Raw genomic sequence first — 57,671 nt, 5'->3', positions numbered from 1 at the left:
TATTTGCTGTTGCGGCGTGAAACCGCAAACCGGCTGACGCTGCTGCTGGTGCCGCTGGTGGTGGTCGCGGCCGCGTGCGTGCTCGCCGCGCCGGTGAATCATGCCCTGGTGGAGGCCCATCGCTTGTCCGGCAAAGTGCTGGACTGGCAGTGGGTGCGGCTGTTCAGTCCCGTGATCAACACCTACGCCTTCATCTTTTTGGTGGGCGGTGCGGCGCTGTCGGCCTATCGTTTCCGCAATCGCCGGCAGACGTATCACCGCTTCATTGGCAACCTCTGGATTGCGGTCGGGGCGTTGCTGCCCGGGATTGGCGGCGCCTTCACGCGCTTCGGCCACACCGAGGTTTTGTACGTCACGGAGTTGATCGGCATCATTTTCATCTTTATCGGCTATCGCTACAACGTCAGCGGCAGAGATCCGCAGCCGGCCCGCCGCGAGGCCGCCGTCTCGCCAGCGCCCAAGCAGTGAGCCTGCGTTTGCAAGAGGTTCATGGCCGTTTGCCGTGGGTGGGGTACTTTCCCTCAGCAAAAAACAAAGCAATTCACGCGGAGACGCAGAGCCGCAAAGAAATACTTTGCGGTTGCCAAATGGTGAAATGTTGGGCGCTGTAGGTTGGTCTGGACAAGGTCCCTCCGGGATGACCAATGGGCGCGGGTGAGGTATTCACAAGGTCCCTCCGGGATGACAGGGCTGTGCCTGGGTCTTCACGAGTTCCTTTCGGGGCGACACCGGACTCTACCGCCCGGGCGGTTGGCCTTGCTGGGTTGCGCGGTCTCTGAATTGGAGCACTCTCTCCTTCTGATTTCACGCTTGATATTCTCGGAAAAAGTTGGTTTTTTAGCCCGGCGGCAAGTGCGGCCGTGCGCGGCCGTTGCTTGGCGGATGCCGGAGAGGCCTGCAGCACCGGCGCCCGGTTACTCCAGATTGCGAAATTTCATTCACCCGCTGCCAGAAGGATCGCTCGATGATGGGTAAGAAAGCGTGGGCGTTGCTGTGGCTGTGTTTTTCCCTGATGCCGTGGGCGCTACCGGCACAAGATCTCGCGGGCGTGAGTATTTGCATTGACCCGGGCCATGGCCCCGGCAGCGTGAATGCCGGGCCGACCGGCCTGCGCGAAGCGGACATCAATTTTCGCGTGGCCACTTTTCTCAAGAACTATCTCACCGCTGCCGGCGTGGACACGGTTTTGCTGACCCACCAGAATAACGCCAGCGACATCAGTCTGAGCCAGCGCGAGCAAATCGCCAACAACTTCGGGGTGGACTGGTTTCACTCCGTGCATCACAACGCCACCGGCTCCACCAACACCTCCACGCGCTACACGCTGGTGCTGCTCGAAGAAAAGCGCGACCCGGCGCGGCCCTGTCCGAACGGCAGCAGCTCCGGCACCGGCCGCGCCGAATGGCCGGGCCAATCCGACGTGATGAGCAATCTCATGGCCGAGAGAATCTTCCAGGCCTATCGCACTTCTTCCTTCTTGACGCGCCTGGACTGGACCTTCTACGGCGGCTGCAACGGCGGCTTCAGCCTGGGCGTGTTGAACGATCTGCAAATGCCGGGCGAGCTCTCCGAAGGCACGTTTCACGACCATCCCGGAGAAGAAGCCAAGATGCGCAATCCTGATTTCTTGCGCATGGAAGCGCGCGCCCTGGCGATGAGCTTTTTTGAATACTACAACGCCGGCAAAATGTCCACCGGCGCGCTGGTGGGCCTCATCAGCGACGCGAAAAACGGCGCGCGGCTCAACGGCATCACGGTCACGCTGCAGCCCGGCAACCGCACTTACACCACCGACAACAACCGCAACGGCGTTTATGTTTTCGACGATCTTCCGCCGGGCACCTACACGGTGGCAATCGCCGCGCCGGAGTACCTGCCGCTGACCGCGACGGTGACGGTTGCCGCGCACGCGTTCAGCGCCGCCGACGGCCGTTTGGTTCCTACGGCGCTGCCGCACGTGAGCCAGGTCAGCCCGGAACCGGATGGTCAAAACGTCTATGTCTATGCGCCGATCCGCATCACCTTTTCGCGCAACATGAATACCGCCTCGGTGCAAGCGGCGTTTCGCCTGCAGCCGGCAGTGGCCGGCGTGCTCGGCACCGTCGCCAACAATCCCAGAGAGTTTCTCTTCACCCCGGATTTTCGCTTCGAGTTTGGCACGCGCTACACGGTGACGATCGACAGCACGGCGAGCGATCAGTTCGGGCATGACCTGGAGGGCGGCACGTTCCAGTGGAGCTTCGCGACCATGCCGCGCAACGCTGCAACGCCGGCGGTGGTGGATTTCGCGCCGGCCAACAAGCAGACACAGGTTTTCGTACGCGACGTCATCGAAATGCGCTTTAATCGCGAAATGGCAATGGCCTCACTCCTGCCGCCGGCTCTGCAAGTCTTTGCGATTCCGGGCAATCCCGCCGGCATGCGGGTTTTCCTTTCCCGTGAAAACGATTTGTACAAGTACAGTCTGGTGCCCGTCGGCAATTTGCTGGGCAACCGGGTTTACACCGTGCAGCTTTCCGAGCAAGTGCGCGACGCGCAGGGTAAACGCCTGCCGCAAGCGTTGGAATGGAAATTCAAGACCGCCCTCGCGCCGGAAGTGGTGGAGCTGCGCAGCACGTTTTCCGCCACGGATCATATTCTGAGCGATCCGCGGCAGCATGCCGGCAGCAACAACTTCGTGGCGGATTCCACCGATTTTGCACTCGTCCCGTTGTTCGTGGTGAGTGATTCCACTGCCGGCCGGTTGCGCTATGCGTTCGTGCCCAATCGCAACGGTGCCGTGTTCATGAGCCTGGCTGCGGCGCTGGTCCTGGGCGACAATGACCTCGCCAGCCTGCTGGTGTTTGGCGACGCCAGCGGGAACACGCTGCGCTGGCATGTGCGCGGCAACGACGGCCAGCTTTATGTTTGGGAGAAACGCCTGGATTGGACCGGCTGGCGCAATCTCAAATTCGAAGTGCAGAAAGACAGCGTGAATCTGGCGGGACAAAGGTTTGCCGCAGCCACGCTCGCGCCTTTGCGCTGGGAGGATTTATCCCTGTCGAATACCGGCGCGGCCACGGGCGAGATTTATTTTGAAGATTTGTCTTATGGCCATCCGCGCAGTGTGAAGGTGGATGAGCCTGCGGCCGCTGGGCCGGCGACCTTCGTCCTGCGGCAGAATTATCCCAATCCCTTCAATCCCACCACTGAGATTGAATTTGAAATGGCGACTACCGCAGCGGTGGAGCTGGCGATCTTCGATCCCGCTGGCCGCCGCGTGCGCGTGTTGCTGGCAGGTGTGGCCGCCGCGGGCCGGCATCGCGTGCGCTGGCACGGCGACGAGGAGGGCGGCCGGGCCGTGGCTTCCGGCCTTTATTTGGTGAAAATGACCAGCGGAAGTTTTACCGCAGTGCGCAAGCTGTTGCTCGTGCGCTGATTGCCGAAGAAAGCGAGTTTCATGAGAAAAAGACTGTTGCTCCTGTTGTTGCTGGCTGCGTCTTCCGCGTTTCCACAAATTGCGGGCAGCCCGCAGCGGCAACGTTTGACCGACGCCGGCCGGGAGTTCATGCAACCGGTTTGGTCGCCCACCGGCGAATGGATTGCGCTCACCGGGCCCAATTATGACGGCATCTGGCTCCTGCGGCCGGAGGGCACCGACCTGCAGCAATTGACCGGCGATCACGCCGTGGGCTACAAGATGAGTTGGTCGGCAGACGGCCGGTTTCTGGCAGGCCGCGTGACGCGCTGGGATAATCGCCGGCGCCAGCACGGGCTGAAAGTCTATGATATCGAAACCAGGACCGGCACCCTGGTTTCCGATGAACGCAAACGCATGCCCGGTGTGCCACAATGGGTGCCCGGGCAGGGCCGCCTCGCGCTGTGGGCCGGCCGTGGGGTGGAATATTTTGAAGTCGCTTGGGCGCCTCAGCCGGAACTTGCGAGCGCAGTGACCCGGCCATTGATTTTTGCGACACCGCAGGGTGTGGTGGTAAGGGGAGCCGGCACGAGCACGCAGGTGTTGCAGCCGGTGGCGGGTGAAATCATCAACGCCGAGCTTGCGCCGGACGGCACGCGCCTCGTTGCGGAAGCCCTGGGCAGCCGGCTGTTTGTCTCTTCGCTCACTGACAGCGGCGTGATAGCATTGGGCCAGGGCGAGCGGCCGCATTGGTCGCCGGACGGCCAGAAAATCGCGTTCCTGATCAGCGCGGATGACGGCCATCAACTCAAACAGGCGGACATCTATACGATCAATCCCGACGGCACCGGCCGGGTGAATGTGACGGCGACCGCCACGCAACTGGAAATGAATTGCAGTTGGTCGCCCGACAGCCGGCAGTTGGTTTACGACGAACGCAGCACCGGCGCCATTTGGGTGATGAGGTGGAATCGGGTGCAGGAGTGAGGCAGCCGTTTCCGTCACGGGAGTGGTATTGCAAGGTACAAGAAATCGGAGGTACCAAAATGTATCGTCGCAGTTTGGCTTTGCTCTTGCTGGCCGGTGTTGCGGTGCTGGCGTCAGTTTCGTGCACCAAGGACTATGTCACCGGCAAATCGACTTTCAATCTCATGAGTGAGTCCAGCGAGGTTGCCCTGGGCAAGGAGGCGGATCCCCAAATCGTGGCAGAGTATGGTCTGTACGATGATGCGAATTTGACCGCCTATGTTGACGGCATTGGCCAAAGCATCGCTCGCGTTTCGCAGCGGCCCAATTTGCAGTACACCTTTCGCGTGGTGGACAGCCCGATCGTGAATGCCTTTGCGCTGCCGGGCGGCTATGTTTATTTCACCCGCGGCATTTTGGCGCATTTCAATTCCGAAGCGGAGCTGGCCGGCGTGATGGGCCACGAAATCGGCCACGTGGTGGCGCGGCACGGCGCCGAACAGCAATCCAAAGCGCAGCTCGCGCAGTTGGGCCTGGGGTTGGGCAATATTCTGTCCGAGGATTTTCGCCGGATCAGCGGCGTGGCCGAGCTGGGCCTGAGCTTGATCTTTCTGAAATTCAGCCGCAGCCAGGAGTCGGAATCCGATCTGCTCGGTGTGGAGTATTCCACCAAGCTCGGTTATGACGCGCGGGAAATGGCGGGTTTTTTCCGCACCATCGCGCGGCTGAGTGATGACGGCGGCGGCCGCATGCCGGTGTTTTTGTCGACGCATCCTGATCCCGGCCAGCGCGAAACCCGCGTCGCCCAGCTTGCCGCCGAGTGGCAGGCCAAAATTCCCTTCACGCCCAAGACGCTGGATCGCAAGGATTATCTGCGCATGATCGATGGCATCGTTTATGGCGATGATCCGCGCCAGGGCTTTGTCGAGAACAATGTCTTCTATCATCCCGAGTTGCGCTTCCAATTTCCGGTGCCGGCCAAGTGGGCGCTGATGAACTCGCCGAGCGCGGTGCAAATGATGAACGCCGAGAAGAACGCCATGATCGAGTTCAGCCTGGGCCGCGGCGACAGCCCCAAGGCAGCGGCCGGCAGTTTTGTGCAGAACGCGCAAGCCCAGGTCATTCGCGAACAAGCCACGCGCGTGCACGGCCTGCCGGCGCATGAGGTCGAATCCCAGGTGCAGACACAAAACAACGTACTGCATCTGCTCTCTTACTTCATCCAAAAGGGCAACGCCATCTACGTTTTTCACGGTTACACCACCAACGCGCTTTATCCCACTTATGCGGCGACCTTCAAGAGCGTGATGGTCGGCTTCGATGAATTGCGCAATCAGGCGGCGCTGCAGAAGCAGCCGCTGCGCGTGCGCATCGAGCGCGTGGAAAAGGCCGGCGATTTGGCCACGGTGCTGCGCGGCTACCGCACGGAAGAAAAGACGCTCAGCGAGTTGGCGATTCTCAATGGCATGACCCTGCAGGATCAGGTCAAACGCGGCGATTACATCAAAGTGGTGCGCTAGCGCGCCCCTGCGCTATTGGTGTCAAGCCAGAGCCCGTCCAAGAACACCACCGCCCAGGCGCTTCGTCACGAGCAGGAGTGAGTTCTATTCGACTTGTGCACGCTTGGAGGCCAGGCGCCCGGGCGGTTTATTCAATTCTGCACAGACGCAGGCGAAGTGGCATTGTGCTGCTAACCACTGCGGTGGCATCCTGCTGATCGCGTGATCGTGATCAGGTTTGTTCCAAGCACGAATCGTGGCGTCGCAGCTGCCAGGTTTTTCATTCAAGACTCGCAGCGTTTCCACGGTGCTTGAAGTATTGGAAACCCCGGCTCAGCCGTGGTGGGAACATTTTCGGACGGACACCAATCAACCCAATGCGGAAATCGCCAGCGGGTAGAAACAATCCCGCAGATGAAAAAGCTCTTGATCAGTTGGGTTGTTTCCATCCGCTGGATGAAATCATTGCCTTCAGGACAACGACATCATTCTAAAGTGACTAAGGAACCAACGTGACGCCCGAGCAGCTTTTTGAGGCATGGGGCGGGGTGATGGAAAACGGCTATGCGGTGATGCACGCGCCGGTGCAGCGCTCGCCGGCGGGCACGCCGTATTTGACCCGTCCGGGCGTGGTGCTGTTGTCCCGGCCGCAAGTCAACCCGGCGGGTTTGCAGGCTTTCCTCACCGGCTTCGATGCCGGCCTGCAATTCGACCATTACCTCGACGACCCCACGCCCCTGGCGCCCGGCGCGCAGTTGTGCAAAATCGCCGGCCAAACCTGCTACGCCAGCTTCGGCCCCAAGCGCACGCGCAATGACCAGGCCGGCCGCTATTTCGACAACCTCATGAGCAGCGGCCACGGCTCGGTGCTGGAGCACGCGAATTATTCCTTTCTGCTCTACGGCATCTCCCGCAGCCTGACGCACGAGCTGATTCGCCATCGCGCCGGCTTCGGCTACTCGCAGTTGTCGCAGCGCTACGTCTCGGGCCGGGTGTTGCGCTTTGTCGAGCGGCCGGAGTTTCAGGATGGCGGCGCGCTGCACGAACAGTTTCTGCAGCGCATCGACCGCAGCCACGCCGAGTATCATGCCCTGGCCGAGCGCCTGCTCGCCGAGCAGCAGGCGGGCGCGGCCTTGCTCTCCGCCGAGGCTGCGACCGACTTGCGCAAGAAAGTGAACCAATCCGCGCGCGCCGTGCTGCCCAACGAAACCGAAACCATCGTGGTGGTGACGGGCAACGTGCGCGCCTGGCGGCATTTCATCGAAATGCGCGCCAGCTCACATTCGGAGGTGGAAATCCGCGGCCTGGCCGTGCGTGTCTGGCTGTGCCTGCGCGGCCTCGAGCCGCTGTTGTTCGGCGATTACCAATTGGAACATCTCCCCGACGCCACCTTCACCTTGACCACGTCTTATCGCAAGGTTTGACGCGCCCGGCCCGCCTTTGTCCTTGCAAATAAACGGCAAATTTGTTACCCTGGAGCCGTTTGCCGTCAGCTTCACATGATCATCGCCACGGGCTAACCCGCGCAGGACGCAATGGAACAGGACGCACTGCTTCGCAAAATTTGGCTGGAAAACGAGCTGCCGCTGCGGGCGCGCTCGCACCGCTTGTGCGAGGAAATCGCCGAGGCCGTCGCGCAAGGCCGGGCGGAAGCGGTGTTCACGAAACTCTGCCGCAGCCTCCGCCTGCCAGCCACGCAGTGGGCCGGCGCCGCGCAGCGCGTCTGGGAAAATCTGCCGGAGCAGCCCTCCTCCGAAGCGGCGGAATTCAAGGCTCTGTTGGCGGCCGCGGAAGCCCGCCATGACAACGCAGCGGAGCGCAATCAACTGCGCTTGTGGCTCTGGCGCCGGGTGGTGCGTTCCGGCAAGGCCGAGTTGATCTCCAGCCGTTTTTTTGCGGACGAGCATCTCTTCTATCGTACCCTGCGCGATGACCGGCTGATTTCATGGTACGGCGGCCGCCAGGCGGAATGGCCGGTGCAGCTTCTGCTCGGCCTCTTTCTCGGCGGCCGCGAGGAGACCCAGCGGCTGCGCTTGAAACTCTACTGGCCCACGGCGCGGCTGCCGGAAGATTTCCAGCCCTCCCGCAGCGAGAACCGCGCGCTGCGGCGGCTGTGGGAGGCGCGCATTCTCGTGCGCTTCGGCAAGTGGACGCATCTGCATCCGGAAATCATGTTGCTGCTGCCGGAAATCACCTCCTTCACCTCACCGGTGTTCGAGTGGAGCGGCCACACGCTGGTGGCGCACATGCCGGACGGCCGGCGCTGGCCGGTGGCGCCCTTTGCGCTGGCGGCGTTGATCTGCGACGAGGCGCTGGCCTTCTTTGGCCGCGACCGCCAGGCCTGGTGGCGCAATTTTGCGAGCTATGCGGCGGCCTATCTTGCCCGCCCCGAAGATGTCGCCTCGCACTTCCTCATCGCAGTCTGCGATGATCTTGGATTGCATCTCATGCGCGACGCCGGCGGGCCGTTCCTGCGGGAGCTGGCCGAGTCGATTCAATATCTGGAAACGCTGCGCGCCGCGCTGTAAGCTCTGCGGCCAGAGCGGAAAGCATGAGGGACCAACACGGTTTGCAGTGAAAAAGCAGGAGTGCCTGGGTCCGCTTGATACAAAAGCCGTATGGCGATGAAAACGCTGATGGCATAATTCAAGTCGCGCGTTCTCTTGCTGTAGCGAGGATTCATTCAGCTCGGCAATGTTGAGTTAGATCTGTTGATGCCGGATACTACAACGTTAAGTACACAATGTCTTCTCCAGAAGGCCAGGTTGACCCCGACGGGGTCGCATGTAATAGCCCACGGGCAGCGCCCTGGGAACCGATGGGATCTGTCGCATATAGCCCTGCAGGTGCGGTATTCCTAGCGTGGTTCTCTGGCGCCCCGCTTGGTGAGATCTCATGAATACCGATTTTCCAGGGCGTTGCCCTTCGCATTTACATTTCGCCCGTTTGGGGCCATTTGTCTGTGCCATAGAATTCGACTTAACGTTGTAGTGTGAACGACTCACTTCCCCCCGCCCCAGCTCTTGAGAGAGAGGGAAGAAAGCGAGTCAGAAGAATGCCTGCAACTCCCCTGTCTTGATGAGGAGTGGGGAAGTTGGCTGCTGCAAAGAGGAATTGTTGCCTCAAAAGCAAAGAGGTTTTTCCGACTCATAGAAACAACCCAACCGATACCATTCTATTCCATCGGTTGGGTTGTTTCTATCCGTTGGCGACTTTCTTTGCGTCGCAGACTGATGCGTGACAGGGTGAGTTTTCTGACGTAACATTGTCAAGCTAGAATTGGTGCATGGCAACGAATGTTGGCGTACGAACCGCTGTGGAAGCTGCGCCACCGCACAGCGCAGTGTTTGCCAGCGGGTTGGCCGCAGGAGGCCGGGCCGAAATCCAACGGAAAAGCGCTGCAACGTTACACCCAAGAAAAAGTCCCATCTCACTAAAACCACCTCTTTGACCAGCGCGTGTGAAGAACATGAAAACGAACCTGCGATTTTTGTTGCTGGCCGCGGCCGCTGTGCTCGCCGGCTGGCTGCCTGCCGCCTCCGCTGTGCCTGAAGAAAACACCCTGCAATTCGACGTTGATTTCGCCCGCTTCCGCATGAACGACAACGTCGCGCAGGTGGAAGTGTACATTGCCGTGGCGCGCAACCGCCTGCAGTTTGTCGCCGACGGCGAAGAATTGCTCGCCTCGTTCGAATCCCGCGTGACCATCGCCATCGGCGACAGTGAGGTCATCGACTACCAGTGGGTCGAGCACACGGTCGCGGCGGATTCTTCCGAGATCAAGCCCTCGCAGATGTTGTGCACTCAGGCCAGCTTTCAACTGCCGGCCAACACCTACAATATCGCGGTGCGCGTCGCGGATCCGCGTTCCCGGCACTCCGGCACGCGCTCGTTTCGGCTGACGGTGGAGCCGTATGCCACCGGCCGGCTCGCGCTCAGCGATCTGGAGGTCGCCTCCCGCATCGTGCGCGATACCACCAACTCCCGCTTCTACAAGAACAATCACACCATCATACCGAATCCCAGCCGCACGTATGGCGCGGGCATGGCGATGCTCTACACCTACGCCGAAATCTACAACCTGACCTTTCCCAGCGACAGCAGTTATTCCGTGCTCTATCGCGTGTTGGATGATCAGGGCCGCGAGATCAAGGCCCTGCCGGTGCGCCACCGGCCGGTGAACGGCAGACAGTTGGTGGAAGTGGGCGGCTTCAACGTGATGGCGTTGAGCGCGGGCGCCTATGTGCTGGAGGTACAGGTCACGGATCACGCCAGCCAGCAAAGAACTGCCGGCCGCCAGAAGTTCTATGTTTACCGGGAAGACGCGCGGCCGCAGGCGCAAGTCTCGGCGCAGGCCGCGGGGTATGACTACTTGCTCAATCTCTACCGCGATCTTCCCGAAAACGATCTGGAAGAAGAATTCAAAACCATGCGCTACCTCACAGTCGGAGAGGACGTGAAGATCTTCTCCGCGCTCGATGCGCCGGGCAAGCGCGCGTTCATTGCCAAATTCTGGCAAAGCCGCGATCAATCGCCCGAGACGCCGCAGAATGAATTCCGCGAGGACTATCTCAAACGGGTGCGCTTCGCCAACGATAGCTTCTCCGGTTTGCGCAAGGGTTGGCAGACCGACATGGGCCGCGTGCTGTTGATCTACGGCCAGCCGGATGAAGTCGAGCGCTTCCCCAGCAGCAGTGAGAACCGGCCGTATCAGATTTGGCATTACTTCGAGATCCAGGGCGGCGTGGTGTTCATCTTCGTGGATGTCAGCAATTGGGGCGAATATCGCCTGGTGCATTCCACCGCGCGCGGCGAGCTGTCGGATGATGATTGGCAGCGCTGGATCAACCCCAGCCGCTGAGGCGTTGTGAGTGCGCCGGGGAGTGCAGTTCTACTTGCAAGGTGATCGTCCTTGCCAGGGAAAAATTGTTCCCAGTTGCTGGGGCGGGGAAAACAGGAAATCTCACTGTGGGTGAGCGCACCGTCGAGCAACGCAAGTTGGTTTCTTGAGAATGAAATTGATGTTCGAATAGCAATAATTTCCTCAGGCGGATAGACACAACCCAGCCGATCAGGAGCTTTTCCCTCTGCTGGGTTGTGTCTGTCTGACGGCGATATCCTTTGAGTTGCGGTCTATCCGCCTTGGGCATCGACCATCAGCACGCAGGCGACTCATGAGTATTGTCTCTCCCTCCCTTATCAGCGCAATCCCCATTGGAATCGGTGCAACTCTCACTTTTGATCTGTGGGCGCAGTTTCTCCGCTATGCCTTCAAGGTCACGCCCTCCAACCTCTGTCTGGTCGGACGCTGGCTTCGCTACATGCCAGCAGGAATCTTTCGGCATTCGAATATTGCAGCGGCTTCGCCGAAGCGCGCGGAATGCGCGGTCGGGTGGATTGCCCACTATATGATAGGCATTACGTTCGCTATTGCTTTCGTTGCATTCATGGGCAATGACTGGCTGCAGCGTCCGACGCTGATTCCCGCAATCGTCTACGGCGTCGTCACCGTCCTGGCGCCGTTTGCCATCATGCAACCTTCGTTCGGATTTGGATTTGCTGCAGCGAAGCTGCCGAATCCTGCGCAGGTGAGACTGCGCAGCCTGATGAATCATACTGCGTTTGGCGTGGGCCTTTACCTGTCTGCAGTGTTGACGAATTGGTTGCAACGGATTTCCGCGTGACGATCTTAGCACTCCTGCGGCGCGGTGAATTCAAGAGAGGCGCTGGGCCGGTGTGAGCCGCCGCATGATTCTTCGTTGAACTGAGTGCTTCCCGGTTTGCTTGAGCTTTGCATCGAAGTTGCGATGGGGAGGCGGAGGTGGCGCCAGCGATCAGCCGGCAAGGCACGTGTCACTGCCGCGGCACGAGGGTGATAGCTCGGTTATGTCTTCCCGCGCCAAGTGCCCGATTGGTGCAGCGCCGACTTGCCCTGCAGAGCGGCCTGGTCGTGGGCCCTATGCCGGTACTTTGGGAGGAGAAACATAGAGATGTAACGCCTATTTCGATCCAGATGATCTAACTCAGAACCGATGTGACATGCACCGGCAGCCTTTGGCAATATTGCTTCTCAACCGAGAGTCTCGCCACATTCTCACCCGCCAGGAATTTGAATCAGACTTGCAAAATTCCGTTATAAGGAAAGTTCGCTGTGACGCAAGCCGTTCAGGCTGTTATTGCCAAGGATGGAAAAGTTCTCCGGCTGGAGAATGTGCAGCTTTCCAAGCCTCGACGCGCGCTTGTCACAATCCTGAATGAAACGTAATGCGGCATCTCAAGCCATAAGATCAAGCCATGGTCAGAGAAGGAAGTAAATACGTCCCGTCACAAACGTCTTCTCATTGGCCTCGAGTCCAGTGATGAAGGCCGGGGCGTTATCCGCCATGCGGCGATGGTGAGTCGCATGGCGAAATCCGAGAAAATTGATTTTGTCCATCATCGCGTTGCGACCGGTTGTCACAAAACCGGCAATAGCGACGAAGCGGTCGCCGAGATGATGAACGGGCACGCTGAGAGTCCCTTCCGCAAATCTGAGGCAGAAAGAAACCATTGGGAAAGATGTTAAAATGGAAACTCTGATTGGCAAGCACTGGCATCATCTGCCGGCAAATGAAGTCATGGATTTATTGGAGAGTGATCCGCAAAAGGGCGTAGATATCTTCGCAGTCAAGCATCGCCAGGAACATTTTGGCCCCAACGTAATCACGGCCAAGCGCGGCAAGAGCGCGCTGATTCGTTTCCTGTTGCAGTTCCACAACCCGTTGATCTACATCCTGCTGGCGGCAAGCGCGATCACGCTGGCGCTGAATGATCACCTCGATGCCGGCATCATCTTCGGCGTGGTGCTGTTGAACGCGATGATCGGTTACCTTCAGGAGTCGAAAGCGGAGAAGGCCATTGCCGCGCTGGCGCAAATGATGGTCACCGAGGCCACCGTCATCCGCGCCGGCAAGACGCAACGCCTCGCCGCCGCCGAGTTGGTGCCGGGCGACGTGGTGCTGCTCCAGGCGGGCAACAAAGTGCCGGCGGATTTGCGCCTGCTCCATGCGCGTGATCTGCAAATCGCCGAAGCGGCCCTCACCGGTGAGTCGGTGCCGGTTCAAAAGGATGCGGACGCCCGCCTGTCCGCCGACACTCTGGTGGCCGATCGCAAGAACATGGCTTATGCTTCGACACTGGTCACCTACGGGCAAGGGAAGGGCGTCGTTATTGCCACCGGCGACGGCACCGAAGTGGGGCGCATCTCGCAGCTCATTGCCACCGCCCATGATTTGCAAACCCCACTCACCCGCAAGATTTCTCACTTCAGCCGCATGCTGCTCTTTGCGATTCTGGCCTTGGCTGCTCTGACTTTCCTGGTGGGGATCTGGCGCGGACAGCCTGTGATTGACACGTTTATGGCTGCCATTGCCTTGGCCGTGGCCGCCATTCCTGAAGGTCTGCCAGCCGCCGTAACTGTGACTTTGGCGATCGGTGTTTCCCGCATGGCCCGTCGCCGCGCCATCATTCGCAAACTGCCCGCCGTGGAAGCGTTGGGAAGCACCACCGTAATTTGTTCCGACAAAACCGGCACGCTGACGCAGAATCAGATGACCGTGCAGCAGGTCGCCGTGAATGGCGTGTGCTATGAGATCACTGGCGTTGGGTATATTCCTTCGGGCCAGATTCTGCATCAGGGCCGGCCCAGCGAGGTGACAAACGTGGCGATGCTGGAATGCTTGAAGGCGGGATTGCTGTGCAACGACAGCGCCATGATCGAAAAGGATGGCCGTTGGGAGGTGCAGGGTGATCCGACTGAGGGCGCGTTGATTGTATCGGCCGGTAAAGCCGGGCTGGTGCCGGAAGTGGAGCGCGCCCAGTTGCCCCGTCTGGACGCCATTCCGTTCGAGTCGCAGCATCAATACATGGCTACCCTCCACGACGCCGGTGCGAATCGCCCGCGGCTCGTTTATGTCAAAGGCGCCCTGGAGAGCATTTTGCCGAAATGCGCCCTGGCTTTGGAGGCCTCGGGGCAGGTCATTCCGTTGGAGGCGAACCAGATACATGATGCAGCGGAGAACATGGCGCGTCGCGGCCTGCGCGTGCTCGCTTTTGCGCGGGGCGAATTGTCTGCCGGAACAACGGCCCTCACTCACGCTGACGTGGCTTCCGGCTTGATTTTCCTCGGCCTGCAAGGGATGAGCGATCCGCCGCGGCCGGAGGCGGTGACGGCGGTCCGCGCCTGCCAGAGCGCCGGCATTCGCGTCAAGATGATTACCGGAGACCACGCTCTTACCGCCGCCGCCATCGCCCGGCAAATCGGACTGAATGGGGTTTCGGACACTGAGCCGCTGGTGCTGACCGGACAGGCGATGGCTGCGCTTTCGGACGCGGAATTGATTGAGCAGGCCGAACGCACCGCGGTCTTTGCCCGAGTGACGCCCGAGCAAAAATTCCGTCTGGTGGAGGCGCTGCAGGCGCACGGTAACATCGTGGCCATGACCGGCGACGGCGTTAATGACGCGCCGGCCCTGAAACAGGCCGACATCGGCGTGGCCATGGGCTTGGCCGGCACCGACGTATCCAAGGAAGCCGCTGACATGGTGCTGACGAACGACAACTTCGCGACCATCGAAGCTGCCATCGAAGAAGGGCGAAGTGTTTTTGACAACCTCACCAAGATTATCGCCTGGGCGTTGCCGACCAATTTGGGATTGGGGTTGGTCATCCTGGCGGGAATCTTCGTGGACGTGGCGCTTCCGATCCTGCCAGTTCAGATTTTGTGGATCAATATGACCACGGTGGGTATTTTGGGCGTGGTGCTGGCTGCCGAGCCCAGGGAAAAGGACATCATGCGTCGCCCGCCCCGGGATCCCAAAGCGCCCATTCTGACGGGCGTGCTCTTATGGCGCATTTTGATCGTGGGAATACTGATCCTCGTCGGCGCGTTTGGCCTGTTTGAGCGGGAACAACTGGCTGGCAGCGATCTGGCTGAGGCCCGCACGGTGGCGGTCAACGTCGTGGTGATCATCCAACTCTTCTACCTGTTCAACTGCCGTTCGCTTACTCAATCCATGTTTCGGATTGGGTTATTCTCCAACCTCTGGCTGATCGGCGGTATCGCCGGCATTGTACTGCTGCAATTGCTGTTCACGTATGCGCCCTTCATGAATCACGTGATGTCCAGCGCGCCCATCAGCCTTGCGGCGTGGGCTTGGATACTGGCGCTGGGGGTTCTCACTTATGTGATCATTGAGTTCGAGAAGTGGCAGCGGCAGCGCAGAAAAACCGCTGGCCAGATGAGTGCATGACAAAATCGTGCGGGCGCAATCATCTACTTTCGGGCTGCGCTTGGGCCATGAGGCGCGCAAAGGCAGAACAAAATTCTGAAAGATTCTTGATCACAAAGCAACCGCTTGCACCGCAGAGCCGCGGAGAGCGCAGAGTTTCGAAATCAAAAGACTCCTTCTCGGCGTTCTTCCCGTCTCGGCGGTGAGCTTTTGATGTGAATGACACGGCAGTGTGCCCCAGTTTTCACAAGATCCTTCCTGAATGACAGTGGTGGTGCATAAATCGTGCGAGACAGTAGTGTGGGAGTCGGGCTGATTGCTGCCCGCGGGCTTCAGGTTTCAGCTTGTCTGAAATCTGGCATTGATCTTGTCCAACAAATAAGGGGGCAGTCACGCGATTTTCAAAGAAATCAATTTAGGGGGCTTTCTGTCTCTCTGTGAACACATTCGAACTTATTGCCCACGAAATACACGAAAAGACGCGAAAAGGCCTTTTAGTGTCTTTCATGTGTTTGGCAGGCCCAAGGGTAATCTGTCCAGGTAGGACTATGCTACAGAATCCAGGTTTCAGCTATCCTGCTTGCTTGCCGGCGGGGGACTCCCAAGCCGGTGGCAAAATCTCTCCAAAATGGTGGTGAGCACGTCGCGGGTGGCGCGGCCGGGCGTGAGCGCGATGCGCACGACTTGGCCGCCGGCAGCTTGCACCAACTCATGGCCGACGATTTCGTTGATCTGGTAATCCGCTCCTTTCACCAACACCTCCGGCTGGAGGCTGCGAATCAGCTCGACCGGGGTGTCCTGGCTGAAATAGACGACGTAATCCACGCACGCCAGCGCGGCGAGAATCGTGGCGCGGTCCTCCTGCGGCACGATCGGCCGGCCCTCTCCTTTCAATCTCGCCACCGATTCATCGGAGTTGAGCCCCACGACCAAAACCTCTCCCAGCTTGGCGGCCTGCTGCAAATATTCCACGTGTCCGCGATGCAGGAGGTCGAAGCAGCCGTTGGTGAATACCATGCGTTTGCCGGCACGGCGCCAGGCGGCACGCATTTCCAGCAGTTCTTCCAGGGCGATCAGTCTTCCCATTGCAGATGCTCGGCAATTGTGGCGATGAGTCTTTCCTTGTCGACGGGCACGGCGCCGACTTCCGCGACGACCACACCGGCGGCGTAGTTGGCCAGCGTGGCCGCTTCCAGGACTTCGGCGCCCGCGGCCAGGGCGAGTGTGAGCGTGGCGATCACGGTGTCGCCCGCGCCGGAAACGTCATGCACTTTGCGGGCGCGGGTTGGGATGCGCAGCATGTCGCCGGGGCCGCGAAAGAGCGCCATGCCTTCGGCGCCCAGGGTGATGAGCACATGGCGGCAGGCCAGCCGGTGCAGCAACAGCTCGCCGGCGCGCCGCAGCTCCTCCTCGGAATTCAGCTTGTTGCCCAGCACCTCTTCCGTTTCCTTGCGGTTGGGCTTGAACAGCGTCACACCGCGATAATCGAAGAAATGGTTGAATTTCGGATCCACGGTGACGAGGCACCCGTGTTCGCGGGCGAGCGCAATCAAGCGGAAGAGCAGCGGCTGGACGATCACGCCCTTGTTGTAATCTTCGATCACCAGGCCGTCCAAACGCGGCATCAGATCACAGACGTGATCGAACAGTCTGGCCTGCATGCTTTCGGAAAGCGGGGCGCGGGATTCGCGATCGGTGCGCACGACGTGCTGGTTGTGCGCGATGACCCGCGTTTTAAGGGTCGTGGGCCGGCTGGTGTCGGTCAACATGCCGGCCACCGAAAAACCGGACTCCTGCATCAGGGCGAGCAGGCGGCTGCCCGCCCGGTCGTCACCCACGACTCCGACCGGCAAGGGGGTGGCGCCCAGGGAGACCAGGTTGTTGGCGACATTGGCCGCGCCGCCGAGCTGCTCGGTTTCGTCGACGATCTCGACGATCGGCACCGGCGCCTCCGGCGAGATGCGCGCCACTTCGCCCCAGAGATAGCGGTCCAGCATGAAATCGCCGAATACGGCGATGCGCCGGCCCTGCATGGCCGCCAAGCGCGCCTGAACTTGTGGAAGTGTGAAGTTGAACATGTCTTTCGGTTTTTGAGAAGGCGGAATATAGCCAGCGCCATGGTCGTGAGCAACAGGAAAAATGCGGTGCTTCGGACGCCGGCGCTGTCGCATCTTCGCAGCAGGGGTCGAAATGAGGCTTGACTCTGAAAGGGGATTTGGTTACTTTGCCGCAACAATTTTTCGAACAACCATTGCCGGCCTCCACGTCTGCTTGTAGCAACAACTCGCTGCGAAGCTTAGGGGAATGCGACGATGTCGTTTTACCCCTAATTTTTTTGAGCCTTAGAAGCCCGAAACTCGGCCAGGCGGGAAAACTCGCGACGAGGGAGAAATGCTGATGGTGCTTTTGCCAAAGCCACGCAAACCACGCGTTTTCGCATACCAGCCTCGTTTTCTGCAATCACGATCGGTTGAGCCTGAGACCCCAGCCTGCGCTTCATTGGCGGAGCAAAGCCGGTTTTCACGCCCGGCAGCGCGCCGCACGCCGGTGTGGCGGCCGGTAATTCTGCTGCTGGCGCTGGGCTGGCTGTTCTGGTATCTGCGCGCCCAGGTGCCGCCGCCGGTGCCGCAGCAGGAGATCAAAGTCGAAGATCTCTCACAGTAACCGGGGGTGGGCCAGACGGGTGCTGGAGGCCGCCGCGTAAGGAGAGTTTGGGTTGCCGTCGCTCGAGAAACCGCAAAACTGGTGGCAGCACACTGCCGCCGGCGTGCTGGAATTCTTCAGCGGGCTTGAGATCAAATACAAGCTCAGCATCAACATTGCCATCATCGTCGTGATGGTGATTGTGTTCTTCAGCGCGCTGATTCTGCCGATTCAGCGTCGCGTTTTGGACAACGCGACCATGGAGACGTGCACCTACCTGCTCAAAAAACTCAGCCAGAGCATCTACAGCAGCCTGCTGCTCAACAACCGCACCGAAGTGCAACTCGAAGTCACTCGCACCCGCCAGATGGGCGTCAAAGGGCTGCAATACATCCTGATTTTCGACCGCACCGGCGCGCTGATCGCGACCTCGGATTCCATCAAGACCGGCCACGCGCTGGCACCGGCCACGCTCGAAGCGTTGGCGCAGCAGGAGGCGGTGACGGTGCACGAGGATGAATCCTACTACGAATTTTACTATCCCATCACCGCGCGCATGGATGCCGGCGCCGGCCGCAAGCCGCTGCTGGGCGTGGGTTGCGTCGGCTTTGCCAAACAGGTTTTGACCGAGCCGATCGTCAACACGCAGCGCCGCATTCTGGCGATGGCGGCGCTGGTGATCGTGGTCTCGGTGTGGGTAATCTATTTCTTCGCGCAGAAGATGGTCGATGAGATTCATGCGCTTTCACGCGCCGCGCGCGAAGTTGGCAACGGCAATTTGGAGGTAAGTCTGCGGCCGCGCAGCAACGACGAACTGGGCCAGCTCGCGCGCGAATTCAACAACATGATCATCCATCTCCGCGAAAAGCTGCAGATGCAGAAATTCCTCTCCAAGCTCACCGTGCAGATGATCCACCAGCGCGGCGGCCATCGCGTCGAGCCGTACGAAGGCGAGCGCCGCAACGTGACCATTCTCTTTTCCGACATTCGCAACTTTTCCGCCATCGCGGAGGACTCCGAGCCGGAACAAATCATCAAGTTGATCAACATCTACTTCGACCTGCAGACGCGCATCATCGAGGCAAATGGCGGGGTGGTGGACAAATTCATGGGCGACCAGATCATGGCGGTGTTTCAGGGGCCGCGTATGATCGAAGAAGCGGTGCGCGCCGCCACCGAAATCCAGCGTGCGGTGAAAGAGCTCAACCGCCAGCGCCGCGCTGCCGGGGAAGTGACTTTCGAGCTCGGCATCGGCATCAACAACGGCCTGGCGGTGATGGGCAACATGGGCTCGAAGAATCGCATGGACTATACCGTGATCGGCGACGTCGTCAACATCGCCAACCGCTTGTGCAACCTCGCGCGCAGCGGCCAGATCATTGCCGAATACAACATTGCCGGCAGTCTGAACGGCGCCTACACCATCAATCGCCTGGATTCCATTGTGGTCAAGGGCCGCAGCAAACCGGTGGAAATCGGCGAAATCGGTTACGAAATGGATGATGAGCTTTGAGATCGTACTGCGAAAAAGACTGCCGCCGGCGTCAACCTGCGCGGGGTGGCCGGGTCGCAGCCGCCTGGGCATTGGCCCTTCTGCTCACCGGCGCGCGCCTGCCGGCCCAATCCTTGTTCGACAATGACGGCCGCGCCGCGCGTCTGACCGGCTTGGGGGGCGCTCACCTCATCGCGGCACCTGATCCGCTGGCGACGGCGTGGAACCCCGCTTTGCTTTCGGCGCTGCGCGAGGCGCAGTTTGCCTTGAGCATCGATCAAGCCTTCACGCTTTCCAGCGCCGGCGCCGCCGGTTTTTGGCCGGCGGTGGGTGGTGTGGGCGCCAGTGTGATGAAGCTGTCGGACGGCAGCCGTGAGCTCGAGCGCTTGAGCCTGGGCTGGGGCAAGACCTGGGCGCCGTTTTTCTCGCTCGGCCTGGCGCTGCACGGCAATCGCGCCGGCCGCGAGGCGGACGAAGAAACGTTCACCACCGCCACCGCCGGTTTGATTCTGCATCCCTTCGGCGGCCGCTTGCCGGTTTCCGAAGAGCTGGGCAGTCACGTCGCCTTCAATTCGCCGCTGTCGCCCTATCGTTTTGCGCTGGCCGTGCAGGCGAGCGATATCGCCCTGGGCGACCGGCGGCTGCGAACTTACTACAAGAGCAGCATGGCGCTGCGACCGGGGACGCGCGCGCCCTCCTTGTTTGCCTCGCTGGAGTGGCAGGATGACGATCCCTTCTCGCGGCTGGGTCTGGCCGTGCCGGTACTCCCCAATTTTGCCCTCTATTCCTCCATTACTGATTTCAAGAGCCGGCGCAGCGCAGTGGGTCTCGCCCTGCTCAGCGAGCGTTATGCCTTTGATTTGACCTATTCATTTGCGGATGAACGCCTGCGCGGCGGCATGAGCCTGCGGCTGGGTCCCAGTCCGGTAAGCCGGGCACAGCAGCATTACGAAGAAGGCACGCGGCTGGCGGAGGCGCAAAACTATCGCGCCGCCCTGCGCCAGATGCGGCACTATCGCGTCTATGAGCCGGAGGATGCCAAGTTGCGGCAACTGCTGCGCGCGCTCGCAATCAAAGTCGACTCCGAAGACCGGCAGATTCAGAAATTGATCGGCGAGGCGCGCGCGTATGAACACAAGCACTGGTACATCAGCGCGGCGCTCAATTACCTGCAGGTGCTGAAAATGGACCGCCGCCACCCGCACGCGCGCAGCCGGCTGGCGGTGCTGCAACCGCGGCTGGACATTTATCTCAATCAGCTTTACACCCGCGGCGTGCAAGCCTTCGAAGAAGGCAACTACGAAGTCGCGCACAAGGCCTTCGACAACGTCTTGCTCGTGCGGCCCAACTATCCGCGCGTGGAAAGCTATCTGGCGCAACTCAGGGAGCTGCGCGTCAAACAAGCGGAGGAGATTTTCCTGCGCGGCTTGGGTTACTACAGCCAGAAAAACTATCGCAAAGCCATTTCCGCTTTCGAAGAGGCGCTCAGCCTGTCGCCGCAACACGAAGAGGCGCTCGCCACGTTGGAAAAGGCGCGCGCCGGCCTGGAGCAGCAGCAGAAGCAGAACGATCAACTGTTCGCGCAGGCGCAGCGCTGGCAGCAGCGGCAGCAATATCTCACCGCCTACAATCTCTATCGCCAGATTCTGAACAATGACCCGGATTACGAGGCTGCCCGCCGCGAGATTCAAGCGCTGCAGGGCCGCATCGACGAGTTCATCGCCGTGCGCATGCAAGCCGGCGAGCGTGCGTTTCAGCAGGGTGATCTGGCCGCGGCCGCCGAGCACTTTCAGGCGATTCTCAACATGTCGCCCGGCCATCGCGAAGCTGCGGCCTACCGCCAGCGCCTGGCCGAGGCAAAACGCACGCGCCTCGAAGGCCTGATGCGCAACGCCCTGTCGCTTTTCGATGCGCGGCTGTGGCAGCGCGCGGTGGAAGCCTTCGAGCGTGTGCTCGATCTCGATCCCACCAACCGGTTCGCGGTCAGCAAGCGCAATGAAGCCCTGTCGATGATCAACTTGAAGGACTTGTATGAACAAGGCGAGCGCTACTACAATCGCGGCCAATTTCTGCAGGCGATGGAACTGTTCGACCGCGTGCTCGCCCGCGATCCCAATCACGCCGAGGCCAAGCGTTATCTCGACAATGCGCAGCGCCAGCTCAATTTCGTCATTGAACAGCACTTCAACCGCGGCTTGAGCCATTATGCCAATGAAGATTATGACAACGCCATCAAGGAATGGGATCGCGTGCTCGCGCTCAACCCGGATCATGCGCAATCGCTGCAGTATCGCGAACAGGCCCGCCAAAAACTCGAAGCGCTGCAAAAGTTGATTACGCCCTGAGCGCTCTCCCCGCAAGCAATGACCCACGCTCCGACCCGAAGATCCGTGCCTCTGAGAACCGCCGCTGCCGGCCTGCACGGCAACCCCGCGCTCCCGTTCTCTTTGCGCCAACGCCTGCGGCAGCAGTTGCGCTGGGGTGACTATCTGGTCGCCGGCTTATTTGGGCTGTTGGCCTTCGCCAGTTTTTGGTTGCCCGCTTGGGGCGGGCAAAACAGCCACGCGCGTTCGGCGCAGGTTTTTGTCAACAATGTCCTGCAGCGTGCAGTTGAGATGCAGCAGGCGCAGCGCTTCACGGTGAACGGCGGGCTGGGCAAAATGACGGTGGAGGTGGCGGCGGCGGGCTTGCGCATTTCAGCCAGCACCTGCCCGAATCAGTTTTGCGTGCGGCAGGGTTATGTTTCCCGCTCCGGGCAAATGCTGGTGTGCGTTCCCAATCATGTGGTCATCTTGCTTGCCGGCCAGCGGCAAAACGATCTCGATGCCATCACCTACTGAATCGCTGCACCGCACCCGTTTGCTCGCACGCGGCGCGCTGCTGGCAGGCTTCGGTTTGGTGATGTTTCTGTTCGAAGCCTTTTTGCCCCGGCCGCTGCCCTGGGCCAAGCCGGGCCTGGCGAATATTGCCACGCTGCTGGCATTATACACTCTCGGGCCGGGCCTGGCGGTGACGGTGACGGTGCTGCGCGTGCTGTTGGGAAGCCTGCTGCTGGGCACGTTTTTGAATCCCGGCTTTTGGCTGTCGCTGGCGGGCGGCCTGGCTGCGGCCGCGGTGATGGCGCTGGCGCAGCGTTACGGCCGCGCCATGTTCAGCGTGGTGGGCGTGAGTTTGCTGGGCGCGCTTGCCCATGTGCTCGCGCAGCTCAGCCTGGCAGGAATATTGATTGTGCAACAGATTCAGATTTTGTATCTTCTGCCGCTTTTGTTGTGGCCGGCGCTGTTTGCCGGCGGAATCGTCGGAATTGCCTCGCTGCTGCTGCTGGAGCGCGGTGTCATGCGGCCGTGAAGACTTGCGGCAGTGGCGGCATGCGGTGAACCGAGCCTTTGACTTGCATACCTTTGACGACAAACTGATCGCGCGGCTCGAGCGCGCGGCGCGCGTGGCGGCGTTGACCGGCGCCGGCATCTCGGCGGAAAGCGGTTTGCCGACGTTTCGGGGACCCGGCGGCTGGTGGCGCAATCAGCGCGCCGAGGACCTGGCCACGCCCGAGGCCTTCGAACGCAATCCCCATTTGGTATGGGAATGGTACCAACACCGCCGGGAGCAGGTCGCGCAGCATCGCCCCAATGCCGGACATGCCGCACTGGCGGAACTGGCCGGGCACGTCCAGCAATTCACTTTGATCACGCAATGCGTCGATCGCTATCATCAACAAGCGGGCGCGCGGGAGGTGATCGAGCTGCACGGCAATCTGGTTGAAAGCCGTTGCCTGCAATGCGGCGTGCAAGCGGAGGGCGCGACCGAGGTTTGGCGCGCGGGGCTGCCTTATTGCGGCTGCGGCGGATTGCGGCGGCCGGCAGTGGTGTGGTTTGGTGAAGAATTGCCGGCAGCCGCGTTGCGGCGGGCGTTTCACGCCGCGGAGGAGTGCACGCTCTTTTTCGCCATCGGCACTTCCGCGCTGGTTTATCCTGCCGCGCAGTTGCCCCATGTCGCGCGCGCCGCGGGCGCTGCCGTCGTGGAGATCAATCCGGAAAGAACACCATTGACGCCGCAAGCGCACTGGTTTTTGCAGGGACCGGCAGGCGAAATTCTGCCGGCTCTGCTTGTTGCCCTGGCCGGTGCCGCTTCATGAAGCGCCGCCTCCGGCCGAACAACTTCGGGAAGAGAACTTGCCATCGATGTTCAAAATGAAGATTCGTTTTCTGCTGGCCGCCGGCGTTTGCCTGTTCAATTTTGCAGGATGCGCCTATTTCAACACTTATTACAACACCAAACGGCTCTACAAAGAGGCCATTGAAGAGTACAAGCGCCGGCCGATCACGGCGGACAAGCCCACTTCGACCGAAATTCAAAAACTGGACAAGACGATCGAAAAAGGCTCGAAAATCCTGCAGGTGTATCCCAACTCCAAGTACGTCGACGACACCCTGCTGATGCTGGGCGAATGCTTCTTCTACAAGCAGGAATATCCCCAGGCTTTGCGCAAGTTCAACGAGCTGATCTCTCTCTTCCCCAAAAGCGATCTGGTTCCGCTCGCCCGCTTGTGGAAGGCGCGCACCTACATCGAGCAGGAAGACTTCACCAATGCCGAAGCCGTGCTCAAGGAGCTGCAGGCCGGCCGCAAGAAGGGCGACATTCTCCACCGCGCGCAATATTATCTCGGCGAGATTTACTATCGCCAGGAGCAGTACGAACCGGCCGCGCGGCTGTTCGAGCCGGCGGCCAAGCGGCTCTCCGACAAGAAACTGCGCGCCGAAGCCTATCTGCGCTGGGGCGAATGCCGCTTCAAGCTCAAACACTTTCACGAGGCCGCCAAGGCCTACTATCAAGCCGGCAAGCAGGATGTTGAAATCGACGTCAAATTCCACGCCGGCCTCTCCTTCGCGCGTGCGCTCAAAGCCGACAGCAGCTACGACAAGGCCCTGATCAAATTGAACAGCATGCAGAAGGAATTCAGCACGCACAAAGACCTGGCGTGGGTGCGCTTCGAGATCGCGGATTGCAAGCTGCGCCAGGGCAAGGTCGAAGAAGCGGAAGATCTGTTTGCGCTGATCAACACCAATGACAAGCGCACCGAGGCCTCGGCCGCAGCTTATTTCGTGCTGGGGGATTTGTATCAGCGCAACCGCCACGACTATGCCAAGGCCAAAGAGTTCTTCGACAAAGTCCGCACCGAAAACAGCCGCTCGGAATACGCCAATGCGGCACAGCAGCGTTCCAAGGCTATCGATGATCTGCTGAAATTGAACAGCGCCCTCAGCCTGCTGTTGTTGCAGCAGCAATCACCCAACGGCTTGAGCGCTCTGCCGCCAGCGGAGGGCGTGACCGAGAATCGCAGAAGCTCCCGCGCATCGATTCGGCGCCTGCCCACCAAGAAGCTCGCGCTCTCCAGCGATCCCGCGAAATTGCGCGCCGAACTGGCGAACAACAAAATCAATCTGGCGGAATTATACTTCTATCAGTTCGAGATGCCGGATTCGGCCTATTCTCTCTATGAATCGGTGGTGCGCGACTTCAGCGACACCGAGGCGGCCGCTGCTGCGCTCTACGCGCTCGCCATCCTCAAGGCCTCGCAGGATTCCACCGGCCTGGCGACGCGCGACAGCCTGCTGCAGGCGCTGGCGGACGAATATCCCAACACCCGTCACGGCCGCGAAGCGCGCCGCCGCTTGGGCCTGCTGGCCGCCGCCGAGCAAACCACCTCTTCGGCGCGGGAGAAATTCCAGCAGGCAGAATCGCTGTGGGTGTCCGGCGGCGATCCGCTTACCGCCATTCGCCTGCTGCAGGATCTCGTCGAACAGAAGGAAGATGAAGAGCTCAGCTCGAAATCCCTGTTTGCCATCGGCTGGATTTATGAAAACAAGCTCACCGACAACGCCCAGGCGTTTGCTGCCTACAAGCAATTGATTGAGAAATTCCCCAGCTCCTCCTATTCCAACAAGGTGCGCAAAAAGGTCACCGCCTTTGAAAAGCAGATGGTCAATGCGGACACCACCAAAGCCGCGCCCGTTGACAGCAGCACTGCCGCCGCCAGCGACACTCTGCGCGCCCGCATCGAGCAGGATCGCCAAGCCGGTCCCCCTCCACCACCAGCCGTACAACGGGAACGGGAGCGGGAGCAGCCACCGGCAGTGCAACCGCCGCCGCAGCAGCAGGAAGAGCAGCAAGTGGAGGCGGAAGAACCGGAAGAAGAGCAGGGCAATGACGATGTTCCTCCAAAGTTGTAAACCACCAAAGAAATGATGCACGCACCAGCGGCCGCCCATGATGGAAACCCCGCACAAAGGCATTTATGAATGCCCCGTGATTGCCAACGACGAAGTTGCACGGGGCATTTTTTTGATGCAATTGCACGCGCCTGCGATCGCCGCCGTGGTGCAGCCCGGCCAGTTTGTCAACCTGCAAACACAAGCCCAGCCGGTGGAGCAACTCACGCCGCTGCTGCGCCGGCCGTTCAGTGTCTGCCAGGTGGAGCGCAGCCAGGGCCGCATTGCCGTGTTGTGGAAGGCCATCGGCCTCGGCACGCGCCTGCTCACACGCCATCGGCCCGGCACCGTCTTGAGCGTAATCGGCCCGCTTGGCCGCGGCTTTGAATTGCCGCAACAAGAAGCGCGCATTGCCCTGGTGGCCGGCGGCTTGGGCATCGCACCCATGCCGATTTTGGCGGCTGCGTTGCAACAGCGCGGCCTCTCATTCACCGCGTTGATCGGCTGTCGCATGGCCGCAGAGTTGTGGGGCCAGGAGGAATTGCAGCGCCTGGGCGGCACAGTGGCTTTGGCAACCGACGACGGCAGCGCCGGCCATCACGGCTTCGTTACCGGCTTGCTGCAGGACTGGCTGCAACAGCCGGCCGCTGGAGCGGCGCGCCAGGTCTATGCCTGCGGCCCCATGCCCATGCTGGCCGCCGTTGCTGAACTCTGCCGCGCGGCCGATCTCACCGCGCAAGTGGCGGTGGAAACCATCATGGGTTGCGGCTTTGGCGTTTGCATGGGCTGCAACCTCGAACCGGCGCAGGGCGTGCAGCAGCTCGGCCGGTACTTGCTGGCGTGCCTGGATGGCCCGGTTTTCGAGTCCGATCAGATTCGGTACGGCGCTGGACACTGAGTTGCCGAAAATGGCCGTCCGGTTCGATTTCTCCAGCGCGGAATCAAAAAGCAAAGACTCGCGCACAGGCATCGAGAATTCTGAGCTTTTCCCGGGATTGGTTTTTGTCCGTGTGCTTGGTGTGGCGGCGGTGAAAATGCCGGTACCATGACAAATTCCTGAAGCTGCCTGGCAGCGGCATTGCCGGCGATCACAGCGGAAGCAAAACAAGCAATACTGATGAGCCCCTTGCGCATTCAAATCGGACGGGTGGAGTTTCCCACACCGGTGTTCGTGGCCTCCGGCACGTTTGGCTACGGCCAGGAGGCGGCAGACTTGGTTGATTTGCGCGGCATTGGCGCGATCGTGACCAAGTCGATCGGCGCGACCCCGCGTTTGGGGAATCCGCAACCGCGGTTGTGTGAAACGCCCGCCGGTTTGCTCAATTCTATCGGTTTGCAGAATGTCGGCGTGCACAGCTTCGTAGCTGAGAAACTGCCGTATCTGCGCGCGCATGCCAATGTGATCATCGTGAATGTTGCCGGCCGCACGCTGGAAGAATACCAGGAAGTCGTGACGGTGCTCGAGCAGCAGGAAGGCATTGCCGGCTACGAGTTGAATTTCTCCTGCCCCAACGTGAAGGAGGGCGGCCTGGAATTCAGCCAGAAACCGGAAGTCACGGCGGCGGCCACAGCCGCCATTCGCCGCCTCACGCAACGCCTGGTGATCCCCAAGCTCACGCCCAACGTCACGCGCGTGAGCGAAATCGCGCGGGCCGCGGAGGCCGCCGGCGCAGACGCGATTTCCTTGATCAACACTGTCACCGGCATGGCGGTTGACCTCGAAACCTGGCGGCCGCGCTTGAACACGGTTGTCGGCGGCTATTCCGGGCCGGCGATCAAACCGATCGCGCTGGCCAAAGTGTATGAAACGGTGAATGCCGTGCGCCTTCCGGTGATCGGCATGGGCGGCATTCGCACCTGGCAGGATGCGGCGGAGTTCTTTCTGGTGGGCGCCACCGCGGTGCAGATCGGCACGGCCAACTTCGTTGATCCGCGCACCGCCGTGCAGGTGGCGGAGGGGTTGCAGCGTTATCTGGCGGCCAAAAGCCTCGGCAGCATTGCGGAGCTGCGCGGCCGGCTGCAGCGGTGAAACGAGAGCGCCTCGGCGCCCACGTCATGACAGCACCGTTCTTGGTGAAAATCTGAGGAAGGGAGGAAGGAAATTGGATTGGCGCAATTTCGGGCAGCGCGTGGCAGTCGGCATCATCTTCATTCCGCTGATCGTGTCAGCGATTTGGGTGGGCCGGCAGTTCTTTTTGATGTTCATCGCGGTGGTGGTCGGTCTGGGCTTGTATGAATTCTACGACCTGGCGCGACACAAACAGGCGCGGCCGCAGCGCTGGCTCGGCATCGCGGGCGGCGTGGCCTTGCCGGTGGCCATTTACTTTGGCTACGGCGACATGCTGTGGCTGTGGTTCATGGCGGTGTTGGTGGCGTTGCTGATCGTGGAGCTTTTCACCAAACCCGCCGGCGAGGGCGGCCCGCTGGTCAATCTCGCGGCCACGGTTTTCGGCATGGCTTATGTCGCCGGCCTGCTGTCGTTTCTCGTGGCGATTCGTGAATTGCCCCGTCTCACCGGCAGCAACTACAGCGCGGCCGGCACCTGGGTCATCATGCTCTTTGCCGTGATCTGGATCTGCGACACTGCGGCTTATTTCGTGGGCATGTATTTCGGCAAGCGTAAACTGTTCGCGCGCGTCAGCCCGAAGAAAACCGTTGCCGGTGCCGTCGGCGGCTTTGTCTTCGCGATTCTGTCGGCACTTGCCTGCCAACAGACCTTCGTGCAGGAACTGACCGTGCCGGATGCGGTGGCCATCGGCGTCATCATCGGCGTGTTCGGACAAATGAGTGATCTGGTGGAATCGCTGTTCAAGCGCGACGCCGGGGTGAAGGATTCCTCGAAACTCATTCCCGGCCACGGCGGCATTCTCGACCGCTTTGACAGCGAGATGCTGGTTGCGCCGCTGGTTTATTTTTATCTGCTGGCGATCAACACCTGAGGGCAAGGTTCGATCCCAGACGGAGCATGCAGTATCGACGGTCCGCGGCCAGGAGACGAAGTAACCCCAATCTTCTTCTTGCCGGACTTCGCGTCTTGGCGGTTCAAACAAATGTGAGAGTGAACATCCTTAGTGGAGCTTCTCATGGGCAAGTTAGCGATTCTCGCCGAGTTTTGGGAATTCATGCGGGTGCGCAAGAAGTGGTGGCTGGCGCCGATTGTCTTCGTTTTGCTGGCGCTCAGTCTGCTCATCGTGCTCACCGAAGGCTCGGCGCTCGCGCCGTTCATCTACACGCTGTTCTGAAATCAACCTTGCGGTCTGCGCAGCTCACGCAATTCCACCGTCACCACCGGCGGGCAAACCACCGGGCACCGGCCGCCGGGCCTTTTCGGCCGGCGTGCGGGTCGCGGCCCCCAGGACTCTGCGATGAATGCAAAACTCGTTCTTGCTGACGGCAGCATCTTCACCGGCACGGCGTTTGGCGCCCGGGCTTCAGTCGCCGGCGAAGTCGTTTTCAACACCGGCATGGTCGGTTACCCGGAGTGTTTCACCGATCCTTCCTATCGCGGCCAAATTCTCACGCTCACCTACCCGCTCATCGGCAACTACGGCGTGCCCGCTGCCGGTGCCGCGGCTGGAATTGATTCCGCTTTTGAATCTGCGCGTATTCAAATCGCCGGCTTGTTGGTCGCGGAGCATTCGCTCGAATTCAGCCACTGGAACGCCCGCGAGTCGCTCGCTGCCTGGCTCAAGGCCAACGGCGTACCGGCGATTGCCGGGATCGACACGCGCGCGCTCACGCAGAGGCTGCGGCGCCACGGCACCATGCTGGGCAAGCTCATTCATGAAGAAGAGATCGACGAGTTCCATGATCCCAACCGCGACAATTTGGTGGCGCAGGTGAGCGTGACCAAGCCGCAACGCCATGGCAGCGGCGCCAAGCACGTGGTGGTGATCGATTGCGGCTGCAAAAACAACATCATTCGCTGCCTGCTCCGCCGCGGCCTGGCCGTCACGGTGGTGCCGTGGGACTGGCCGGTGGCGCGCGAACGCTGCGACGGCGTGGTGATTTCCAACGGTCCCGGCGACCCCAAGATGTGCGGCGCCACCATTGCCACCGTGCGCGCGTTGCTGGAACAGAATCGGCCGCTCTTCGGCATTTGCCTGGGCAGCCAGATTCTGGGCCTGGCGGCGGGCGCCGACACGTTCAAGTTGAAATTCGGCCATCGCAGCCAGAATCAACCCTGCGTGCTGGTGGGCAGCAAGCGCTGCTTCATCACTTCGCAGAATCACGGCTACGCGGTGGATGAAAACACGCTGCCGCCGGAGTGGGAGCCGTGGTTTTTCAACGCCAACGACGGCACCAACGAGGGCATTCGTCATCGCCGCCAGCCATTCAGCGGCGTGCAATTTCATCCGGAGGCTTCGCCCGGCCCGGTCGATACGGGGTTTTTGTTCGATGAGTTTGTGGGGAAGCTGTAAAGCACTGTCTTCCTGCCGGGAACGTACCTGCCACTTGGCGCCCTGCTCATGGCAAGATGATGCCAGCGCCGGAGAGGATGATTGCAGAATGACAAAGCCGAAAGCAACACCAATCAAACCGCAATGAGTCCAATACCTGGCTTTCCCAACATGCCTGCCACTTCTCCCCAAAACTTGCTTCTCATTTTCTCGCTCTGCGCCGGTTTTGCTCGCGGCCTCTTCGCCCAGACTGCTGCCGTCTCGTTTGAGCATATCTCCCTCGAACAAGGCCTCTCCCAAAGCGTCGTCACCTGCATTCTGCAGGATCGCAAGGGCTTCATGTGGATCGGCACCTATGATGGCCTCAACCGCTACGACGGTTACGAATTCACCGTCTACAAGCACGACAACGATGATCCCCACGCCCTCTCCGACAACACGATACTCGCCCTGCACGAGGAGGAGGATGGCAGTCTTTGGGTGGGCACCCGCGAAGGTTTGAATCGCTTCGACCGGCGCACTGAGAAATTCACGCGTTATCTACATGACCCCAACGATCCGCGCAGTCTGGGCCACAACACCGTCACTACCATTACTGCTTCGCGCGTGGCTGGGCGATCGGTGCTCTGGGTGGGCACACAAGGCGGCGGCCTGAATCGGTTGGATAGCGCCGCAGCAGGCTTCGTGCGCTACCGCCGCGATCCCAATTCCGCCGCCAGTTTGCGCAGCAACTTTGTGCGCGCCCTGCACGTTGCGCAGCGCCAGCAGGAATCTGCTTTGTGGGTCGGCACCAACAGCGGCTTGAGCAAGCTTGTGCTGGCGGATGGCCCCGGCAGCGACGGCCAGGAGGCGCAGTTTGTCAATTACGACTCAGAAGCAGGGCCGCCGCTGCCCTTGAGTGACAAGCGCGTGTGGTCGATTGCGGAAGATGCCACGGGCAAGTTGTGGATTGCCACCTTTGGCGGCGGCTTGTATCGTTTTGACCCGCAAAATCTGCAACTCACCTCGTTTCGCCATGACCCGGATGACCCCGCGAGCTTGCGCCACAACACGGTGCGGCCGGTCTTTGTTTCTCCGCGTGATCCTGCCGTGCTTTGGATCGGCACCGGCGGCGGGCTGGAACGATTCGACCTCAACACGCAGCAATTCACCCATTACCAGCACGATGATGCCGACCCCGGCAGTCTGAGCAATAACGATGTCTGGTCCATTCTTGAAGATCGTTCCGGCACGCTCTGGGTCGGCACGTATGGCGGCGGCCTCAACAAGTTCAGCCCGGCGCGGCGCAAGTTTGCGCATGTTCGCCACGACCCCATGCGGCCCAACAGTCTGGGCCACGACATGGTCATGGCCATTCATGAAGCGCGCGCGGGCGACCGCCGCACGATGTGGATCGGCACGGGCGGCGGCGGGCTGTATGCCCATGAGGAAGAGCGCGCAGGCTTCCGGGCGTATCGGCATGATCCCCGCGATCCCCGTAGTCTGAGCAACGACGGCGTGGCCGCGGTCTTTCACGACCATGCCGGCAATCTCTGGGTTGGCACCGCTCTCGGCCTCGACAAAATGGCGCCGGGCCAGCACCATTTCACGCATTACCGCCACAATCCCGCGAATCCCTACAGCTTGAGTGAAAATGGCATCAGCGCGATTGCGGAAACGCAGCATGGCGACCGCCGGCTGTTGTGGATCGGCACGGGCAGCGGCGGCTTGAACAGCTTCGATCCGGCTACGGGCCGTTTCACGCGCTATCGCCACAATCCGGCAGACTCGACCAGCTTGAGTCACAATCGCATCTATGCGTTGCACGTGCAATCGAACGCGCAGGGGGCGCCGGTGCTTTGGATCGGCACAGACGGCGGCCTGAATGAGTTGGTGCTCCCGGCTCTGGCTGCCGGGCTTGCCGAGGCACCGGTGCGGTTCCGGCGCTACCAGCACGATCCTGCAGATGCCGGCAGTCTGAGCAAGAACCGGGTCTTCTCAATCTATGCAGCTTCCGACAGCGTGCTGTGGTTGGGGACATGGGGGGGCGGCTTGAACCGCCTGGACCACAACACCGGCCGCTTCACGCACTATGCCGAAAAAGAGGGCTTGCCCAACGACGTGGTTTATGGCATCCTCGCGGATGACGAAGGCCGGCTTTGGCTGAGCACCAACAACGGCCTGTCACGCTTCGATCCGGCGACCGCCACCTTCCGCAACTACGATATCGCGGATGGCCTGCAGAGCAAAGAATTCAATCAAGGCGCTCATTGCCGCAGCGCGAGCGGCGAGATGTTCTTCGGTGGGATCAACGGCTTCAATCGCTTTCATCCCGGCCAGGTGCGCGACAATCCCTTTGTGCCGCCCGTCGTGCTCACCGGCTTCGAAAAATTCGACAAACTCGTGCCGCTGCCGGCCGCGATTTCCGAAATCGAACACCTCAAGCTGTCGTATCGCGACAACTTCTTTTCGTTCTCGTTCGCGGCGCTGGATTACACCAATCCCGCCAAGAATCAATATGCCTACCGCCTTGATGGCTTTGACGAAGATTGGATCTACTGCGGCACGCGGCGTTATGCCAGCTATACCAACCTCGACGGCGGCGAATACGTCTTTCGCGTGAAAGGCTCCAACCACGACGGCGTGTGGAATGAGACCGGCGCCGCGGTGCACATCACCGTCACGCCGCCGTTTTGGGAAACCTGGTGGTTCGCGGCGCTCACCGCGTTGGTGGTGGTGGCCGTGGGGTATGGCGGCTATCGCCGCAAGCTGGCGGCGCGGTTGGAGAAGGCAAGAATCCTGAACGAACTCAAAGCGGCGCACGACATGCAGATGGGCCTGATGCCGGCCGCCGCGCCCAGGGTGCCCGGTTGCGATGTTGCCGGCATTTGCCGGCCGGCGGAGGACGTGGGCGGCGACTTCTTCGATTATTTCTGGCTCGATGCCGGCAAAACCAAATTCGGCTTCATGCTGGTGGATGTCAGCGACAAGGCGATGAAGGGCGCGATGACTGCCGTGCTGACCAGCGGCGTGGCCAGTGCGCAGATCGGCCGCAGCGACTCGCCGGCCACGCTCATCCAGAACATCAATCGCGTGATGTACGTGAAAACGCCGGCAAATGCCTTCACCGCCATGGCCATCGGCGTCATCGATTTGCCCACGCGCACCCTGCGTTTCGCCAACGCCGGATTGACGCGACCGCTGTTGCGCCGCGGCGAGCAGATCACTTACCTGCGCGTCGGCGGCATGCACTTCCCGCGCGGCATTCTGCCGGAAGTCGAATACGAAGAGCTGGCAGTGCCGCTGCACAGCGGTGATGTGCTGGTGTTTTACACCGACGGCCTGCCGGAAGCGATGAACGCGCAGGAGGAGTTGTTCGATTATCCGCGGCTGGAGAACGCGCTGCGTGCGCTGCCGGCCTCCGCCTCTGCCGCCGGGGTCATTGCCGGGCTGCTGCAGAAAGTCGAACGTTTCGTGGACGACGCCAAACTCCATGATGATACGACGATCGTCGTCGTGAAAGTGGCCTGAGGCAAAACCGAATGCCTCATCATAAAGCAAGCAAGCAAGCTCTCATCACTGAAACGCGCCGGAACAAGGGAAGGCCAAAGCGCACGCCCAGGCGTCCAGAGCTGAAAAGATGAACTAGGCTTCAGTCTTCTGTTTTTCAGAGGAGGGAAACAATCCAGCGGAGGTTTTGCTGGCGGCGGGGTTGTTTCTACCCGTGGGAAGATTTCCGTGCTGCCGCCAGGCTGGAATTGCGGACTTGTCTAAAATACCTGCGTAGGAGGTTGCAATGCCATGCGGTGAAGAACCATGAAAAAAACTGAACGCGCAACACTGTTGCTGGATCACCACAAGGATACTTTCCAAAATATCCTGTATCACTGGCGCATGCGCAACCGGCTGTTCATTTACGTTCTGGTGCTGCTGGCCGGCATGTCGCTCGATACCTACAGCCCGGATGCGATGGCCCACTTGTTCAATGGCTATGTTGCCAGACTGCTCGACGCGCCGCCGGATGCCGCTCCGCTGCTTGACTTCAAGGCCCTGGGCAGTGTCACCTGGTTTCTCCTGCTCTCCCTGGTCATCAGTTATTATCAGCGTTCCATTTCCGTCGACCGGCAGTATCGTTACATCGATCAATTGGAGCAACAAATCTGCACGAATATGGGCGACGATCTGATCACACGGGAAGGCAAATCGTACTACAGTAAAACCGGTGCCTATAAGCGTGGAGAAAATTCGCAGCGACCCTGGTTCATTCGGTTCGTAGGCCCCATGTACACATATTTTTTCCCGGCAGTTCTCGTGGCTTTTGTGTGCTTCAAACTCTATCGCCAGGACTGGCCGCCCAAAGAAGTCACTGATCTCTTCAATCTGCTCATTGGAGCGGTAATCGTTTTGTACAATGGCCTCTATGTGCAATGGGTGGTAAGCAGCAGGCGGCCACCCGCTGCAAAGGATGCTGCCGTGGCGCCGTAGCAGTGAATGATTTCGCGGCCTGCCGCTTTAGAATCCCATGGGCACGGTCACCTGCCCGGCCAGAATGCCTTGTTTGACTTCCTCCACCCGGGCTGCCACTGCGGCGGGAATCGCGCCTTGCAGGGCGGGGTTGAGCACGAGGGCAACGACGTTTTCCTTCATTCCCATGCGCATGATTTCGGCTTTGAAAGTTTTCTCCTTCACCGCCCGGGCAACGTTGAGAAAAGCCTGCGGCACGTCCAGCACCGCGCTCGCCAGGATCACTTGTGGCGCCACCTCGTTTTGATTCTTGTTGGAGCCAAAAGCGTAGACGCCGCGGCGTTCCTGCGCCGCTTGAAACACACCCAGTCCGGCGGCATCGGCATTTTGAAAAATGAAGTCTGCGCCCTGGTCGATCAACGCCAGCGTGGCTTCCTTGGCCGCGCCCACGTCCTCCCAGTTGCCAATGAAACTCTGTACCACGACGAAGTCCGGCTTGACGGATTTCGCGCCCGCCGCCAGCGCCTGAAATCCGCTCTTCACCGAGGGGATTTCCATACCGCCGACACAGCCGGCCTTGCCCGATTTCGACATCATCGCCGCCATCACGCCCATGAGGTAGGTCGCCTGCTCGATTTCAAACACCATGGGCGCGACATTGGGCCGCACGGTGGTGCCGCTGCTGGTGATAAAAACCGTGTTGGGGAAATCCGGGGCCACGGCTGCCGCCGCGTCTTGAAACTCGAAGCCGTGGCCGAACACAATGTTGAAGCCGCGGCTGGCATAATCACGAAAACCCTGTTCGAACTGTGCGGGGGTCTTCACTTCGATTTGCGAAATCTCCGCGTTCAACTCGCCGCGAATGCGCAGCAGGCCCTCGTAGGCGCTGGCATTCCAGCCGGCGTCGCTTACCGGGCCGGGGGAAAGCAACGCAGCGCGAAACGCCGCCTGCGAGGCGGGCTGCGATTGGCAACCAACCATGAGCAGCATCACTGCCGTCATTCCGCAAAGCAAGCCGGGTATTGACCATCGTTTCATAGGAATCCAATCGTAGTGAATGAGAAAAAAAGGCCGTCCCATTTGATATTGTCTGTGGCGGCGCGGCATTGACCGTGCCGGTGAATTGCGGCTTCAGCGCTTGGCCGCCAGGCGCTTCAGCAATTGAATCTGCCCGGCGTGATAGAGATCATGCGCCGCAATGCCGGTGAGCACGGTGAAGTTGTTGAGCTTGCTTCCCGGCGGAATTTCCTGGAGCCGGGAGGGGGCGAGGCCGGCAATGGCGGCGCGCAGCGCCTGGTGCGTCTCCTCCAGCAGTTTGAGGTCGGCTTTCCAGGCGGCTTCGGTCAACTCTTGCGGCCGCACGAACCAGTTGGATCCTTTCAGAGGAAACGAGCCGCGCGCTTCGCCCAACAGCCGGCGGCGCACGGCATATTTCCAGTAGGCCGCATGCGTGACAATCTCCCAAATGTTGTGGCGTTTGGGATGGGGCCGCCACGCTGCGGTTTTGGCGGAAAGTCCCCGAATGGCGCCGCGCAGGTTGGTGCCGTGCCACGATTTGTGATCGTAGGCCTGGTCGATGATCGCCAGAATGAATTCGAGGGAAGAGGACATGGTTTTCTGGTTCATAGGATGGCGTCCCTTTTATTTGAGCAGAAACGGCAAGAGCCAAAAAATCAGATAGAACATTGCCAATCCCGCACGCAGCAGGATTTGAAACGGCCGTGAGGCCGGCGGCAGCGGCGCCGCCGAGCGGCACTGTGAGCAGCGATAGGCCGCGATGAAGCGTGGCTTTTGGCAGTTCTGGCATGGCCAAAACCAACGCAAATTCTGCGCGCCCTCCCGTTTTCCCCAATACGCTGCACCGAGAGCCACGCCTACTGCGGAAGCGGCCCACGCGCTGCCGAGCACAAGCAGATCGTGTTGGTGATTTGCCGCACCGAGTTGCTCGGCAAAGAAGAGCCAGCCGATGATCACCGGCACTGCGGCCAGGCTTGCCAGGGTGAGGCCATGCTTGAGCGGTGCGATCATGGCTGCGACGGGTCGTCCTCTGGCACCACGTGCGGCATGCCTTGGTTGTTGAAATGCACCTTTCTGCCGAAAATCTCGCGCGTCGTGTCGGAGAGATGGCCGAGGATTCCAAGCACCAGGCCGCCGGCAAGAAAGAGAATGCCCGCCCAGGTGGCCAGCTTGCGGCGCCGCGGGTGGCGCTCCGGGTTGCGATCGAGCAGGGGCAAAACCAGCAGGAAGAGCACGAGCGCGCCATTGCCCAACACGCCCAGCCAGCCGGGCACGTATTTCAAGCTTTGATACACCGGCAGGAAATACCACTCCGGTTTGATGCCCGTGGGTGTGACCAGCGGATTGGCGGCTGCGCCGAGATGCGGCTTGCTGCAGAGGGCAACCACCACCAGCAAGGCGAGCGCGCTGTAGGCGATCAGCACCTCGCGTTTGAAGTGATCGGGATAATAAGGCCGGGCGCCCTCGGCGCGCAGTTGTTCATCGCTCGGCTGCGGTTGATCGGTGCGCGTCAACGGCGCGATGCGATGATAGCGCACCAGGAACAAGTGCAACGCCAGCAGTGCGAGCAGGGCCAGGGGCAGCAGCGTGACATGCAGCGCGAAGAAGCGCGTGAGCGTCAAGTCGCTCACCGTTTCGCCGCCGCGCACCAGTTCGAGCAGGTATGGCCCGAGCAGCGGCACTTCCTTGGTGCTGTCGGTGGCGACCACCGTGCCCCAATAGGCCACTTGATCCCAGGGCAGGAGATAGCCGGTGAGCGTGAACAGCAGGGTGATGAGCAACAGTCCCATGCCCGCCATCCAGGTCAATTCCCTCGGCTGCTTGTACGCGCCGGAGAAGTACACGCGCAGCAGGTGCAGCAGCACCGTGATGACGATGAAGGTCGCGCCCCACACGTGCATCTGCCGGATGAACCAGCCGAGTGTCACTTTTTCGGTGATGAATTGCACGCTGCTGTAGGCGGTTTGCGCGCCGGGCTTGTAGTAGAACAGCAACAGCAGGCCAGTGCCGAGCTGCGCCAGGAACAGCAGCAGCGCAGTGAATCCCAACGTATGCAGCCAGTTGACGTGACGGGGTTGCGGCTCGGAAAGTTGTTCGAGCGCGAAGCGGCGAACGAATTCAAGCGGCAGTCTTTCAGCCAGCCAGGATTTCACAGCCATGCGGTTCGATCCGATTTGGTCCAGCGTTCACGTTTGGTGGTGGGAAAGGCGCCGCACGCGGCCGCGCACTGCGAAGCCGGTGCGGCGGCAAACTGATCCGGCATGCGGGCCGGGTTCATGACAGCAGGATTCTACCGTTCTCGACTTTGACGTTCAGGCGTGGCAGCGGCCGGGGCGGCGGACCGTCGAGCACGCTGCCGTCGAGATCATACTCACCGCCATGGCACGGGCAGCGGAATATCTGCTCTTCTGCGAGATGGGAAACCGTGCAGCCGAGGTGCGTGCAGACCGCGGAGAGTGCGATCAATTCGCCGTTTTGGCGGTAGACGATGGCCGGCGAGCCGAGCGCGACGCCGCTTTTGAACTGGCCTTCGCCGATTTCTTTTTCCAGGATGGGCTGGCCGGCCATGTTGGAGAATTGGCGTGTGCCGCTGATGAAGTTTTTGTTGGGATAGAGGTAGGCGAGTGCCGATCCCACGAAGGCGAGACCGGTTCCTCCAAAAATGGCGGCGAAAATTCTGTCGAAGAAGGTGCGTCTGGTCATCGGGCGCCTCGGCTGATGCGCAGTTGTCTCCACCCCGGCTTGACGATGAGCGCAGGGGCAGAGCGGAATGCTTTTGAGGGCGAAGTATAACGGGCAGGTTTTTGAATTTCAACAAGAAATTGCCTGAGCGGCAAAATAATAGTTGCGCTGCACAGGCGGGTTTATTATATTGCGCCCGTTCAAAAAGCAGTAGGGCTGTTACTCATCGCGCAAGGTTTTTCGTCGTATTGAACCGCAGCAAATTGGAGGCAGTATGACATACATCATCGCTGAGCCCTGCGTGGACGTAATGGACAAGGCGTGCGTGGACGTGTGTCCGGTCGATTGCATTTATGAACTGGACAAGACGCAATTGCAGGAAGGCGACCCGGCATACAAGCAGATGCTGTACATTCATCCGCAGGAATGCATCGATTGCGGCGCGTGCGAGCCGGAGTGTCCGCCGCAAGCCATTTTCGCGGAGAGCGAAGTGCCGGCAAAATGGGCGGAATATATTGACTACAACTATCAGGCGTTCGGCCTCAGCCGCTGAGCGCGCTGCTTCAACTCTGGCCCCGCTCACTGGCCCGGTTCCATGCCGCGCCGGTGAGGAACGGATCGCGGGAATTACACAAGGAAGTCATGAGTTGATGGCTTCCTTTTTTTGTTTGCTTATGATCCAATGCAAGAGCATTTACGCGCAGCGGCAGGCCGGGGACGGCCAGCGTGTCTTCGTCGACCGGCTGTGGCCGGAGGGCGTCAGCACGCGCGCGGGCGCGGTGTCGCAATGGCTGCAGGAACTCGCCCCCTCCTATGAATTGTGGCGGCACGGCTATGATCTCGACCAATGGCCGCAATACCGCCAACGCTACCGCGCCGAGCTGAGCGCCAGGGACAAGCGGCCGCTGCTCGAGCGGCTGCAGCAGATGGCGCGTGAGGGCCCGTTGACGTTGTTGTACGGCACCTCGGATGCGCAGCGCAACAATGCAGTGATCATCAAGGAGCTGTTGGAGAGCTGGCAGGGCTGAGCCTGCCGGAAGCTGGTTCACGGCATGCAACAGGATGATGTGAAGATGGAGAAGTTGCTCATCTATGTTTCGAGCGCGCCGTCCGCCGCGGCGGACAGCGCGAGTGAACACCTCAGAAGAGCCTGACATGTGCCCGCAGCGCGCGGGAGCGTGATCAGGCTCTTGCATTTTTTACCAAAACCGGCCAGCCGCGGCGGCCGCAGGTTTCGCACCATGATTTGCAAGGAACGTTTTGCCAGGACTGGTACTGCGGAAAACCGTACAGATCCCTTCGGAGTGGAGGATATTCAATCGCAGGCAGTTCACCCAGCAACTCAGGAGGCAAAATGGCTTGGCATGACTTCATCATCGATGATGACAATGTGATTCGGGGCATTCTCAAGAACAGCCACGTCATTGCCGTGGTTGGCATCAAGGACGAAAGCCGGCTCCACGAAGCGGCGCACAGTGTTCCCGCCTATTTGCATTCCCGCGGTTACAAGATCATTCCCGTGAATCCTCGTTATGAATCGGTGTTTGGCATTCGCTGTGTCGCCGCGTTGGAGGAGATTGCCGAACCGGTTGACATTGTGCAGATCTTTCGTGCGCCTAAAAACGTCATGCCGCACGCGCTGCAGGCGCTGCAGATGAAGTCAAAACCCAAGGTGTTTTGGATGCAGACCGGCATTCGCCATCAGGAGGCGGCTCACAAGCTCGCCGCCGCCGGCATCCAGGTGGTGCAGGATCACTGCATGTACATGGATCATCTGCGCCTGCTGCGGGCCGCGGCCTGAGATTCCCCCTCGCGCTTCTTTTTCACGGAAGGATATTCCGCTGCGCCGGCCGGGGCGTGCGCCACGCGCCGGCCGGCGGAATATCCCGCCACACACGTCTTCTTTTCACCAAACCCAGCCGATCATGAAAATCTACGTAACGCGACCCATTCCTCAAATTGGTCTCGACCTTCTGCGTGCGGCTTATCCGGACTTCGCGATGAACACCGAAGATCGCGTGCTCACCCGCGACGAGCTGCTAGCCAAGGTGAAGGGCCTCGACGGCCTGCTTTCGCTGCTCACCGACCGCATCGATGGCGAGCTGCTGGACGCCGCCGGCCCGCAGCTCAAAATTGTGGCAAATCATGCCGTCGGTTTCGACAATGTCGATCTCGCGGCTGCCACCGCACGCGGTGTGTTGATCACCAACACGCCGGGGGTGTTGACCGAAGCCACCGCGGATCACGCCTGGGCTTTGCTGTTTGCGGTTGCTCGCCGCATTCCCGAGTCCGAGCGTTTCCTGCGCGCGGGCAAGTTCAAGGGCTGGGGCCCGCTCATGTTTCTCGGCGGCGATGTCACCGGCCGCACGCTCGGCGTGGTCGGCGCGGGCCGCATTGGCCATGCCATGGCGCTGCGCAGCCGCGGCTTCGAGATGCGGGTGCTGTACGCGGATGAGTCGACCAATCCGGTGCTGGAGCAGGAGATCGGCGCCCGCCGGGTCGAGCTTGCGGAGCTCTTGCGTGAATCGGACTTTGTCTCTTTGCACGTGCCGCTGCTCCCCGGCACGCGCCATCTGATCAACGCCGAAACGCTGCGCCAGATGAAGCCCTCGGCTTATCTGATCAACACCAGCCGTGGCCCGGTGGTGGACGAGGCGGCGCTGGCGGCGGCGTTGCGGCAGGGCGTGCTCGCGGGCGCCGCCCTGGATGTCTTCGAAAACGAGCCCGCAGTTCATCCCGATCTGCTGGCGCTCGAAAATGTGGTCTTGACCCCGCACACTGCCAGCGCCACCATTGCCACCCGCGGAAAAATGGCGAGCATGGCGGCCAACAATCTCATCGCCGGTTTGCGCGGCCAACAGCCGCCGAATCTGGTGAATGTTGAGGTGTGGGGCAAACAGCGCAAGTGATGGGATTCTTGTGGTGGCGGCCCGCCGGCCGCAATCATCGTGTTTGACGGACGGGAGGAGGAAAACGTGGATGTGTTCAACCGGCTGGTAGTGATGGCGCTGCCGTTGGTGCCCAAGCCCCTGGTGCGCCGCGTCTCGAGCCGTTACATTGCCGGCGACAAGATTGAAGATGCCGTGCGCACGGTGCGCGAGCTCAACCGGCGCGGCATGATGGCGACCCTCGACATTCTCGGCGAGCACATTTCGTTGCGCCCGGAGGCAATTGCCAACGCCGATAATTATCTGCAAGCCCTGGAAACCATCGCTCGCGAAAAGCTCGACAGCAACATCTCCATCAAGTTGACGGCGTTCGGCCTGAAGCTGGATTTTGATTTCTGCGTGGAAAACGTCCGGCGCGTGGTGCAGCGGGCGAAGGACCTGGGTAATTCCGTCCGCCTCGACATGGAGGATTCCTCCTGCACCACCGACACGCTGCGCGTGTATGACCTGCTGCGCCGGGAGTTCAGCAACGTCGGCACCGTGATCCAGGCTTATCTGCGGCGCTCGCTGCAGGACGTGCGCCAGTTGGTCGCGGAGGGCAAGCCCACCAACCTGCGCTTGTGCAAAGGCATCTACGTCGAGCCGCGCAACATTGCCTACAAAAACCGCGAGTTGATCAACAAGAACTTCACCTACCTTTTGCACGAGATGTTGCGCAACGGTGCCTACGTCGGCATTGCCACGCATGACGAACGGCTGGTGTGGGACGGCATGCGCCTGGTGGATGAACTCAAACTGCCACCCACCGCCTACGAATTCCAAATGCTGCTGGGCGTCGATGAGGAACTGCGCGACGTCATCGTGAATGCGGGCCATCGGCTGCGCATCTACGTGCCCTTCGGCCGGCAATGGTACGCCTATTCCGTGCGCCGGCTGCAGGAAAATCCCCAAATCGCCGGCTATGTCGTGCAGAACTTTCTCGGATTGAAATCCACCTGACACTCCCGCACAAGCAGAACCTCTGCGGAAGTGTCAGGTTCGGCGCAAGGCAGGCTGCGCTCGGGCTAGGCGAAGATGATCCACAACACGCCAATGACAGCAGCCAGAACCAGCGACAGGATGAGGTTGATCTGATGCTGCTTTTTCATGCCGGCGCCCGCGGCCGCGGTGCGGTCCGATGCCGGCGCGGTGGCAAAAGTCAAACCGGCAATCTGCCCGGCCGCCGGTGGCTTGGTTGCAAGGCTGACGCCGATGAGGATGACGGTGCAGATCACGAACAGCAGCACGGCGAAATGCAGAAAATTGATCTCCGCGATCCACGCCCAGAGCGTGCCGTCCGCCAGCCCAGTCTTGTCGGTGCCGTTGACCAGCTCCAGAACCAGCCGCAACGCACCGAGCACGAAGCCGCTCACCAGCGAAGTCATTGCGCCGATGCCGTTCAGCCGCGTGATGAACAGGCCGAAAAGAAAGCAGGCGGCAATCGGCGGCGCGATGTAAGCCTGCACGCTTTGCAGATAAATGTACAACTGGGAGGAGATGTATTTCATGAACGGCACCCACAGCAGCCCGAGCACCACCAGCACGCCGGTGGCGAGGCGGCCGACCATGACCAGCCGGCGCTCGGTGGCGCTGGGATGCAGTTTCTTGTAGAGATCCCAGGTGATGAGCGTCGAGCACGAGTTGAACACCGAGCTGAGCGAGCTCATCAGCGCGGCCAGCAAGCCGGCGATGACCAGGCCCTTCAATCCGATGGGCAGGATGCGCGTGACCAGCGTGGGAAAGGCGCGGTCGGCAGTCGCCGAGGTGATGTCACTGAAAAGCGCCACCGCAATCATGCCGGGCAGCACGAAGATGAACACCGGCAGGATCTTCAGGAAGCCGGCGAAGATCGTGCCCCGCCGCGCCTCTTCGAGGTTGCGCGCCGCGAGCACTCGTTGCACGATGTATTGATCCGTGCACCAATACCACAAGCCCAGAATGGGCGCGCCGAAAATGATGCCGGTCCAGGGAAAATCCGGGTGGCTCACCGGTTTCCACATCGAGAAGAAATCTGCGGGCAGCTTGGCAGTCAGGCTTTGCCAGCCGCCGATTTCGGCGATCCCCAAGAACGTGAGCGTGACCGAACCGAGAATCAGCACGAAGGTTTGAATCACCTCGGTGTACACCACGGCGCGCAGGCCGCCGGCGATGGTATAGATGCCGGTGATGATCACCAGGGCGAGGGCGCTGGCCAGCATGTCCATGCCGGTCAATTCGCGAATCACCACGGCACCGGCATACAGAGTGACGCTGATCTTGGTGAGCACGTAGCCGACGATCGACACCGAGGCCAGATACCAGCGCGCTGCAGCGTTGTAGCGCTGTTCGAGAAACTCGGGCATGGTGTACACGCCGCTGCGCAAGTAGAAGGGCACGAACAGCCAGCCCAACAGCAGCAAAATGAGGCAGGCCAGCCACTCAAAGTGGCCGACCGCCAAGCCGCCGGCAGCGCCGGAGCCCGCCAATCCCACCAGATGCTCGCTGCCGATGTTGGAAGCGAACAAGCTGGCGCCGACTACCAGCCAGCCGACGTCTCGGCCGGCGAGAAAGTAGTCCGCGCTTTCCTCCTTGCCTTTGCGGAATGCCCAGTACCCGATCGCCAGCATAAGGGCAAAGTAGCCGACAATGATGAGCACATCGACAACGTGCACAGATCCCATCTTCTCTCCTCCTCCTTGTTCAGATTCACTTCCGGTTTTGATGAGCAGAACTGCGGTGTCATGAATGCGGCGCCGCCCAAGCGATGAGATCACACCGCTCCGGCCGGCACCGGTGGATTGGGTTGCCAGGGACCTTCAGGCATTTCACCCCTCCTGGCAGCCCGGGCGGAGCTTGGAAAAAACGCCGAACTGATCTGGCAGATAGCAGCGGGGCAGAAGTGTCTTTTGGGTGGCGACAAGCTAACAAGCGGAAACGAGGAAAGCAAGTGCCGGGCCTCGGAATGGCGGCTGCGCGCCCGCGCCACCGGCGGCCGTTCGAAACCACCGGCGTCCGCGCGCAGCCTGCGCCCGCGGAGAGACTTGCATCAACGCCCTTTCATTTTAGTGAATGAAATTGTACTATGGAGCCGTTGTTGCCGCAATGCCAAAAACCTTGCAGGAGAATATTGCATCCATGACTCAAACAGAACTTGCCATTCCGCCGCATTTCAATCCGGAAACCGTCGGTGAAGTTTGGCGTGTGCCCTATCAAGACCGCGCCCTGAGCGCCGAAGCTTGGGCGCGGCAGCACAACCTCCTGCCGGCGTCGCATGACCGTTTTCGCATCTGCTTGTTGCCGGTGGACGTGCAGAACACCTTCTGCATCCCCGGCTTTGAGTTGTATGTCGGCGGCCGGTCGGGCCGGGGCGCAGTGGAAGACAACCGCCGCCTGTGCGAATTCATCTATCGCAACTTGCATCGCCTCACGCAAATCTGCCCCACCATGGATACGCACCAGGCCATGCAGATCTTTCATGCGATTTTTTTGGTGAATGAGCGCGGTGAGCATCCCGCGCCTTACACCTTGATTGCCGCCGAAGACGTCGCGCAAGGCAAGTGGCGATTCAATCCCGCGGTGGCGGACAATCTCCATCTCGACGTGCTGGAGGGGCAGCGGTATCTGCAGCATTATGTCGCCGCGCTGCAGCGCGGCGACAAATACGCGCTGACCATCTGGCCTTACCACGCGATGCTGGGCGGCATCGGCCATGCCCTGGTTTCCGCGGTCGAGGAGGCCATCTTCTTTCACAGCATAGTGCGCCGCAGCCAGCCGGATTTTCAAGTGAAGGGCAACAATCCCCTCACCGAAAATTACTCCGTGTTGCGGCCCGAGGTGCTGAGCGGCCCCGGCGGCAAAACCATTGCCCATAAAAACACGCGGCTGATCAACAAGCTGCTGGAGTTCGATCTGGTCATCATCGCCGGCCAAGCCAAGAGCCATTGCGTGGCGTGGACCATCGCGGATTTGCTCAATGAAATGGTGGTCACCGATCCCACGCTGGCGCGAAAAGTCTACTTGCTGGAAGATTGCACCTCGCCGGTGGTGGTGCCGGGCGCGATCGATTACACCGAAGAGGCGGACGCCGCCTTCCGCAGGTTCGCGCAAGCCGGCATGCACGTCGTACGCTCCACTGATCCGATTGCGACCTGGCCGGGGATTGCCCAGTGAAGGCCATTTTTCTGATCCCCCGCCGCGGTCTGCTGCTTTGCCTCTTTTTGTCGTCGATCGCGGGCGCTGCCCAGGCGCAGAAAGTGGTGGACTTGCGCAGCTTCACCGTGCTGCCCAAGCTGCCGGTCGCGCCCGACACGCTGGCCCTGCTGCTGGTGGAATTCGACGACGTCACGCACGCGGGGTATGATTCCGCCGGGATTCGCATTCCGTACAGCCGCGTGCACCGCTGGCGCGATTTCTACAACATGATGGCTGCGCGCGGCCTCTACTTCACCGAACGCACCGGCATGCGTTCGCCCGAGGGCGAGCCGGTGTTCGGCAGCTTCGTCGATTACTTTGCCGAAATGTCGCGCGGCAAATACGTGCCGGTCGTGCAGATTCTCAACGACTCCACGGCCGCCGGCCTGCCGCGCTGGATTCCGTTGGGCGCGCCCAAAACCGCCTACTTCGGCGCGGCCAATTGGGACAAGCTCTACGCGCATGCCAAAGCCGCCGCCGCCGCCCACGGCCTGGATGTGCGCATCACGCCGCAGCGCCGCCTCGCCCTCATCTACGCCGGCAACCGCCGCGGCAAGGGCGCCAAGCTCTTCGGCGTGTGTGATTCCCGGCCGCTGCCGGAGTTCTTCTTTTCCTCCGAGCGCTGGACCTTCACCGGCGGCGCCAACGATTACGACGAAGCGCGCCACGCCCGCCTCTCGCACATGGGGCCGTTTTGCCATGAAATGAATCACATGCTCGGCGAAATGCACCACGACGTTTCCTTGTGGGACATGATGGGCAACGGCCACAAGAACAGCGTGGACGGCGGCTTCGGCAATTGCCCCGCGCCCATCAGCCCGTGGTTTCGCGCCCAGCTCGGCTGGCTGGCGTTGCATGAGATGCCCTGCAATCGCAGCGTCACGCTCAAGTATGGCGATGATCGCCGCAATTACTTCTTGTGGAAGGTTCCGCAGCAGGGCTTCGCGCTGTTGTTCGAGCATCGCCGTTATCATCGCGGCTACGATCGCGGCCTGCCCGGCCGCGCCGCGGGTGAGGCCGGTGGCCTGTTGATTTGGCGCATCAGCGGCGGCTACAGCGATCTGCTCGAAGCCGACGGCCGCAGCGGCGAAGACAATGCCGTGCGGGACATTTTTCGCGTGCCCTCTGCCCGCGCCGATTCCAGCCGCGAGGTGTTGGCCGCGCGCCAACCCCTGCCGCTCAGCCGTCTGACCCGGCTGCACAAGCCAGTGCCCGGCCTCGCGGTGGAGATTCTCCAACAGCGCGGCGACACGCTGAAAATGCGGGTGCAATGCCCCTGAATCGGCTGTTGTTTGCCAGTGGGATTTTCTCTATATTTCGCCGCGCTTGCGCGATTCGGCCGGCCACGCGCAGGCGAAAAGTGTCGCCGGCGAAGGATCTGCCCGGCACGGCAAGAAAGGATAATTCAAGTCGCTCACATTCCCGCCGTTGATCCGGCAGGTGCTCATTTCATCAAATGGGATGCGGCCATGTTTCACCTCGCCTCCGCCGAAGACATTCTCTCCGGCCAGGTTACCGACGTTTACTTCGAGCGTACCCGGCACATGCTCACCGAGCTGGGCAAGGATGCGCACGTCGCGGTTGAATTCATTCTGAAAAAATTTCCCCGGCCCAACAACTGGGGCATCTTCGCCGGCCTGGAGGAGGCGATGACGATTCTCAAGCGGCTGCCGGTGTCGGTTGACGGGCTGCCGGAAGGGTCGCTGTTTTTCGAAGACGAGCCGGTGCTCACCATCGAGGGCCGCTATCTCGACTTCGGGCCTTATGAAACCGCGCTGCTCGGCCTGCTCAGCCAGGCCACCGGCGTGGCCACGCGCGCGGCGCGCTGCAAGAAAGCCGCGGCCGGCCGGCCGGTGATCAGCTTCGGCGCGCGGCGCATGCATCCCGCCATCGCGCCCATGATCGAGCGCAATGCCTTCATCGGCGGCTGCGACGGCGTGGCCTCGGTGGCGGCGGCGCAGTTGCTCAACATCAAGCCCTCGGGCACGACGCCGCATGCCTTCATTTTGCTGGTGGGCGATACCGTGGCCGCGGCGCAGGCGTTTGACCAGCACATCGAGCCGGAAGTGCCGCGCGCGATTCTCATCGACACCTTCAACGACGAAAAATTCGAAGCCCTGCGCGTCGCCGAGGCGCTCGGCGAGCATCTCGCCTACATCCGGCTGGATACGCCCAGCAACCGCCGCGGTGACTTTGTCAGCCTGGCGCGCGAGATCCGCTGGGAGCTCGATCTGCGCGGCTACAATCATGTGAAGATTTTTCTTTCCGGCGGCATCGATGAGGAGAAGATCCTGCAATACAACGTCATCGCCGATGCCTACGGCGTCGGCACCGCGATTTCCAACGCGCCGGTGATGGACTTTGCCATGGACATCGTCGAGATCGACGGCAAGCCCATTGCCAAGCGCGGCAAGAAATCCGGCCGCAAGCATCTTTGGCACAATCGCAAAACCGGCGAGCGCATCGTGCAGCCGGTGGCGCATGAAATCAACGGCGACATGGAACCGCTCTTCGTCCAAATGATGCGCGCCGGCAAACTGCTGTACAAGCCGCAGCCGCCCACCGAGATTCGCAAGTACGTTCTGCAGCAATTGGAGCGGGTGGAGCTGTCCGGCATCTGATCAGCAAGAAATCTTTGCGAGCCTGTGCGGCATTGCCTCTGGGCGGGAATTTTTTTGACGGAAATCGAAACAGTTGGAGATTTTCAAGAGCGTCATGAGACCCGCATAAATGCAGCCCGAAGTGACGCTCAGTGAACGGCTTTTTGTGTTTCTGCACGCCTTTGCTTCCAAGGCGCCAGGAGACCGGCGTGATGTCAACACCCTCTTCCGGCTTCGAGCCGATTGATCACACCGCGGACGTCGGCTACCGCCTCTACGCCGCCACCCTGCCGGAGCTGTTCATTGTTGCGGCGCGCGCGCTGTTCGACGCCATTACCGAATTGGAAACGGTGCGGCCCGCCTTTACGCGCGCGATTCACGCAACCGCCGGCGATGTGGAAGCGCTGCTGGTGGCGTGGCTGTCCGAATTGAATTTCTGCTGCCTCCACGGCCTGGAAGTCTTTTCACAATTCGAGATCAAACGGTTTTCTCCCACCGCTCTCTCCGCCCTGGCCCACGGTGAAAAGATCGATTTGCAACGCCACGAAATCAGAACCGAAATCAAAGCGGTGACCTATCACGGCCTGCACGTGCGCGAAACCGTTGCCGGCTGGGAGGCGCAGGTGATTTTTGATGTGTGAGGCGGCGCGTTGATTCGTTGTGATTCGTTGAACCAATCGCCGCCCGCCGGGGAATTCGCGAAAGAGAATTTCAATCCCGCGGCGAATGCCTTCATCCCCGCGTGAGGTCGATATGCCCAGGAAAAAAGCCGGCATCCCGCGACGCAAAGGGCTGGCCAAGACCCTCAGTCAGGCAATGCGGGAGCAGGCAACAATCCTCGACCTTTCCGAAAGAAAGCTGACTGAGCTTCCCCGGGAAATCAGCCAGCTTGCCGGACTGCAGGAGCTCAACCTGCGCGGCAATCGCCTGACCGCACTGCCGGACTGGCTCGGCGAGCTGGCGCCTCTACAATGGCTTTGCCTCGACTACAACCAACTGGCAACGGTTCCCGCCGTCGTGGGGCGGCTCATCAATCTGCGACGGCTCGACCTCAACGGCAATCTGCTCACCAGCCTGCCCGGCTTTCTCGATCAGCTCGTCCATCTCAAATGGCTGGCGCTCAGCTTCAATCGCCTGGACGAAGTTCCCGCGGCGATCGGCCGCCTCACCGGCTTGCGCCGGCTTTATCTCAGCTCCAATCGCCTGACCCTCCTGCCGGAAAGCCTGCGGCTACTCGTCGATCTCCAAACGCTGGTGCTCAACAGCAATCGCTTGCTGGCACTGCCGGAGTGGATTGCAGAGCTGGGCAATCTTCACACCCTTGACCTCAGCCGAAATCTCCTGTCTGCGCTGCCGGAAACTCTCGGCAGCCTCGCGCATCTGCAACGGCTGGATCTTTCCAAGAATCAGCTTGCTGCCCTGCCGGAGAGCATGCGCCAGCTCACCGCGCTGCAGGCGCTCGTTCTCAATAACAATCTTCTGACCGTGCTGCCGGCATGGATCGACCAGCTCTGCAATTTGCAGAACCTTGGTCTCAGCGCTAACCAACTGACCGCAGTGCCGCGCGCGCTCGTACGCCTGAAGAAACTGCACCGCATCGATCTGCAGGACAATCCGCTCAATCCCGCCCTGGCCAGCGCTTTCGCCGCGGGACTCGACACCCTGCATGCCTATCTGCACAGCCTGGATGAGCCGGCCAAGCGTGAAGAGCTTTACGAAGCCAAGCTGGTGCTGGTGGGCGAAGGCGGTGTCGGCAAAACCACTCTGCTGCGCGCGCTCACCGGCCAGGAGCCGCGCGTGGGCGAACCGACCACGCATGGCGTGAAGATCAACATCCAGGCATTACGCCTGCCTCATCCGGAGAAGGCGGGCGTCAATATTCAACTCAATGCCTGGGATTTTGGCGGCCAGGAGATTTATCGCGTCACGCATCAATTTTTCTTCAGCAAAAGGTCGGTCTATCTGCTGGTGTGGGAGCCGCGCATGGGCGTGCAGCAATGCCAGGTGGAAGACTGGCTGAAGCTGATTCGCCTGCGCGTCGGCGATGAGGCCCGCGTGATCATCGTGGCCACGCATTGCCGTACCGGCCAGCGCCTGGCGCGCATCGACCAGCCGGTTTTTCTGCGCGACTTCGGCAGCATGATTGCCGGCTTTCACGAAGTCGACAGCCTGGTCGATGATCCGGCCACCGGCGAAAAAGTCGGCCTGCGCGAATTGCAAGGACTGATCCAGAATGCGGCCAAAGACCTGGAGCAGATGGGGATGGAATTCAATCGCGACTGGCGCGAGAGCCGCGACGAACTGCTGGCCCTGCCCCAGCCTTATCTCTCTTATGAGGAATTCGCTGCGGTGTGCCGCCGCCATCATTTGAATGAACCGGCCACCCGCGCGCTGGCGCGCCTCATGCATGATCTCGGCTACACCGTGCACTACGTGGAAGATGAGCGCCTGCAAGACTTCGTGGTGCTGCAGCCGGAATGGCTCACCAAGGCCATCGGCTTCGTGCTCGAAGATCGCGCCACCCAGGAGAGTAACGGCATTCTGCCGGATCAGTGCTTGCGGGAAGTGTGGTGGGATCATCCGTTTGCAGGCGAGCCGCGTTACGCGCCGCAATTCTATCCCTTCTTTCTGCGCTTGATGGAGAAATACGACGTCTCCTATCGCCTGGAATCAGGAGATGCCAGCCTGGTCGCGCAACACGTACCGCAGGTGCGGCCGGCCTTGCCCTGGCTGCCGGAGGAAACGGCCTCCTCCGGCCGGCGCCGCATCGCGCTGGTCTGTGTGATGGAAGATGCGCCGCCGGGCCTGGTGCCATGGCTGATCGTGCGCACCAATGAATACGCCGCCGGCCGCGGCAGCATGGAGCCGCTGCACTGGCAAAAGGGCATGTTTCTGCGCTACCGCCCTCACGGTGAGGCGCTGGTGGAACTGCGCGGCCGCGAGCTGCACCTCTATGCCGAAGCCTGGTGGCCGGAATTTTTTATGAACGTGTTGCGCCGCACGCTGCACAAGTTGATCACCGACAACTGGCCCGGGATGAAAGGCCGCTACTATTTTGCCGTGCCCTGCCCGGAGAAATCCGGCGGCAGGTTTTGTGAAGGCCGGTTCGATATCGCTGCCCTGCGGCAGTTTCTCGAGGAAGGTGATCGTGACATTCGCTGCCAGGTCTGCCGCAAACGGCAGGACCTGGTGGCGTTGCTTTACGGCTTCGCCGAGGAAGATTCACGTACCCAACTGCGTCGCATCGAGACCAAGTTGGCTGCCGGCTTTGCTGCACTGCAGCAGGAGATGGCGGGATTGGAGAGCCGTCTCGCCAACTACGTCATGGCGATCATGCAGGCGATCGCCGCCGAATCGAAGGAAGGGCCGCGGCTGTTCACGCTGGCGCCGGCGGACGGCAATTGGAAACACCCCTTCGCCAAGCAATACCGGCTGCAATTGTGGTGTGAGGCCAAAGACTGCCAGCATCCGGTGCTGGAGCAAGGCATGGGCGTGTATGAAGTGGAGGCCACCCGCGACTGGCTCAAGCGTGTTGCGCCTTATGCCAATTTCATCACCGGCGTGTTGAAGACGTTGTTGCCGCTGGTGGCGCCGGCAGTGAATGTTTACTTCGGGGCCGACACGATCAAAAAATGGGGAGTCGAAGATCATCTCGAGCTGGCAAAAGAGGGCGCCGACAAGCTGCTGCGTGATCTCGAGCTGACCGGGCACAGCCGGCTGCGCGAGGGCATGTTGAGCGAGGCGGAGCGCTCCGGCGTGCTCGCGTTGCACGCTTTTCTGCGCGCTCATGATCCGCACCAGGAACGGCTGGGCCTCAAGCGCATGCCCACTTACACCGGCGATTACCTCTGGCTTTGCCGCCGGCACTATGAAGACAGCCAGTCGAAGATACCGGATCAAATTGCGTGAATGCGGTGCTGTCGTTGGAGATGAGTTTTCTGAAACTGGTGAAGTCGCAGGCGCAATGTCAAGTACCTCACCAAATCCTGCCGGCATGACATTTCACGAGAGCATTCCCAAATGTCAAGATAGCGGCGTCCCGCGATAGATTCCAAGGATTGCCACGGGATCGCGAAGTTCGCAGAGTGAGATTGACCAGAATCCTCAGCGAACCCTGCGCGGCAGCGTTGCATCTGGATGATCAGGCAGAATCCCGCGTATTCTGATCGCTGTGAATGGCATCTCAAAGTCATCCGAGCATGAATGATTAGCTTTTCTATATGCTGTGGCCTTCGCGGTTGCCAGGCGCGATCACTTGTTGGGCAGGAGAAGGACTGGCAGTCGCCCGCACCCGCCGGCCACAACTTTTCCAAGCCATTCACCCCGTTGGATCGTCTTTGGCAAGGACACTTTCCTCAAAGGATGGCCTTATCCAACGGCGCTTCCCGTCACTGCCGCGCAAGGCGGCGTGCCCGTCCTGCGCGAAACCGCCCGCGCCGTCGGCGATACTGCCAAGTGGTGGCCGTGAACACGCACCGCAATATTCATATTGCGGGCAGCAAGAGTACAACGTAGATCATCAATCGCAATCATAGCTTGCATTCTTAACCGAGGCGCAGTAAATTACGCCTAGGCTCGATTTTGACCGATTGCCGGAAGACCAATGGCTTTAGAAGATCGTATTGAAAGATTTCGCCATGCTTACGAAAAGGCCCTGGCATGTCAATGGAAAGGCGGTCCGGCAAGCATTGCGAATCATCTGCAAAGACGAAAGATGCGCGGTCATCTTCCTCCAGACGCGGCTGAAAGCGATCTCATTCGAAGAGGCATGAAAGTTCTTCAATCTACCGCCGCAGCGGTTTACGAGTATATGCCGTCCGAGACACTTTATTTCGTCGTTCACGAAGAGTGGGCGGTATTCTTCGATGAAGAAGGTTTGTGGGACACGGCGTTTCCGCCCGATCTCCTCGAACGATACTTTGATTCAACAAAAGGCTATAAACTGCTTGGCAAACTTGGTGAGTTGATCCCATGATGAATCTTGAAGCCTTGCTCAAAGCATACGAAACAGATGCTGCCAATCCGGCAGGTCTGGGCCGCTTCGAAGTGCTCAACATGTTGACCAATCGCGATGCGCTTGAAGAGCAGCGCAGCAAGCTAACAACTCTGCAAGCCGCCCGCCTGCTTTTTGCTGATGAAAAACTCGCGACCAATAGCGGACAAATTATTTCGGAGTGCGGCGGCGCGCCCGAATTCGTCAAGCTGAGACAGCATAATCCGATGCCGTCGGCATGGTGGTGGTTTCTTGAACAGATTTCCGCTGAGCAGTTTTTTCCGGCAGAGACCACGTCATGATCTACGGAGAACTATCTGGCAACGGCAACCCTCGTCAAAGAAATTCTCAAAGCATCGCCTCATCTTCGAAAAGTCGGTGCCAAGAATTTGTGGTTTGATTTCGACGACGAAGCCGATGTTTTGTACCTCAGCTTGGAGCGTCCGCAAAACGCGACCGACACGGATTTGCTCGAAGACGGTGTTTTGATCAGAACGCGCGGCAGGAAAGTTGTGGGCATAACGATTACGAATTTCAGCCGCAAATTCCGTTAAGGACTCCGCCCTGGCAGGCCCAACGTAACCACTGGGTTTGAAGTACTGCCCGCAACGTTGCGGCCTCTGCACGCCGGCAGCGGCTACAATGTCCACGCGCCGTTCATCCCGTGGGATAATCCTTGTCAACGGCATTCACCTCCAACAAATATCGCCGCCCAAATGCACGCGCTACATGCTCTCTGGAAATCCGATTCATCGGGGGTACTCCATCTCTGGGGAGAAACCTCCGAAAAACCGGCGCCGGCAAAGAAGCCCAGAGGCCGGCAAGCCAAAATCCCCAAGCCATTGCCCCATCCCTTTGCCGTCAAAGACAAGAAGCTGAAAGAACTCATCGCGGAGATTTCCGGCAGCCTGATTGCTGAAAGCGTCAGCTTTGACAAACTGGCCCTGCGCCTGCCGTCGACAAACGATTTGCCTGCGCCCTCGCCGCAGCTTATTCGTGATCAAGATGAGCCGTCTTCTACTCCCGAGGCGTTGAAGACTTGGCTGATGCCTTCGGCTGTCTTCGCGCCGGGCTTGGCGCTGGATTTCTTGCTGGCGTTGCCGAATCAAGCCACACCGGCGATTGCGTTCGGCGCTTCGCTGCGTTACTGGGCGGAGGTGGCAAAATTCGCCATCGAGCTGATCACTCGGCAGAGTTTCTTTCCGCTGGTGATGGAGGAAAAAAACGCGGCAAAATCTTATCGCGCCGGGTGGTCGGTTTATCTGTCCGAAGCCGATTTCACGCGCGCGGAAATGCTGGCCAAGGCCATGCCGCCGATTTGCCGTGCCGCGAGTTCGGAAGAATCACCCGCGCCGTTGAAAATGGTGCTGCATTTTTTGAATCAGACCACCGATCATTTCGTGCGCCAGCAGTTGTCGTCGAATCAAATTTTCACCAAAAGCTCTGCCCGCCGCCGTGAAAATCTGCCGCTGCCGGAGGCGTGGTTGCAGGCGTTGTCGTCGAGCGATCCCGTTCTCACCGCGTCGCAGGCGGAAATGGCGGCGTTTCTAAAACAGGTCAATGTGTGGCTGGAGCAAATTCGTCCGAGTCCTTCAACTGCGCCGTTTCGCACGTGTTTTCGTTTGGATGCGCCCGAAGATGGCGGCCCTAAATCGAGGCAATGGGGCATCAGTTTTCATTTGCAAGCGGTGGAAGATCGCAGCTTGATGATTCCTTCGGAGAAGGTTTGGGCCACGCGCGGCGGCACGTTGACGTTTCTCAAACGCAAATTCGAGAATCCACAAGAACGCTTGCTCGCGGATCTGGCGAAGGCCAGCCGCGTATTTCCCGCCATTGAAGCCAGCCTCAAAACGGCGCGGCCCTCGGGACTCGCGCTGCGAACGCCGCAGGCTTATCAATTCCTGCGGGAAACCGCGCCGTTGTTGGAGCAAAGCGGCTTCGGCGTGCTGCTGCCGGCGTGGTGGCAAAAACCAACGCTGCGGCTCGGTGTCAAGTTGAATGTGCAACCGAAAACAAATGGCGCATCATCATCAACCGGTGAAGGCTTGCTGGGGATGGAGGGCATCGTCGCCTACAATTGGCAAATTGCGCTCGGCGATCAAACCCTCAGTCCGCAAGAGTTCGAGAAGCTCGCGAGTCTGAAAGTGCCATTGGTCAAAGTTCGCGGCCAATGGGTCGAGCTGAAACCGGAAGAAATCGAGAAGGCCATCGCTTTCTTCAAGAAACGGCACGGCGAAGGCGAAATGTCGTTACGCGAGGCGTTGCGCCTTGGCCTCAGCGGCGATACATCCGAAACCGGATTGAAAGTCACCGGTTTTAGCGCGCAAGGCTGGGTGGGTGACATCGTCAGCACATTGCATGACGGCGTGAAAATCGAGTCACTGCCCTCGCCGTCAACTTTTCATGGCGAGCTGCGTCCGTATCAAGTGCGGGGATTTTCGTGGCTGGCGTTTCTGAAACAATTCGGACTCGGCGCTTGTTTGGCGGATGACATGGGATTGGGCAAGACGATCCAGTTCATTGCGTTGCTGCTGCACGAGCGCGGCGGCAAGCAAAAGCCGCGACCGACGTTGTTGATTTGTCCGACTTCGGTAGTGGGCAATTGGCAAAAAGAAATTCAGCGTTTCGCGCCGTCGCTACGGGTGATGATTCATCACGGCGCGGAACGGCTCTCCGAAAAAGTGTTTGAGAAAGAAGCGCGAGCGCACGACGTGGTGATCAGCACGTATGCCCTCGCCCATCGCGACGAAGCGACGCTGGCGATGATGCAGTGGGATAGTCTGGTTTTGGACGAGGCGCAGAATATCAAAAACACCGCGACGAAACAGACGCAGGCGCTGCGGCGACTGCAGGCGGATTATCGCGTGGCGCTCACGGGCACGCCGGTTGAAAACCGGCTTTCCGAGTTGTGGTCGATCATGGAATTTCTCAATCCGGGTTATCTCGGTTCGGCGCATGATTTTCGCAGCCGCTTTGCCGTGCCCATCGAGCGCTACCGCAATTCGGAGCGGGCGCAGGCGTTGAAGAATCTGATCCAGCCTTTCGTGCTGCGGCGGCTCAAAACCGATGCGACGATCATCCAGGACCTGCCGGCGAAAAATGAAATGAAAGTTTTTTGCAACCTGACCGCCGAGCAGGCCTCGTTGTACGAAGCCGTGGTCAAAGAGATGTTGGAGAAGATTGCCAAATCCGAAGGCATCGAGCGCAAAGGGTTGGTGCTGGCGACATTGCTGAAGCTAAAGCAGGTGTGCAATCATCCGGCGCATTTCTTGAAAGACGGCAGCGTTTTGGAAGATCGTTCCGGCAAATTGACGCGTGTGCGAGAAATGTTGGAGGAAGCGCTCTCGGAGAATGACAAGGCCCTGCTCTTCACGCAGTTTACGGAAATGGGAACGCTGCTGCGGCATGATTTGCAGGAGAGTCTCGGCGTCGAAGTCATGTTCTTGCACGGCGGCACGCCCAAGAAGCAGCGCGATGCCATGGTGCAACGTTTTCAAGAGCAGTCTTCCGGGCCGCCGCTCTTCATCCTTTCCCTCAAAGCCGGCGGCGTGGGCTTGAATCTAACCGCGGCCAATCAGGTGTTCCATTTCGACCGCTGGTGGAACCCCGCCGTGGAAAACCAAGCCACGGACCGCGCGTTTCGCATCGGCCAAAAGAAAAATGTGCAGGTCTACAAGTTCGTTTGTTTGGGGACTTTGGAAGAGCGGATTGATCGGATGATCGAGAACAAAAAAGAGCTGGCGGAGAATGTAGTCGGAACGGGTGAAGGGTGGCTCACTGAATTATCGACGGATGAATTGCGAGAGGTGTTTGCATTGAGTCGGGAGAGTGTTGAATCATGAAACTAATTCTCTCGTACTCTTACTCATACTCGCTCTTAGGGGCTGCGCAAGACTAAAATACCATTGGAATTACTGGTAACATTATAAAGTGCAGGAATTCCCCAAGAATTCTGCAAACATAATGTTACTATTACGCTTCAGCGGCACAAATTATTTTTGCGCAGCCCCTTTGAGTTTTTGAAAAGCGAGTATGAGTATGCTCATGAGTACGAGTAAGAGTTGAAGCAAGGAGAAACATGGCATACTGGGATTACTATTGGTACCGCCCCGCGCGACCCAAAGCCGTCAAAGACGGCATCAAAACCAAGAGCCGGGGCGGGAGCATCGGAAAAACCTGGTGGTCGCAACGGTGGATTGGCGTATTGGAGTCGTTCAACATGGGCGCGCGGCTCGGGCGAGGGCGCAGTTATGCCCGGCGCGGGCGAGCTTTCAAACGGTGGGGAAGAGGGATTAAATGACAAGTGCCAGGACATCGTTGACAAAAATAAGTGCCACGACATCGTGGACAAATTTAATGTTCTTTGAATTCGTTGCTGGACATGATTATCTTCGTTTAAACTTAAGGAGGATTTCATGTCTCAAAAAAAACCAAACAACAACGGCTTTTAGCGGTTCAACGTTTTCTCGCGGGTGAAAAGGTTGCAGATATTTGCCTTTCCCTGAAGCGTTCACGCACTTGGCTCTACAAATGGCTGGCGCGTTATTGTTCAGACGATCCCAACTGGATCGACGAGAAATCACGGCGACCGCAAACCAATCCCACGCATACGCCTTTCGAGATTGAGCAAATCGTTAAATCGATACGCCTCAATCTTTATAACCACGGCCGTTTTTGTGGCGCGCAGGCAATTCGCTGGGAAATGGAAGAAGAAGGCATAAGCCCGCTGCCGTCGTTGCGAACGATCAATCGTATTCTCAGCCGGCATGAGTTGACGCATCGGCGAACCGGTCGTTATGAACCCAAAGGCCGCAAGTACCCCGCGCTGGAAGCCACCACGGTCAATTCGGTTCATCAATCGGATTTCGTCGGCCCGCGTTATCTGCATGGCCCCACGCGTTTTTACAGCCTCAATACCGTTGATTTGGCGACAGGACGTTGCGGAATTGAATCTCTCATCGAAC

The 57,671-nt window shown here is 60.1% G+C and carries 46 protein-coding genes and 2 pseudogenes (1 of these 48 running past the window's edge); 39 read left to right on the top strand and 9 right to left on the bottom strand.

Features of this window, described 5'->3' with window-relative positions; genetic code table 11:
- The 8 genes from L6R21_15195 to L6R21_15160 all read left to right on the top strand — a co-directional run.
- Positions 1 to 468, top strand: the 3' portion of a protein-coding gene (locus L6R21_15195) for a hypothetical protein (protein ID MCK6560538.1). The gene continues 258 nt to the left of window position 1, outside the view; only the last 468 of its 726 coding nucleotides appear in the window; the start codon falls outside the window, past its left edge; its stop codon occupies positions 466 to 468.
- 496 nt (positions 469 to 964) lie between these two features.
- Positions 965 to 3,418, top strand: a complete 2,454-nt coding sequence (locus L6R21_15190) for an Ig-like domain-containing protein (GenBank protein MCK6560537.1) — start codon at positions 965 to 967, stop codon at positions 3,416 to 3,418.
- A 21-nt stretch (positions 3,419 to 3,439) separates the two neighbouring features.
- Positions 3,440 to 4,384, top strand: a complete 945-nt coding sequence (locus L6R21_15185) for a hypothetical protein (GenBank protein ID MCK6560536.1) — start codon at positions 3,440 to 3,442, stop codon at positions 4,382 to 4,384.
- Between the two features lie 59 nt (positions 4,385 to 4,443).
- Positions 4,444 to 5,883 carry a M48 family metalloprotease gene (locus tag L6R21_15180; GenBank protein MCK6560535.1) on the top strand — a complete coding sequence of 480 codons (1,440 nt, stop codon included), beginning with the start codon at positions 4,444 to 4,446 and terminating at the stop codon, positions 5,881 to 5,883.
- A gap of 491 nt (positions 5,884 to 6,374) precedes the next feature.
- Positions 6,375 to 7,286 carry an FAD-dependent thymidylate synthase gene (gene thyX / locus L6R21_15175; protein ID MCK6560534.1) on the top strand — a complete coding sequence of 304 codons (912 nt, stop codon included), beginning with the start codon at positions 6,375 to 6,377 and terminating at the stop codon, positions 7,284 to 7,286.
- A gap of 111 nt (positions 7,287 to 7,397) precedes the next feature.
- Complete coding sequence (locus L6R21_15170) at positions 7,398 to 8,390, top strand: hypothetical protein (GenBank protein ID MCK6560533.1); 993 nt, start codon at positions 7,398 to 7,400, stop codon at positions 8,388 to 8,390.
- A 941-nt stretch (positions 8,391 to 9,331) separates the two neighbouring features.
- Positions 9,332 to 10,723 carry a GWxTD domain-containing protein gene (locus L6R21_15165; GenBank protein MCK6560532.1) on the top strand — a complete coding sequence of 464 codons (1,392 nt, stop codon included), beginning with the start codon at positions 9,332 to 9,334 and terminating at the stop codon, positions 10,721 to 10,723.
- 319 nt (positions 10,724 to 11,042) lie between these two features.
- Positions 11,043 to 11,546 carry a DUF2938 domain-containing protein gene (locus L6R21_15160; GenBank protein ID MCK6560531.1) on the top strand — a complete coding sequence of 168 codons (504 nt, stop codon included), beginning with the start codon at positions 11,043 to 11,045 and terminating at the stop codon, positions 11,544 to 11,546.
- Positions 11,547 to 12,160: 614 nt separating this feature from the next.
- On the opposite strand, the gene L6R21_15155 is transcribed toward L6R21_15160, so the two are convergent.
- A complete protein-coding gene (locus L6R21_15155) occupies positions 12,161 to 12,370 on the bottom strand; it encodes a hypothetical protein (GenBank protein MCK6560530.1) in 210 nt (69 codons plus the stop codon).
- A 58-nt stretch (positions 12,371 to 12,428) separates the two neighbouring features.
- On the opposite strand from L6R21_15155, the gene L6R21_15150 reads away from it, so the two are divergent.
- On the top strand, positions 12,429 to 15,152 hold the full coding sequence (locus L6R21_15150) for an HAD-IC family P-type ATPase (GenBank protein ID MCK6560529.1): 2,724 nt from the start codon (positions 12,429 to 12,431) through the stop codon (positions 15,150 to 15,152).
- Between the two features lie 546 nt (positions 15,153 to 15,698).
- Here the strand turns inward: L6R21_15150 and rfaE2 are convergent.
- Complete coding sequence (gene rfaE2 / locus L6R21_15145) at positions 15,699 to 16,217, bottom strand: D-glycero-beta-D-manno-heptose 1-phosphate adenylyltransferase (GenBank protein MCK6560528.1); 519 nt, start codon at positions 16,215 to 16,217, stop codon at positions 15,699 to 15,701.
- The gene (gene rfaE1, locus L6R21_15140; GenBank protein ID MCK6560527.1) at positions 16,205 to 17,209 is read right to left on the bottom strand and encodes a D-glycero-beta-D-manno-heptose-7-phosphate kinase; all 1,005 of its coding nucleotides are present in this window, start codon (positions 17,207 to 17,209) and stop codon (positions 16,205 to 16,207) included. The genes rfaE2 and rfaE1 overlap by 13 nt, the downstream gene beginning before the upstream one ends.
- Before the next feature lie 421 nt (positions 17,210 to 17,630).
- Here rfaE1 and L6R21_15135 point away from each other — a divergent pair, with 421 nt between their 5' ends.
- The 14 genes from L6R21_15135 to L6R21_15070 all read left to right on the top strand — a co-directional run bounded on the left by L6R21_15135 (position 17,631) and on the right by L6R21_15070 (position 34,339).
- Entirely contained in the window at positions 17,631 to 17,795 is a 165-nt protein-coding gene (locus L6R21_15135) for a hypothetical protein (protein MCK6560526.1), read from the top strand.
- Between the two features lie 52 nt (positions 17,796 to 17,847).
- Entirely contained in the window at positions 17,848 to 19,287 is a 1,440-nt protein-coding gene (locus L6R21_15130; GenBank protein ID MCK6560525.1) for an adenylate/guanylate cyclase domain-containing protein, read from the top strand.
- A 71-nt stretch (positions 19,288 to 19,358) separates the two neighbouring features.
- Positions 19,359 to 21,611 carry a tetratricopeptide repeat protein gene (locus L6R21_15125; GenBank protein ID MCK6560524.1) on the top strand — a complete coding sequence of 751 codons (2,253 nt, stop codon included), beginning with the start codon at positions 19,359 to 19,361 and terminating at the stop codon, positions 21,609 to 21,611.
- A gap of 45 nt (positions 21,612 to 21,656) precedes the next feature.
- A complete protein-coding gene (locus L6R21_15120; GenBank protein MCK6560523.1) occupies positions 21,657 to 22,106 on the top strand; it encodes a NusG domain II-containing protein in 450 nt (149 codons plus the stop codon).
- Complete coding sequence (locus tag L6R21_15115; GenBank protein MCK6560522.1) at positions 22,090 to 22,614, top strand: Gx transporter family protein; 525 nt, start codon at positions 22,090 to 22,092, stop codon at positions 22,612 to 22,614. Before L6R21_15120 ends, L6R21_15115 begins: the two co-directional genes overlap by 17 nt.
- Positions 22,615 to 22,639: 25 nt before the next feature.
- A complete protein-coding gene (locus L6R21_15110; GenBank protein MCK6560521.1) occupies positions 22,640 to 23,401 on the top strand; it encodes an NAD-dependent deacylase in 762 nt (253 codons plus the stop codon).
- Positions 23,402 to 23,456: 55 nt separating this feature from the next.
- A complete protein-coding gene (locus L6R21_15105) occupies positions 23,457 to 25,496 on the top strand; it encodes a tetratricopeptide repeat protein (protein MCK6560520.1) in 2,040 nt (679 codons plus the stop codon).
- Between the two features lie 37 nt (positions 25,497 to 25,533).
- Positions 25,534 to 26,373, top strand: a complete 840-nt coding sequence (locus L6R21_15100) for a dihydroorotate dehydrogenase electron transfer subunit (GenBank protein ID MCK6560519.1) — start codon at positions 25,534 to 25,536, stop codon at positions 26,371 to 26,373.
- Between the two features lie 219 nt (positions 26,374 to 26,592).
- The gene (locus L6R21_15095; GenBank protein ID MCK6560518.1) at positions 26,593 to 27,504 is read left to right on the top strand and encodes a dihydroorotate dehydrogenase; all 912 of its coding nucleotides are present in this window, start codon (positions 26,593 to 26,595) and stop codon (positions 27,502 to 27,504) included.
- 73 nt (positions 27,505 to 27,577) lie between these two features.
- Positions 27,578 to 28,414: a phosphatidate cytidylyltransferase gene (locus tag L6R21_15090; GenBank protein ID MCK6560517.1), complete on the top strand. Its 837-nt coding sequence runs from the start codon at positions 27,578 to 27,580 to the stop codon at positions 28,412 to 28,414.
- A 144-nt stretch (positions 28,415 to 28,558) separates the two neighbouring features.
- Positions 28,559 to 28,717, top strand: a complete 159-nt coding sequence (locus tag L6R21_15085; GenBank protein MCK6560516.1) for a DUF5989 family protein — start codon at positions 28,559 to 28,561, stop codon at positions 28,715 to 28,717.
- A gap of 123 nt (positions 28,718 to 28,840) precedes the next feature.
- Complete coding sequence (gene carA, locus L6R21_15080; GenBank protein MCK6560515.1) at positions 28,841 to 29,896, top strand: glutamine-hydrolyzing carbamoyl-phosphate synthase small subunit; 1,056 nt, start codon at positions 28,841 to 28,843, stop codon at positions 29,894 to 29,896.
- A 123-nt stretch (positions 29,897 to 30,019) separates the two neighbouring features.
- Complete coding sequence (locus L6R21_15075) at positions 30,020 to 33,385, top strand: SpoIIE family protein phosphatase (protein ID MCK6560514.1); 3,366 nt, start codon at positions 30,020 to 30,022, stop codon at positions 33,383 to 33,385.
- Positions 33,386 to 33,670: 285 nt separating this feature from the next.
- Positions 33,671 to 34,339 carry a hypothetical protein gene (locus L6R21_15070; protein MCK6560513.1) on the top strand — a complete coding sequence of 223 codons (669 nt, stop codon included), beginning with the start codon at positions 33,671 to 33,673 and terminating at the stop codon, positions 34,337 to 34,339.
- Positions 34,340 to 34,366: 27 nt separating this feature from the next.
- On the opposite strand, the gene L6R21_15065 is transcribed toward L6R21_15070, so the two are convergent.
- The 5 genes from L6R21_15065 to L6R21_15045 all read right to left on the bottom strand — a co-directional run bounded on the left by L6R21_15065 (position 34,367) and on the right by L6R21_15045 (position 38,038).
- Complete coding sequence (locus L6R21_15065; protein ID MCK6560512.1) at positions 34,367 to 35,356, bottom strand: BMP family protein; 990 nt, start codon at positions 35,354 to 35,356, stop codon at positions 34,367 to 34,369.
- A gap of 93 nt (positions 35,357 to 35,449) precedes the next feature.
- Positions 35,450 to 35,944, bottom strand: a complete 495-nt coding sequence (locus tag L6R21_15060) for a DinB family protein (GenBank protein ID MCK6560511.1) — start codon at positions 35,942 to 35,944, stop codon at positions 35,450 to 35,452.
- A gap of 15 nt (positions 35,945 to 35,959) precedes the next feature.
- A complete protein-coding gene (locus L6R21_15055; GenBank protein MCK6560510.1) occupies positions 35,960 to 36,346 on the bottom strand; it encodes a hypothetical protein in 387 nt (128 codons plus the stop codon).
- Positions 36,343 to 37,494, bottom strand: a complete 1,152-nt coding sequence (locus L6R21_15050) for a cytochrome bc complex cytochrome b subunit (GenBank protein ID MCK6560509.1) — start codon at positions 37,492 to 37,494, stop codon at positions 36,343 to 36,345. The genes L6R21_15055 and L6R21_15050 overlap by 4 nt, the downstream gene beginning before the upstream one ends.
- Positions 37,495 to 37,609: 115 nt before the next feature.
- A complete protein-coding gene (locus tag L6R21_15045; protein MCK6560508.1) occupies positions 37,610 to 38,038 on the bottom strand; it encodes a ubiquinol-cytochrome c reductase iron-sulfur subunit in 429 nt (142 codons plus the stop codon).
- Positions 38,039 to 38,291: 253 nt separating this feature from the next.
- Here L6R21_15045 and L6R21_15040 point away from each other — a divergent pair.
- The 5 genes and pseudogenes from L6R21_15040 (at position 38,292) to L6R21_15020 (ending at position 41,904) form a co-directional block, all read left to right on the top strand.
- Positions 38,292 to 38,555, top strand: a pseudogene (locus L6R21_15040) (ferredoxin family protein).
- Positions 38,556 to 38,691: 136 nt separating this feature from the next.
- Entirely contained in the window at positions 38,692 to 39,045 is a 354-nt protein-coding gene (locus tag L6R21_15035; GenBank protein MCK6560507.1) for a DUF488 family protein, read from the top strand.
- Positions 39,046 to 39,371: 326 nt separating this feature from the next.
- Complete coding sequence (locus L6R21_15030; GenBank protein ID MCK6560506.1) at positions 39,372 to 39,818, top strand: CoA-binding protein; 447 nt, start codon at positions 39,372 to 39,374, stop codon at positions 39,816 to 39,818.
- Positions 39,819 to 39,942: 124 nt separating this feature from the next.
- Positions 39,943 to 40,926: a D-glycerate dehydrogenase gene (locus tag L6R21_15025; protein MCK6560505.1), complete on the top strand. Its 984-nt coding sequence runs from the start codon at positions 39,943 to 39,945 to the stop codon at positions 40,924 to 40,926.
- 66 nt (positions 40,927 to 40,992) lie between these two features.
- The gene (locus L6R21_15020; GenBank protein MCK6560504.1) at positions 40,993 to 41,904 is read left to right on the top strand and encodes a proline dehydrogenase family protein; all 912 of its coding nucleotides are present in this window, start codon (positions 40,993 to 40,995) and stop codon (positions 41,902 to 41,904) included.
- Positions 41,905 to 41,969: 65 nt separating this feature from the next.
- Here the strand turns inward: L6R21_15020 and L6R21_15015 are convergent, their stop codons facing one another.
- The gene (locus L6R21_15015; GenBank protein ID MCK6560503.1) at positions 41,970 to 43,604 is read right to left on the bottom strand and encodes a sodium:solute symporter; all 1,635 of its coding nucleotides are present in this window, start codon (positions 43,602 to 43,604) and stop codon (positions 41,970 to 41,972) included.
- A 454-nt stretch (positions 43,605 to 44,058) separates the two neighbouring features.
- Between L6R21_15015 and L6R21_15010 the strand changes: the two genes are divergently transcribed.
- The 11 genes and pseudogenes from L6R21_15010 to L6R21_14960 all read left to right on the top strand — a co-directional run bounded on the left by L6R21_15010 (position 44,059) and on the right by L6R21_14960 (position 57,671).
- On the top strand, positions 44,059 to 45,093 hold the full coding sequence (locus L6R21_15010; protein MCK6560502.1) for an isochorismatase: 1,035 nt from the start codon (positions 44,059 to 44,061) through the stop codon (positions 45,091 to 45,093).
- Complete coding sequence (locus L6R21_15005) at positions 45,090 to 46,394, top strand: hypothetical protein (GenBank protein ID MCK6560501.1); 1,305 nt, start codon at positions 45,090 to 45,092, stop codon at positions 46,392 to 46,394. The genes L6R21_15010 and L6R21_15005 overlap by 4 nt, the downstream gene beginning before the upstream one ends.
- Before the next feature lie 189 nt (positions 46,395 to 46,583).
- Positions 46,584 to 47,735, top strand: coding sequence for a nicotinate phosphoribosyltransferase (locus L6R21_15000; protein MCK6560500.1), 1,152 nt, complete (start codon positions 46,584 to 46,586; stop codon positions 47,733 to 47,735).
- Between the two features lie 191 nt (positions 47,736 to 47,926).
- Positions 47,927 to 48,355 (top strand): archease, encoded by a 429-nt coding sequence (locus L6R21_14995; protein ID MCK6560499.1) that lies wholly within the window; start codon positions 47,927 to 47,929, stop codon positions 48,353 to 48,355.
- Between the two features lie 112 nt (positions 48,356 to 48,467).
- Positions 48,468 to 51,623, top strand: coding sequence for an ADP-ribosylation factor-like protein (locus tag L6R21_14990; GenBank protein MCK6560498.1), 3,156 nt, complete (start codon positions 48,468 to 48,470; stop codon positions 51,621 to 51,623).
- Positions 51,624 to 52,317: 694 nt separating this feature from the next.
- Positions 52,318 to 52,689, top strand: coding sequence for a hypothetical protein (locus tag L6R21_14985; protein ID MCK6560497.1), 372 nt, complete (start codon positions 52,318 to 52,320; stop codon positions 52,687 to 52,689).
- On the top strand, positions 52,686 to 53,009 hold the full coding sequence (locus L6R21_14980) for a hypothetical protein (GenBank protein ID MCK6560496.1): 324 nt from the start codon (positions 52,686 to 52,688) through the stop codon (positions 53,007 to 53,009). Before L6R21_14985 ends, L6R21_14980 begins: the two co-directional genes overlap by 4 nt.
- A 132-nt stretch (positions 53,010 to 53,141) precedes the next feature.
- Positions 53,142 to 53,261: a hypothetical protein gene (locus L6R21_14975; protein ID MCK6560495.1), complete on the top strand. Its 120-nt coding sequence runs from the start codon at positions 53,142 to 53,144 to the stop codon at positions 53,259 to 53,261.
- A gap of 162 nt (positions 53,262 to 53,423) precedes the next feature.
- Positions 53,424 to 56,549: a DEAD/DEAH box helicase gene (locus L6R21_14970; GenBank protein ID MCK6560494.1), complete on the top strand. Its 3,126-nt coding sequence runs from the start codon at positions 53,424 to 53,426 to the stop codon at positions 56,547 to 56,549.
- A 236-nt stretch (positions 56,550 to 56,785) separates the two neighbouring features.
- Positions 56,786 to 57,007 (top strand): hypothetical protein, encoded by a 222-nt coding sequence (locus L6R21_14965; protein MCK6560493.1) that lies wholly within the window; start codon positions 56,786 to 56,788, stop codon positions 57,005 to 57,007.
- A gap of 117 nt (positions 57,008 to 57,124) precedes the next feature.
- Positions 57,125 to 57,671 (top strand): annotated as a pseudogene (locus L6R21_14960) (helix-turn-helix domain-containing protein).

Source organism: bacterium, assembly GCA_023150945.1.
Lineage (GTDB): Bacteria > Zhuqueibacterota > Zhuqueibacteria > Zhuqueibacterales > Zhuqueibacteraceae > Coneutiohabitans.
The sequence above is the reverse complement of the archived record's forward strand: the minus strand, read 5'-3'. Positions and strand labels throughout refer to the sequence as shown.

What these genes read in the sequence shown, in the direction of transcription:
- L6R21_14995 (MCK6560499.1), top strand. Translation starts at nt 47,927, where the DNA reads ATGTCAACACCCTCTTCCGGCTTCGAGCCGATTGATCACACCGCGGAC.
- L6R21_15105 (MCK6560520.1), top strand. Translation starts at nt 23,457, where the DNA reads ATGAAGATTCGTTTTCTGCTGGCCGCCGGCGTTTGCCTGTTCAATTTT.
- rfaE1 (MCK6560527.1), bottom strand. Translation starts at nt 17,209, where the DNA reads ATGTTCAACTTCACACTTCCACAAGTTCAGGCGCGCTTGGCGGCCATG.
- L6R21_15070 (MCK6560513.1), top strand. Translation starts at nt 33,671, where the DNA reads ATGAAAAAAACTGAACGCGCAACACTGTTGCTGGATCACCACAAGGAT.
- L6R21_15035 (MCK6560507.1), top strand. Translation starts at nt 38,692, where the DNA reads ATGATCCAATGCAAGAGCATTTACGCGCAGCGGCAGGCCGGGGACGGC.
- L6R21_14985 (MCK6560497.1), top strand. Translation starts at nt 52,318, where the DNA reads ATGGCTTTAGAAGATCGTATTGAAAGATTTCGCCATGCTTACGAAAAG.
- L6R21_14970 (MCK6560494.1), top strand. Translation starts at nt 53,424, where the DNA reads ATGCACGCGCTACATGCTCTCTGGAAATCCGATTCATCGGGGGTACTC.
- L6R21_15060 (MCK6560511.1), bottom strand. Translation starts at nt 35,944, where the DNA reads ATGAACCAGAAAACCATGTCCTCTTCCCTCGAATTCATTCTGGCGATC.
- L6R21_15030 (MCK6560506.1), top strand. Translation starts at nt 39,372, where the DNA reads ATGGCTTGGCATGACTTCATCATCGATGATGACAATGTGATTCGGGGC.
- L6R21_15180 (MCK6560535.1), top strand. Translation starts at nt 4,444, where the DNA reads ATGTATCGTCGCAGTTTGGCTTTGCTCTTGCTGGCCGGTGTTGCGGTG.
- L6R21_15115 (MCK6560522.1), top strand. Translation starts at nt 22,090, where the DNA reads ATGCCATCACCTACTGAATCGCTGCACCGCACCCGTTTGCTCGCACGC.
- rfaE2 (MCK6560528.1), bottom strand. Translation starts at nt 16,217, where the DNA reads ATGGGAAGACTGATCGCCCTGGAAGAACTGCTGGAAATGCGTGCCGCC.
- carA (MCK6560515.1), top strand. Translation starts at nt 28,841, where the DNA reads ATGAATGCAAAACTCGTTCTTGCTGACGGCAGCATCTTCACCGGCACG.
- L6R21_15185 (MCK6560536.1), top strand. Translation starts at nt 3,440, where the DNA reads ATGAGAAAAAGACTGTTGCTCCTGTTGTTGCTGGCTGCGTCTTCCGCG.
- L6R21_15075 (MCK6560514.1), top strand. Translation starts at nt 30,020, where the DNA reads ATGAGTCCAATACCTGGCTTTCCCAACATGCCTGCCACTTCTCCCCAA.
- L6R21_14980 (MCK6560496.1), top strand. Translation starts at nt 52,686, where the DNA reads ATGATGAATCTTGAAGCCTTGCTCAAAGCATACGAAACAGATGCTGCC.
- L6R21_15055 (MCK6560510.1), bottom strand. Translation starts at nt 36,346, where the DNA reads ATGATCGCACCGCTCAAGCATGGCCTCACCCTGGCAAGCCTGGCCGCA.
- L6R21_15010 (MCK6560502.1), top strand. Translation starts at nt 44,059, where the DNA reads ATGACTCAAACAGAACTTGCCATTCCGCCGCATTTCAATCCGGAAACC.
- L6R21_15065 (MCK6560512.1), bottom strand. Translation starts at nt 35,356, where the DNA reads ATGAAACGATGGTCAATACCCGGCTTGCTTTGCGGAATGACGGCAGTG.
- L6R21_15015 (MCK6560503.1), bottom strand. Translation starts at nt 43,604, where the DNA reads ATGGGATCTGTGCACGTTGTCGATGTGCTCATCATTGTCGGCTACTTT.
- L6R21_14990 (MCK6560498.1), top strand. Translation starts at nt 48,468, where the DNA reads ATGCCCAGGAAAAAAGCCGGCATCCCGCGACGCAAAGGGCTGGCCAAG.
- L6R21_15095 (MCK6560518.1), top strand. Translation starts at nt 26,593, where the DNA reads ATGAGCCCCTTGCGCATTCAAATCGGACGGGTGGAGTTTCCCACACCG.
- L6R21_15165 (MCK6560532.1), top strand. Translation starts at nt 9,332, where the DNA reads ATGAAAACGAACCTGCGATTTTTGTTGCTGGCCGCGGCCGCTGTGCTC.
- L6R21_15100 (MCK6560519.1), top strand. Translation starts at nt 25,534, where the DNA reads ATGATGGAAACCCCGCACAAAGGCATTTATGAATGCCCCGTGATTGCC.
- L6R21_14965 (MCK6560493.1), top strand. Translation starts at nt 56,786, where the DNA reads ATGGCATACTGGGATTACTATTGGTACCGCCCCGCGCGACCCAAAGCC.
- L6R21_15000 (MCK6560500.1), top strand. Translation starts at nt 46,584, where the DNA reads ATGTTTCACCTCGCCTCCGCCGAAGACATTCTCTCCGGCCAGGTTACC.
- L6R21_15085 (MCK6560516.1), top strand. Translation starts at nt 28,559, where the DNA reads ATGGGCAAGTTAGCGATTCTCGCCGAGTTTTGGGAATTCATGCGGGTG.
- L6R21_15190 (MCK6560537.1), top strand. Translation starts at nt 965, where the DNA reads ATGATGGGTAAGAAAGCGTGGGCGTTGCTGTGGCTGTGTTTTTCCCTG.
- L6R21_15045 (MCK6560508.1), bottom strand. Translation starts at nt 38,038, where the DNA reads ATGACCAGACGCACCTTCTTCGACAGAATTTTCGCCGCCATTTTTGGA.
- L6R21_15150 (MCK6560529.1), top strand. Translation starts at nt 12,429, where the DNA reads ATGGAAACTCTGATTGGCAAGCACTGGCATCATCTGCCGGCAAATGAA.
- L6R21_15025 (MCK6560505.1), top strand. Translation starts at nt 39,943, where the DNA reads ATGAAAATCTACGTAACGCGACCCATTCCTCAAATTGGTCTCGACCTT.
- L6R21_15050 (MCK6560509.1), bottom strand. Translation starts at nt 37,494, where the DNA reads ATGGCTGTGAAATCCTGGCTGGCTGAAAGACTGCCGCTTGAATTCGTT.
- L6R21_15170 (MCK6560533.1), top strand. Translation starts at nt 7,398, where the DNA reads ATGGAACAGGACGCACTGCTTCGCAAAATTTGGCTGGAAAACGAGCTG.